This is a genomic window from Dyadobacter jiangsuensis (assembly GCF_003014695.1).
Lineage (GTDB): Bacteria > Bacteroidota > Bacteroidia > Cytophagales > Spirosomataceae > Dyadobacter > Dyadobacter jiangsuensis.
Genome location: NZ_PYAS01000001.1, coordinates 807399 through 855878, shown reverse-complemented (window position 1 = coordinate 855878; position 48480 = coordinate 807399). Strand labels below are relative to the sequence as shown.

General features: G+C 52.9%; 33 protein-coding genes (1 of these 33 cut by a window edge). 12 read left to right on the top strand and 21 right to left on the bottom strand.

Annotated features, from left to right (window positions below; genetic code table 11):
* Nucleotides 1-119 precede the first annotated feature (119 nt).
* The 4 genes from CLV60_RS03140 to CLV60_RS03125 are packed head-to-tail and all read right to left on the bottom strand — an operon-like array spanning nucleotide 120 to nucleotide 6969.
* Nucleotides 120-1619, bottom strand: coding sequence for a SusD/RagB family nutrient-binding outer membrane lipoprotein (locus CLV60_RS03140; protein ID WP_106593895.1), 1500 nt, complete (start codon nucleotides 1617-1619; stop codon nucleotides 120-122).
* Between the two features lie 26 nt (nucleotides 1620-1645).
* Nucleotides 1646-5281 (bottom strand): SusC/RagA family TonB-linked outer membrane protein, encoded by a 3636-nt coding sequence (locus CLV60_RS03135; RefSeq protein ID WP_229210791.1) that lies wholly within the window; start codon nucleotides 5279-5281, stop codon nucleotides 1646-1648.
* Nucleotides 5282-5307: 26 nt separating this feature from the next.
* Nucleotides 5308-6315 carry a FecR family protein gene (locus CLV60_RS03130; protein ID WP_106593894.1) on the bottom strand — a complete coding sequence of 336 codons (1008 nt, stop codon included), beginning with the start codon at nucleotides 6313-6315 and terminating at the stop codon, nucleotides 5308-5310.
* A 12-nt stretch (nucleotides 6316-6327) separates the two neighbouring features.
* A complete protein-coding gene (locus CLV60_RS03125; protein WP_106593893.1) occupies nucleotides 6328-6969 on the bottom strand; it encodes an RNA polymerase sigma-70 factor in 642 nt (213 codons plus the stop codon).
* Between the two features lie 114 nt (nucleotides 6970-7083).
* On the opposite strand from CLV60_RS03125, the gene CLV60_RS03120 reads away from it, so the two are divergent.
* Nucleotides 7084-7530, top strand: a complete 447-nt coding sequence (locus tag CLV60_RS03120) for a hypothetical protein (RefSeq protein ID WP_106593892.1) — start codon at nucleotides 7084-7086, stop codon at nucleotides 7528-7530.
* A gap of 87 nt (nucleotides 7531-7617) precedes the next feature.
* The gene (locus CLV60_RS03115) at nucleotides 7618-9408 is read left to right on the top strand and encodes a hypothetical protein (protein WP_106593891.1); all 1791 of its coding nucleotides are present in this window, start codon (nucleotides 7618-7620) and stop codon (nucleotides 9406-9408) included.
* A 5-nt stretch (nucleotides 9409-9413) separates the two neighbouring features.
* Here the strand turns inward: CLV60_RS03115 and CLV60_RS03110 are convergent, their stop codons facing one another.
* The 8 genes from CLV60_RS03110 to CLV60_RS03075 all read right to left on the bottom strand — a co-directional run bounded on the left by CLV60_RS03110 (nucleotide 9414) and on the right by CLV60_RS03075 (nucleotide 24511).
* Nucleotides 9414-11651, bottom strand: coding sequence for a xanthine dehydrogenase family protein molybdopterin-binding subunit (locus tag CLV60_RS03110; RefSeq protein WP_106593890.1), 2238 nt, complete (start codon nucleotides 11649-11651; stop codon nucleotides 9414-9416).
* Nucleotides 11652-11658: 7 nt separating this feature from the next.
* The gene (locus CLV60_RS03105; RefSeq protein WP_106593889.1) at nucleotides 11659-12666 is read right to left on the bottom strand and encodes an FAD binding domain-containing protein; all 1008 of its coding nucleotides are present in this window, start codon (nucleotides 12664-12666) and stop codon (nucleotides 11659-11661) included.
* Nucleotides 12663-13292, bottom strand: coding sequence for a (2Fe-2S)-binding protein (locus CLV60_RS03100; protein ID WP_106593888.1), 630 nt, complete (start codon nucleotides 13290-13292; stop codon nucleotides 12663-12665). The genes CLV60_RS03105 and CLV60_RS03100 overlap by 4 nt, the downstream gene beginning before the upstream one ends.
* A 421-nt stretch (nucleotides 13293-13713) precedes the next feature.
* Complete coding sequence (locus CLV60_RS03095; RefSeq protein ID WP_106593887.1) at nucleotides 13714-16080, bottom strand: glycoside hydrolase family 95 protein; 2367 nt, start codon at nucleotides 16078-16080, stop codon at nucleotides 13714-13716.
* An 80-nt stretch (nucleotides 16081-16160) separates the two neighbouring features.
* Nucleotides 16161-17984 (bottom strand): right-handed parallel beta-helix repeat-containing protein, encoded by a 1824-nt coding sequence (locus tag CLV60_RS03090; protein WP_106593886.1) that lies wholly within the window; start codon nucleotides 17982-17984, stop codon nucleotides 16161-16163.
* A 528-nt stretch (nucleotides 17985-18512) separates the two neighbouring features.
* Nucleotides 18513-19406, bottom strand: a complete 894-nt coding sequence (locus tag CLV60_RS03085; RefSeq protein WP_106593885.1) for a metallophosphoesterase family protein — start codon at nucleotides 19404-19406, stop codon at nucleotides 18513-18515.
* Nucleotides 19407-19421: 15 nt separating this feature from the next.
* Complete coding sequence (locus tag CLV60_RS03080; RefSeq protein WP_106593884.1) at nucleotides 19422-21215, bottom strand: RagB/SusD family nutrient uptake outer membrane protein; 1794 nt, start codon at nucleotides 21213-21215, stop codon at nucleotides 19422-19424.
* Between the two features lie 20 nt (nucleotides 21216-21235).
* On the bottom strand, nucleotides 21236-24511 hold the full coding sequence (locus CLV60_RS03075) for a SusC/RagA family TonB-linked outer membrane protein (protein ID WP_106593883.1): 3276 nt from the start codon (nucleotides 24509-24511) through the stop codon (nucleotides 21236-21238).
* A 203-nt stretch (nucleotides 24512-24714) separates the two neighbouring features.
* On the opposite strand from CLV60_RS03075, the gene CLV60_RS03070 reads away from it, so the two are divergent.
* Nucleotides 24715-25332 (top strand): TetR family transcriptional regulator C-terminal domain-containing protein, encoded by a 618-nt coding sequence (locus CLV60_RS03070; RefSeq protein ID WP_106593882.1) that lies wholly within the window; start codon nucleotides 24715-24717, stop codon nucleotides 25330-25332.
* Here CLV60_RS03070 and CLV60_RS03065 read toward each other — a convergent pair.
* Nucleotides 25315-25578 (bottom strand): CBU_0592 family membrane protein, encoded by a 264-nt coding sequence (locus tag CLV60_RS03065; protein ID WP_106593881.1) that lies wholly within the window; start codon nucleotides 25576-25578, stop codon nucleotides 25315-25317. The two genes, CLV60_RS03070 and CLV60_RS03065, sit on opposite strands and share 18 nt — an antisense overlap.
* 259 nt (nucleotides 25579-25837) lie before the next feature.
* On the opposite strand from CLV60_RS03065, the gene CLV60_RS03060 reads away from it, so the two are divergent.
* The 7 genes from CLV60_RS03060 to CLV60_RS34195 all read left to right on the top strand — a co-directional run bounded on the left by CLV60_RS03060 (nucleotide 25838) and on the right by CLV60_RS34195 (nucleotide 38817).
* Entirely contained in the window at nucleotides 25838-28267 is a 2430-nt protein-coding gene (locus CLV60_RS03060; RefSeq protein WP_229210790.1) for a S9 family peptidase, read from the top strand.
* Between the two features lie 164 nt (nucleotides 28268-28431).
* Entirely contained in the window at nucleotides 28432-31959 is a 3528-nt protein-coding gene (locus tag CLV60_RS03055) for a PVC-type heme-binding CxxCH protein (RefSeq protein ID WP_106593880.1), read from the top strand.
* A gap of 38 nt (nucleotides 31960-31997) precedes the next feature.
* Entirely contained in the window at nucleotides 31998-34997 is a 3000-nt protein-coding gene (locus tag CLV60_RS03050; RefSeq protein ID WP_106593879.1) for a SusC/RagA family TonB-linked outer membrane protein, read from the top strand.
* A gap of 20 nt (nucleotides 34998-35017) precedes the next feature.
* On the top strand, nucleotides 35018-36601 hold the full coding sequence (locus tag CLV60_RS03045) for a RagB/SusD family nutrient uptake outer membrane protein (RefSeq protein ID WP_106593878.1): 1584 nt from the start codon (nucleotides 35018-35020) through the stop codon (nucleotides 36599-36601).
* A 105-nt stretch (nucleotides 36602-36706) separates the two neighbouring features.
* Nucleotides 36707-38092 (top strand): aminopeptidase P family protein, encoded by a 1386-nt coding sequence (locus CLV60_RS03040; protein ID WP_106593877.1) that lies wholly within the window; start codon nucleotides 36707-36709, stop codon nucleotides 38090-38092.
* An 81-nt stretch (nucleotides 38093-38173) separates the two neighbouring features.
* Complete coding sequence (locus CLV60_RS03035) at nucleotides 38174-38680, top strand: DUF6934 family protein (protein WP_211302178.1); 507 nt, start codon at nucleotides 38174-38176, stop codon at nucleotides 38678-38680.
* The gene (locus CLV60_RS34195; RefSeq protein ID WP_170118702.1) at nucleotides 38677-38817 is read left to right on the top strand and encodes a hypothetical protein; all 141 of its coding nucleotides are present in this window, start codon (nucleotides 38677-38679) and stop codon (nucleotides 38815-38817) included. Before CLV60_RS03035 ends, CLV60_RS34195 begins: the two co-directional genes overlap by 4 nt.
* Here the strand turns inward: CLV60_RS34195 and CLV60_RS03030 are convergent.
* From CLV60_RS03030 to CLV60_RS03020, 3 genes are all read right to left on the bottom strand, one after another.
* Nucleotides 38792-40342, bottom strand: coding sequence for a M61 family metallopeptidase (locus tag CLV60_RS03030; protein ID WP_106593876.1), 1551 nt, complete (start codon nucleotides 40340-40342; stop codon nucleotides 38792-38794). The genes CLV60_RS34195 and CLV60_RS03030 overlap by 26 nt on opposite strands.
* 23 nt (nucleotides 40343-40365) lie before the next feature.
* On the bottom strand, nucleotides 40366-42159 hold the full coding sequence (locus CLV60_RS03025; protein WP_106593964.1) for a DUF885 family protein: 1794 nt from the start codon (nucleotides 42157-42159) through the stop codon (nucleotides 40366-40368).
* A gap of 121 nt (nucleotides 42160-42280) precedes the next feature.
* The gene (locus tag CLV60_RS03020; protein ID WP_106593875.1) at nucleotides 42281-42973 is read right to left on the bottom strand and encodes a DUF8817 family protein; all 693 of its coding nucleotides are present in this window, start codon (nucleotides 42971-42973) and stop codon (nucleotides 42281-42283) included.
* 125 nt (nucleotides 42974-43098) lie between these two features.
* On the opposite strand from CLV60_RS03020, the gene CLV60_RS03015 reads away from it, so the two are divergent.
* On the top strand, nucleotides 43099-43458 hold the full coding sequence (locus CLV60_RS03015) for a winged helix-turn-helix transcriptional regulator (RefSeq protein ID WP_106593874.1): 360 nt from the start codon (nucleotides 43099-43101) through the stop codon (nucleotides 43456-43458).
* Nucleotides 43459-43530: 72 nt separating this feature from the next.
* Here CLV60_RS03015 and CLV60_RS03010 read toward each other — a convergent pair whose 3' ends face one another.
* From CLV60_RS03010 to CLV60_RS02995, 4 genes are all read right to left on the bottom strand, one after another.
* Nucleotides 43531-44271: a helix-turn-helix domain-containing protein gene (locus CLV60_RS03010; protein ID WP_106593873.1), complete on the bottom strand. Its 741-nt coding sequence runs from the start codon at nucleotides 44269-44271 to the stop codon at nucleotides 43531-43533.
* A gap of 230 nt (nucleotides 44272-44501) precedes the next feature.
* Nucleotides 44502-45275, bottom strand: coding sequence for a LytR/AlgR family response regulator transcription factor (locus CLV60_RS03005; RefSeq protein ID WP_106593872.1), 774 nt, complete (start codon nucleotides 45273-45275; stop codon nucleotides 44502-44504).
* Nucleotides 45272-46372, bottom strand: coding sequence for a sensor histidine kinase (locus tag CLV60_RS03000; protein WP_106593871.1), 1101 nt, complete (start codon nucleotides 46370-46372; stop codon nucleotides 45272-45274). The genes CLV60_RS03005 and CLV60_RS03000 overlap by 4 nt, the downstream gene beginning before the upstream one ends.
* 54 nt (nucleotides 46373-46426) lie before the next feature.
* Entirely contained in the window at nucleotides 46427-47449 is a 1023-nt protein-coding gene (locus CLV60_RS02995; protein WP_106593870.1) for an AraC family transcriptional regulator, read from the bottom strand.
* Between the two features lie 333 nt (nucleotides 47450-47782).
* Here CLV60_RS02995 and CLV60_RS02990 point away from each other — a divergent pair, with 333 nt between their 5' ends.
* Nucleotides 47783-48355: a cupin domain-containing protein gene (locus tag CLV60_RS02990; protein WP_106593869.1), complete on the top strand. Its 573-nt coding sequence runs from the start codon at nucleotides 47783-47785 to the stop codon at nucleotides 48353-48355.
* A 70-nt stretch (nucleotides 48356-48425) separates the two neighbouring features.
* Here CLV60_RS02990 and CLV60_RS02985 read toward each other — a convergent pair whose 3' ends face one another.
* On the bottom strand, nucleotides 48426-48480 hold the end of the coding sequence (locus CLV60_RS02985) for an SRPBCC family protein (protein ID WP_106593868.1). The gene runs 365 nt beyond the window's last position; the window shows 55 of its 420 coding nt (coding positions 366-420); its start codon lies beyond the right edge, outside the window; it ends in the stop codon at nucleotides 48426-48428.

The window sequence follows — 48480 nt, the reverse complement described above, 5'->3', positions numbered from 1 at the left end:
TGACCCCTTGTTAATTTAACCAGGCTTCTATCAGTCTCAAAAATCCAAAAAGCCTATTTACAGCCAAATTGACTCGGGCCTTTTTAGTCAGCCCCCAATCGGCGGTCGGCCGTCGGCCGTCACCTCTTATCCCACCAAACCTTCGACACATACGAATCCCCCTTCGACAAACGACCTACCGCCTGCTCATAATTCGCCTTGTTCAAGAGTGCCTCGCGGGACGAATAAATCGTCCGACGTGGAATAGTACCGCCCGTAGACCCCTGAAACGGCCCCGGTTTCAATGCCGGATAACCCATTCTGCGCCACTCGATAAATGCTTCGTAGGAGCGGCCGAAGAGCTGAATCCATTTCTGAGTACCTATTTTTTCCAGTTTCTGCTCTTTGGTAAGGCCGGTCCATGAGAGTTCCTTTTCAAATGCAGCCGGTACCGTGGTCACATTGTAAGGCGTTTGCGCCAATGCCGCCTTCACGCCATCCTGGTAAAACTTCTCGGCATCCGCGGGTGTCCCGCCCCAGCCTTCGAGTGCGGCTTCCGCTTTGTAAAACGACACATCCGCGAACGACATCACCATACACGGAATGGCCGGACTATATTCGCGGTTGAAGAACGTGAGCGTGGAAACGGTGCTGTAATCGTCTTTGATAATGGTTTTCAGGATTTCATCCGTGAGCGCTACGCCTATGCCCTTGTACGCGGGCGTGCCCGCCTTCACCGAATTCACACTCGGCTGCGCAATACGCGGCAGGCGCGGGTCAGCGCTGGCTACGAGTTGGGTAACAAACGCGTCGGCGAGGTATTTCAGGTCGGGGCTGCCGGCCAGGAACTGGTTCAACACCGGGTGTACATTCGCATTGGTGGCGTTGTTGTAGGTGGGTACTGTAGCGTCGTCGGCAGCGCTTTCCAGGAGCGGCTGGCCCATGGCCTCGGTCACGGTTTTTTGTGCCAAAGCGGGATCAGCATAGCGGATACGCATTCCAAGCCGGAGTTTCAGCGAATTGGCATACTTCTTCCATTTATTAATGTCGCCCTTATAATAAAAATCCGCGCTGCCGTAGCTTGCATCACCGGCCGTAAGCTGCCCGATGGCTGCGTTCAGGTCGTTGATCAGCGACTTATAAATCGATTCCTGCGTGTCAAATACAGGCTTGGTATTCACATCCGAAGGCCCCAGCGCGGTACCGGAGTACGGCACATCACCAAAAAGATCGGTAAGCCGCTGCCAGACCGAAATCTCGACAATGCGCGCGATCGCCAGCTTGCTGCGGCCGCTCGGATCATTTTCTTTCCCTTTCAAAACTTCATTACGGACCTGGCTGATATTGCGGATCAGCGTATAATGCGCGTCCCAGGTGTTATTGTCGCTTTGCTCGATATAGCGCGAGCTCGATACCAGCACGCCCCCGGCCCAATGCTGGATCCAAGACCCGTATTGGCTGTTGGGCACTTCGTAACCTTCCGCAAATGCGGCGTCCTTCTGCACTTTCGAAAGCAGCAGCCCCGGATCAACGGTCGTGACCGATGTAGGCGGTGTATTGATTTCCTCGAAATCGCCGGTACAGGCCTGTAAAAGGCATATCGCACCGGTGAGCAGGATAGATGGGATTATATTTTTCATATCTCAAAAATTTCCGGTTTGAACAATTACAACTCCACGTTCAGGCTGACCCCGAAATACCGCAGCAATGGCAACGCGGTGGATTCGAGCCCCAACGACGAGTTATTGACGTTGAACGACGAAGCCTCCGGCGCGAAGCCTTCCGTTTTGCGTTGCAGGTAGAACAGGTTACGGCCATAAATACCCGCCCGAATGCTTTTGAACGGCGTGCGGCTGATGAGCGTGTTAGGCAACTGGTAGTTCAATGTCAGCTCGCGGAACATGATATAGCTCGCGTCGTTGAGCATCTCCTCGGGGATCACATTGTCCTTGTCGGGAGCCACTACATTCCAGTAATCCTGCGCCCGCACCTGCCTGGTGTTCGCCTGGCCGGTGCCTACCCACGTTCCGTTGTCGGATTTGGAAGCCACCACGCCGTCGGCTACATAAGTACCGTCGCGGCCCGGCAGGGTCTTTTTGATTGTGCCGTAAACCAGCTCTTCACGCAAGCTCTGGGAGTAAATTTTCCCGCCCTGGCTGATATCGAACAACCCCGACAGGCTTATTCCCTTATAGCGGAAAGTGTTGTTGAAGCCGCCGATCCAGTTCGGCAATGCATTGCCCAGTTCGTACAGGATTTTGGAATTGGATTTCAGGGGCAAACCGGTCGTCGGGTCGATCAGTCGGTTGCCGTTATCGTCGCGGAGCCATTGGAAGCCGTTCCCGACGAGCGTCCCGAACGGCTTGCCCGGCTCGGCCACCACGTTCACGCCGCGGTCGGCACCTAGCACGTAGGTATCCACACCTTCGGCCAGCGCCACCACCTGGTTACGGTTTCTGGAAAAATTGAATGTCGCATCCCAGGTGAAACCATCGGCAGTTTTAACCGGTGTGCCATTCAGGGTCAGCTCCACACCGCGGTTGCGGATTTCGCCGGCGTTGATCCTCCGCGAAGCAAATGTACTCGAAGGCGGCAGGGGCACGTCCAGGATCTGGTTTTTGGTAGAGGCATTGTAGTATGCAAATGCCAGCCCTGCGCGGTTCTTGAAAAAGCGCGCTTCCACCCCGAACTCGATCGAAGTTGTCAGCTCGTTTTTCAGATTAGGATCGGGAATAGTCGACGAGAACGACGCCAGCGGCACACCACCGTGCGCGACCTGATCGAGCGAATAGGTACCGGTGAGCTGGTAGGGCGAGCCCGAGCTCCCCGCCTGTGCTACGGAGGCGCGGAGTTTCAGGAAACTCAATGTATTGCTCCGGATATTGAATGCGTCCGTGACGACGAAACTCGCGCTCACAGCAGGGTAAAAGAAGGAGTTATTGGCCGGCGAAAGCGTTGAAGACCAGTCGTTACGCGCCGAGAAATCGAGGAAAAGGTATTCCTTATACCCTACCTGCCCCGACAAATACACCGAATTGATCGACGATTCCGTGAGGCCGAACACGTAGGAGTTGATCAGCGTGTTATTGATGGCATATAATCCTGGCACAATAAATTCAGTACCTGTGTTGCCCGTGGTGCGCGAATAGAATTTCTGATGGTTAGCACCCAGGTTGAGGCCGAGTGAAATGTCTTTCGTCAACTGCGGGGTTAGCGAGAGCAAAATGTCGCTGTTATCCTCCCGCACGCGGGTAACCTGTTCGGAAATATCGCCGTTGCGGTTGGCACTTTGGTAAGTGCCTTTTTCGCGGTAACGCAGGCGCTGGTCGGTATAGAAATCGGTCCCGGTTTTGGCGGTGAGGCGGATCCAGTCGTTGAACTGGTAGCTCAGGCGGATCAAACCGAGCAGCCGCTGGCGGTCATCCGAGTTACGGGTGTGATCGACCGTCCAATACGGATTCGCGGTTGACGAATTGGTCGCATAAGTCTTTTCCATTCCCACAAATGGTACCGTTCCATAGCCAAGCTGCTTCGCCACGTCCTCAGCGGTCCATGCCGAATTGGCCAGGATGCTCATCGGCATGCTGCGCGGCTGGCTGATAAACAAATAGGCCGGGTTATCGCTCGCATCCGAAACCGTAGGGCGGTTGGCGCCTTTCTGACCGATGTAGTTCGCTTTGACATCCAGTTCCAGCTTTGGCGTAATCTTAGCCACGGTGCGGAGGTTGACGTTATTGCGTTTCAGCGTGTTGCCCGGCGTGTACCCGTCGATATCCGTGCGGCCATATGAAAGCCGGTAGTTGATATTGTCGTTACCGCCTTCCAGACTCAGGTTGTTGACCAGCTGCTTTTCCTTTCTGAAAAAAGTCTGAAAGGTATTGGGCTGCGGCGTAAAATTGAGCACATTACCCCACTGATCCTCATACTGCTGGCCATCCATGCGGGCACCCCAGCTCGAACGCGTGAAACGGTCGCGGCCGCCGCTGGCTTTGGGCATGCCCTGAATGTTGCCGGCCTGCGCCGCTGCCCAGGTATATATTTTGCCGTCGTTGCCGCGGAAATGTGTAAATGCTCCATCCAGCCCCTGACCGTATTCATCCTGAAAATCGGGCAGTACCAATGCGTCGCCTATCGAGTAGTCAACGCCATATTTAATGCCAATGCCCTTTCTCGATTTGCCCGACTTGGTGGTGATCAGCACTACCCCATTACTTCCCCGCTGGCCATACAATGCAGCCGCATTAGGCCCTTTCAACACGGAAATCGACTCTACATCCTCGGGGTTAATGTTTGAAATACCATCCCCGTAGTCGATACCGCCCGTTGAAGAGGGTGAATTAGGATTGCTGTTGTCCATCGGGATGCCATCTATCACGTAAAGCGGCTGGCTGTTGCCGACAAGCGAATTGGAGCCGCGGATTACCACACGCGACGAGCCTCCTGCTCCGTTGGCGGAGCGCGTCACCTGCACGCCGGCCATTTTCCCCGCCAGTGTAGTGGCAAGGTTGGCCTCCTTCGCGGTACTGATTGCCTCGCCGCCTATTTCTTGCACCGAGTAGCCCAATGCACGCTTGTCACGCTTGATACCCAATGCGGTAACCACTACTTCCGAGAGATTTTGCGTGTCTTCTGCCAGGGTAACGTTGATCTCCGATTGCGTGCCTACCACCACCTCTTTCCGCACATAACCTACAAAGGAGAACACCAGCACCGCCGAGGCGTCTTCTACCGCAATCTCATATTTCCCTGCCACGTCCGTAGCTGTACCTCGTGTAGTGCCTTTTACGAGCACGCTTACGCCAATCAGCGGTTCTCCTTTCGCGTCCACTACCGTACCACGCACGGCCGACTCCGCCACCTCTGCCCTCGTGACAGGCGAGAGGGATGCGAGCGGACTATCCAGCGGCAACGCCGAGCTCTCACGGACCGGCGCAGCACTGCTATCCTTTTTGCGGCGGTCTTTCGAAGCCAGCAGCACGTACGTATTTTCCTTGATCTTCTTGTATTTCAATCCGGTGGAAGCCAGCAATGCGTCCAGGTTCTGTTCCAGCGTTTTGGATGTGTTGACCGCCGCGGATGAAACCTTCAGATCGTCGAGCAGCTTTTCTTCGAACAGAATATCGGCGCCATAGCTCTCTTTCAGTTTCAGCAAAGCATCACGCAGGCGTACGGGCTGCGTTTGCCGCGTTTCGGTCTGCAAAGGGCGGGCCGATGCCAGCAACTGCCCGAATCCCGGCGGAGGGCACAAACTGAGCATGGCGTAAAGGCCAAATGCCTTTGCCAGAGGTACATGTGGGTTCATGGTAGCGTTTGGGTTAGTTAAAAAATCTAATTGGTGTCAGTAGAATCGGGAACAAGGCGCACCTGGTCATCACCGACCAGCACGCGCATATCGAGCATTTCGGACAGCACCGACAGCAGTTCGTCGGCCTGTCTGGCTTTGAATGTGCCGGTAACCTGCCGCGCGGCCAGGGCGGGATCGGCCACTACGATTTCCAGGCCGAATACCGTATTCAGCTCGCGGCTGGCATCGGCCAGAGTGGTATGGTCAAAATGAAAATGATGCTCCTGCCAAACCGCCGGGTCTTTTAGCTCCGTGACGGTCAGCGGTTGAATGGCGATCTTGCCATCCGTTGCGACGGAGGCCTTTTCACCCGGCTTCATATCGAGCGGCACGACCATTTCGGGGGAAGAAATCTGAACTTTGCCCTTGCTCAAAACCACCTGGGTACCTCTCTTGCGGGTATACACAAAAAACTCGGTACCGAGCACCGTCACCTTTCCCTGGTCGGGCGTGTGAACCGTAAACGGCTGGTGATCGACCTGGTGCGTTACCACAAAGCCTGCCTCGCCTGTGAGGTACACATCCCTGCCGAAGCTTCCGAAGCCCCACCGGAGGAGTTTCAGATCGGAATTGGCCAGCAGCGAAACGCGGCTTCCGTCGCTCAGCTGAATAGTCTGGCTTTGGGCATAACCCGTACGGTAATGCCGGTAGAGGATTGCATCCTGATAATAGTATCCGCCTGCGATCAACAAAACAGCTGCGGCTATGCGCAACAGGCTTCGCCACGGCAGAGATGATGAGCTGGCGACCTCGGTACGGGTGTCTTCGCCGTTAATCGACGGCTCTTCCAGCAACACCTGTACATTTTTAAATGCCTCCTCTACATCCGGCAAAAATTGCGGATGGCTGTTTTCCCATTCCTGTAACCATTCGAAATAGCGCTCCGCATTGCCCGGTTCGCCCAGCCATTCTTCGATGAGCTGCTTTTGCAGCACCGTGGCCTGGCCCGAGAAATAGGTGAAGAGCATTTCTTTGGATAATGGTGTGTTCATGCTTTTAGTTTGTCAGTTTTGTTTCAATGTTCGGCGCAATACACTCAGCGCCTTTGATATATGCCATTCCACAGCCTTTACCGTCACTCCAAGTTTCGCCGCGATTTCCTGGTACGACTTCCCCTCGAACCGGCTGAGAATAAACACCTTCTGGCATTGCGGCGGCAAAGCGTGGATCGCCCGCTCTACTTGCATATACAGCTCGTCCATTTCCAGAATATGATCCGGCGCAAGCACGTCCGAGTGAAAATCGTCGTCGAGCTCCTCCTGCCTGATTTTGTTGAACTCCCAGCGCAGATAAGTGAAGCACCGGTTGCGCACCGCCGTAAACAGATAAGCCCGGAAGGTGGATTCGATGCAGGTATGCAATTCCTTTTTCCAGAAATTGAGAAAAATTTCCGTTACCAGATCTTCGGCGATGGCTTTGTTGTACACAAACCTTGCGGCATGGCTGCAAAGCGGCTGGTAATAGGTCCTGAATAGCAGTTCATAACCCTTGGCAGCATCCTGCCGGAATGTGGTCCGGATAAAAAACTCCCTATCGGGCAGCGCATTATCGGGCGCGGCGGCCTCCGGCGGCCCCGGTCTCGGGTCGATCGGTCTTTCGGAGTTTTTCTCTGCGTCCGGTAGGTGTTCGGAAGGTTCGGGCGTCACGATTCGGGGCTGGGTTTAGGGCTACACCCGCAGGACAAAATTTGGGAAGGCTACCCTAGTTCTTCGATAAAAAACTTTCATTTTTTTATTTTGCATTCATAAAAATACGATACAATGCGCAAAAGCTTCATCCAAACCAAACCCCACCTCGTACTCCTCCTCGCCTGCCCCGTCATTGCCGTCATCGCCTGGATACGGAGGAGCTGTACAGTCGACGTGCAGCTTTACGATACTTACTATATACTCGGGATTAATTTGATCGCGGAATTTCTGATCACCATCATCCTGATTACCAGTCTGCTATACTGGTTTACACGAAACCGCACCGGCTTCCCGCAGCTAACAGCCGCACACGTGCTCGGCACAATCGGTATTGCGCTGTACATTACCAGCAGCACCGGCTACCCGCCCAACAACGCAATCGATACAGCTTTCTCACCCCAACAATACAAAGAATGGGAAGAAATGGGGCTGCGCTTTGCGGGCGCGGTGGTTACGTTCGGAGCATTCCAGTTATTGCTGGTCGCGAACCTGATCGTGAAATGGATAAAAACCGCCTGATAATCCGGGCGAGCCAGAGGATGGTTGATTACTAATAGCGAAGAATAATGCAGATAGTTTGGCGGCTTGCACCAAAGCCACCAGTCAATGAACCTGTTTGTTTTTCTCGCATTGTCGGTTTTCGTGGGCGGCGTTTCGCTGCTTGCCGCTTACCAGCAGGTCTCCGGACCGTCCAAATCAATCAAACTGGATTATTCCGTTTTCAGGTCCTTCGCATTGCGCGATTTTCTCTTCTTCCTTGCATGCGTAATGCCCGTTGCCGTGTTCTTCGGGGTATGGGGCATCACGACGGTCAATATCCCCTACCAGGACGATATCGACGCAATCCTGAAATCCACTTCGGCGATAGCGGAAGGAACGGGTTCACTCCGGGAGTTCTGGTCGGCGCTGTCCAAGCAGGACGATGAGCGCCGGATTGTAGTGGTCAGGTTAGTAGCCTGTCTGATGTATTGGGTAACCGGATCAATCGATTTTCGCCTTCTCGCACTCGCTGGAATCTGTTCCTATCTTGTTTTTCTCAAAATCGTCTTCGCCTGGTTCCGTTCTCAACGAAACCTGCCGCTAGCCCTTTTCCTGCCGGTTCCATATGTGCTCTTTTCCAATTTCAATTACGAAGCATTGTATTGGTCAATCATCCCGTTGCAGCAAATTGCGGTATACATTTGGGGGTTCGCTAGCATTTGGCTGGTTAGTAAAAATACCCGGTGGAGCCTGATATGGGGTGCCGGCTTGGGAATTTTAGCCCTGTACTCCGACGTATCAGGCGTGTTTATCGGACCCGTGGTTGCGCTGATATTATTAGCCCGTCGGGAATGGCTCGCCGCCTCGCTCTGGATGTTGTTATTCGGCGTTATCACCACATTTTACTTTCGTGGATTAACAGTACCTGATTTTCGTCCTACCACAGCTCAAAATTTGTCGTCATGGCGGGAAATGTTACTGATGGCGGTTGCGATGCCCGGCATGATTACCGACGTGATGTTAGAGAAGAGCGACGCTACAAGACTAGCTTTCTCCGCCATTGCAGGAATGGCGAGTCTGTCACTTGTGGGAGGCTGCGCTTTTTTGCTTGCCCGAAAGCTGTTGCGGGCTCCCGGCACGATTACACCAAACCAGTGGTGGCTTGCTGGCTGTGTTCTCTTCTTGCTGGCAACCTTTTTTGCGCTGGCATTCGGGCGTGCTGCCTTCGGTGCTCAAACCATTTTGCTAAGCAGATACAAGCATATCTTTACATTTTGGGCGACCTTCAACTATCTGCTATTACTTCAACTACCAGTGTTTCGGCGAATTTTTAGCCGACGCATGATCATCTTGCAAATGTGTGCCGTGATCTACTTTGGAAGCAGCTATTTTCAAACATGGGCAGATATGATGTATTTCCGAAAAACCATTCAGATAGACGCCTATGGCTGGACAAAAAACCGGGAATTTCCTTCCGCTCCTATTTACATCTCGGTTAAAGAGTCGGTCGATTCCATTTTTGAGAACGCATTAAAAAACCGGATTTACCAATTTCCCGATCTTCCATTCGAGGATTTGCGTCTGGCAGAGATAAGAGGATCATCAGACATTGCCGTACGAACAGCGACTTACATCCAGGTAGGAACCGAAGCACCAGCTTTACAATGCTCACCCGACGACGGTATTTACCTCATCATCCATTCCGGCGATGAAATCCATATGTTACCCATGCGCCTGAGAAGAAACTCGTTTCTGTGCTTCCTGCGTACCGGCCGCTATTATGCCGGCTACTGCGAGTCGATGGCAATGCTGAGGCAATATCTGTCCAAAAACAAAAAGTATAAACTCACGCTCGGTATCATCAGCGGCTCAAACCGCTATTTGCTCACCACGGGAAAAGAGGTTAGCACCAGTTAAATTCCTCAGATCAGCTTGTCAGGTGTAATGGGCAACTCCCGCACCCGCTTGCCCGTTGCATGGAAAACCGCATTCGCAATAGCTCCTGCAACGCCCACGATGGCAATTTCACCAAGACCCTTTGAACCGATCGGATTAGCCTGCACATCAGGCTTATCGATGTAATATACTTCGATAGAGGGCACATCGGCGTGAACCGGAATATGGTAGCTGGCAAAATCGGTCGTCACATAACGTCCGAAGCGATGGTCCATTTCCGAATGCTCCATGAGCGCCATACCGATGCCCCCTACCACGCCGCCGATCGACTGGCTGCGGGCCGTTTTGTAATTAATAATCGCCCCCACATCCGCGCACGTGACCACACGCGTAACGCGCACCTCGCCCGTGAGCGGGTCCACTTCCACCTCCACAAAATGGCAGCCAAACGAATACATTGAATATTGGTCGCGCTCCGCACCCGATTTTGACGCCTCCGTCACTTCAAGCTCGTTCAACCGATGGTGTTTTAAAATGTCGGTATAACTCAGCCCGTCTTTATCGTCGGCAGAACTAAATATCTTGCCATTCCTGGCCACCACCTCAGCTCCTGGCCTAAACTTTTCGGACATTTCCCCGGCCAAGGTCACCAATTTGCTTTTCAATGCTTCACAAGCTACATGCACCGCCGAACCCACACTAGGGATCGTGGACGAGCCATTCTGGCCGGGCGCATCCGGCAGCGCCGAATGGCCCAGATCGAAACGCACCTTTTTTGCATTCACCCCTAAAACTTTCGTGGCGATGCGGGTCATGGCGGTGCCGGTACCAGGGCCGATGTCCATCGTGGCGCTCTGCACGATCACCGAACCGTCGGCATGCATGACGGCCCGGGCCCTGGAAGGATGGCGGTGGAATCCGTACAGGCTGGATGCCATGCCGTAACCGAGCAGCATTCCGTTGCGTCTCACCGATCGCGGCTCCGGCAGCCGGTTTTTCCAGCCGATTTTCTCCGCACCGAGCTCATAGCATTCCCTTAGCGACTTCGCCGACCACGGCAGGTTCCGCTCGGGGTCGGACTCCGCGTAGTTTTTGAGGCGGAACTCCAGCGGATCTGTTTTCAATGCATAAGCCAGCTCATCCATAGCCGATTCCAATGCAAACATCCCCGTCGCATCGCCGGGCCCGCGCATCCACGTAGGCGTATTCACATCAAGCGGGAGCAGGCGGTAGCGGGTGGCTACATGCGGGCACGCATACAGCGCACGTGACGCGAGCACTGTGCGTTCCAGATGCTCTTCGTACATCGACGTCTGCCCTGTCCCTTCATGTACAATACCTGCCAACCGGCCGTCTTTCGCGGCGCCGATACTGATTTTCTGTTTGGTATATGGCCTGTAACCCACCGATGTAAACATCTGCTCCCGCCCCAATACCAGTTTCACGGGTCGTTTCAATTGCTTTGCAGCCATTACCGCCGCCATCGTATGCGGCCACACCCGAATGCCCGACCCGAATGCTCCGCCAATGTACGTGGCTACCACTTGTACATTTTCCCTCGGCAGCTTGAAAGCCTGGGCCAGTTGCCCCTGTGCGGATTTCACGCCCTGGTTTTTGTCATAGACCGTGAGCTTGTCCTCGGCCTCCCACACAGCGATAATCGCATGCGGTTCGAGCGGCTGATGATGCTGAGTGGGAATGGTATATTCGGCCTCTATCCGGACGTCGGCATTACGTAATGCCGACGCATCGCCGCGCTCATAATCCTGAAAAGGCGAGTTTTTGGCGCGCTGGACATTCTGAGGAATGCCGGCTTGTCCGATATTTTTTTCAAAATGCGTCTGATGGGCCTCCTGCTGGTACGTCACCCGCACAAGCGACGCGGCGTGCACTGCCTGTTCGTGCGTAGCCGCGACTACCATCGCCACGGGCTGTCCGTCGAAATAGATCAGTGGATCATAAAATACGCGCAATGCCGTACCCGCCGCGACGCGCTCCGCCGGCAGCTTTTTGGCAGGCCAGCCCGGTACTGTAATAGCATTGAGATGGCTGATCACCGCCAGTACGCCCGGCACCGCCTCCGCTTCGCGCGAATCGATGGCGGTAATGCTGCCTTTGGCAATGGTGCTCGTTACCAACACCGCGTGTACCAGTCCCGGAATCGCATATTCAGCCGAATAAGTGGCTGCACCAGTTACTTTCACCGCACCATCGACGCGACTGAGTGAAGTATCCGACGGATTATCCAACGATTGTCTCTTCATGATCCGATCAAGAAATGCCCGTTGCAGCTTTCAGAGCCGCAACGATCGCATTCGAGGTTAGTTTAATTTTAAATGCATTCTGCGTGGTGGCTTTGGCACTTTGCATTTCATGCTCTGCTACTTCCCTGAAAAGCTTTTCCGAAGGCGCCTGTCCTCTCAGCATGAGATCGATAGCCCAGTACCGCCAGGGTTTGTGCGCCACACCACCAAGAGCCATGCGAGCGTCCCAGATGCGGCCGCCGTCCATTTGCAGGGCAGCCGCCACCGATACCAATGCAAAAGCATAGGAAGCACGGTCGCGCACTTTCAGGTAATGGCTGTGTTGGGCAAATGCGTTGTCCGTCACCTCTATGGCCGTCACAAGCTCACCGGGTTGCAGGTTGGTATCCAGCTCGGGTTGCAGCGTAGAAAGCCTGTGGAAATCCTTGAACGGAACTCGCCGCTCCCCGCTCGTGCCGTTGATCACGACTTCCGTATCCAGGGCAGTAAGCGCCACGCACATGTCGCTGGGATGGACAGCAATGCACGAAGATTTTTCATTTCCTCCAAAGCCATTTCCCGCAAAAAAGATCGCATGCGTGCGGTTAACGCCCGCTTCCGCGCCACAGCCTGAGCCCGGCTTGCGTTTGTTGCAAGGCAATGCGAGATCGTAAAAATAACTGCAACGCGTACGCTGCAATAAGTTACCACCCACTGTCGCCATATTACGCAATTGGCCCGAAGCCCCCGCGAGCAACGCCTGCGCGAGCAGCGGCTGACGGCTCAGTACGCTTTTATTTTTTGCCACGTCGCTGTTCAGGGCCAATGCACCTATGCGGAGGCGATCGTAGCGGTGTTCTATTTTCTTTAATGGAAGATGGTTGATATCGATCAGCTTCGATGGCGACGCAATGCCGCGTTTCATAAGATCGACCAGGTTGGTACCACCGGCGATATATTGCGCTTCGGGGTAATCGGCGGCCATACTGATGGCTTCCGCAATGGTTTTGGGACGGAGATATTGAAATGGCTTCATACTTTCGTCCCCTCCTTTTTCACCTCAAGAATGGCGTCTACGATATTCGGATAAGCCCCGCAGCGGCACAGATTGCCGCTCATATATTCCCGTACCTCGTCCGCCGAGCCCGCATGCCCCTCGCGTATACACGCAACGCCCGACATCACCTGCCCCGGCGTGCAATATCCGCATTGAAAACCATCATGTTTGATAAACGCTTCCTGCAAAGGATGGAGCTTCTCGCCGTCTGAAAGACCTTCGATGGTCGTGACCTTCGCGCCGTGCTGCATCACCGCAAAAGTGAGGCAGGATAGTGTCCTGCGGCCATCGACATGCACGGTACAGGCCCCGCATTGCCCGAAATCACACCCTTTTTTGGTCCCGGTAAGACCCATATTTTCGCGCAGCAAATCGAGCAATGTCATACGTGGATCTATGGAAATGCGTCTGCGTTTCCCGTTGACAGTCAGTGAAAGTTTAACCTTCACCGCATTACCCACCGGCCCATCGTCGGGTGCCAGCGCGGCTTGCAGGAAATCCGCCGGGGCCATCGAAAGCCCGGCAAAAAACATGGATTGTTTCAGAAAAAAGCGGCGGTCTTCGTCAGGCACGTCGGGCGGAATAGCGTCGTGGTCGAGATCCATGGTTGTTCAGTTCAGTGAATATGTATTGAAAAGAGAGGTGGGGTTGTGATTTACCGGTTGAGCGGCGTGGGAATAGTCAGGTGTGGCCAGGAATGGTCAGGTGTAGGACGGTATTGTCAGGTATTGTCCGTAAGCGAATGCCATCGGGTATGTGATATGGATCGCAAAGTAGTGCGCCGCCGGAATCGTAAAATGCCGTCAGGCACATAATATTGGTAGAAAAAAGGGAGCCCCATTTTGTCAAAAATGCCGTCAGGCATGCAACAACAATGCTCTGTTGTTACATGCCTGACGGCATTTATCGGAGATTATATACGGCTCAGTTGCTACCAATATTGCATCGCTACGCGATTTTGGTGCCTGCCAAAAAGGGCAATCGTATCTCTATGAATTAGTAAGCCTGGTCAAAGCCATCCATTGCTTATTGAAAATTTGCAACGTACCATGTTTTTGCTTTCCCGGCCACCAGCTCTGCATTGATCGTCTTGCTCCCGTATTTCAACGTGCGTTTCTGCGCATTGGGGGAGGTTAGCGTCACGGATTTCAATTTGCCATTCTCCCAAACCTCGTCGACCGTTACATTACCGCGTGCTTTCAAACCTTTGACTGAACCGGTGGCCCAGGCGTCGGGTAATGCAGGAAGGAGCTCGATCACGCCGGTTTGCGATTGGAGGAGCATTTCGGCTACACCCGCGGTGGAACCCATGTTGCCATCGAGCTGAAATGGCGGGTGGGCGCAAAGAAGGTTGGCATAAGAGCCGCCGCCGTCAGCCATATTCGTACCCTGGTCGGCCACGGGCCGGAGTACACTTTTGAATAACTTGTGCGCACGGTTGCCATCCTGCAAGCGCGCCCAGAAGTTAACTTTCCAGGCCAGCGACCAGCCTGTACCGTCGTCGCCACGGGCGTTGAGGCTTACGCGTGCGGCCTCTGCTTCCGCCGGAGTTTGGGCAATCGAAATCTGCTTGCCCGGGTGCAATGCATACAGGTGCGAAACGTGGCGGTGGTGGCTGGTGGAGTCGTCGACATCCTCGCGCCATTCCTGCAACTGTTTCCAGCGGCCAATCTGCAAAGGCAATATCTTGTCGCGGGTAGCACGCGCCTTTTGCGCGAAATCGGCATCGATGCCGAGCAAAGCCGCGGCTTCGGCGGTGTTATTCAGCACGTCCCAGGCCATTTCGTGGTCCATGGTAGCGCCGGTAGAAATCCCGCCGTGCTCGGGTGAGTACGACGGCGAGGATACAAGGTGCCCCTTGCCGTCGCTGCTCAGGTAATCCATCCAGAACTCCGAAGCCTCTTTCATGACCGGATAGGCCGTGTTTTTCAAGAACACTTTATCGTTCGTAAATGCATAATGCTCCCACAAATGCTGGCAAAGCCATGCCGCACCGCCCGGGAAGAAGCCCCACGGGAAATCCCAGCCGGGCGAAGTATAACCGTAGGCGTTCAGCATTGTGTTCACGATCCACCCCTTGGCGTTGAAAAACTCCTTCGCTGCCAACCGTCCCGGCTCCACGATCGACTGCGTGAAATCCATCAGCGGCAAATGACACTCCGAAAGGTTGGTAGCCTCGGCTGGCCAGTAAAGCATTTGCACGTTGATATTGGTGTGATAATCGTTCGCCCACGGCGGATTGGTGCTATCGTTCCATTTGCCCTGCAAGCTCATAGGCATGGTACCCGGCCGGGTCGATGAAATCATCAGGTAGCGGCCATATTGGAAGTAAAGTTCTTCCAGACGGGGGTCGGGTTGCCCTGCCGAATAGGCTTTCTGGCGCTGGTCGGTAGGAAGTGCAGGCGCCGTGGCATTGCCCAACGTCAGCGCGACGCGGTCGAACAAGCCGTGGTAATCCCTTTGCTGCTCGGCGAGCAATTCGGCGTAATTTTTACCGGCCACCTTCGCCATAGTGGCAGCGTTAGCCTTTTTGTAGTCATTTCCTTTATAATGAGGGAATTTCATTACATAATCCGTAGCCACAGTGTGGATCAGGACGATGGACTTGGCGCCGGTAACCGTCAGCACGCCGTTGCTGAAAGCGGTTTTCCCGTCGGTATCGATACGGTAAACGGTTTCGAACTCCTGGCGATTATCTTTCAAATGCCCGCCAAATGTGTACTGATTTTTAGCAAACTGCTCATAATCTTTGGCATGGGGCGTTTCGAAACGTATGGAATAGGTTTCGGGCGTAGAAGAAGTAAACTTGTACACCATCGCCTTCGAGGGATAGTTGCCGAAATAGGTTCTTTCAAAGTGGCTGCCGCCCGCATCATAGCTCACTTTTCCTAATGCATCGGAAATATTAAGCTCGCGCCGGTAATTCTGCACGGCGCCTTTGGCAGGCGATTTGACGAACAGGTCGCCTACTGTCTGCTGCGCACCGAAATCGGACGACGGGCTATTCTCCTTTTTCTCATGGATAACGCCCGTCAGCTCCTTGTTCGCCAATGCGTGGGCCTCTTTCATTTTTCCGGCAGCGAGTAGTTCACGTACCTGCGGCAAATGTTTGTAGGCCTCTTTTTTTAAACCAAAATTATACTCGGCATTGGCCCCCTTACCTCCTGCCCACAAGCTGCCCTCCGAAAACTGAATGCGCTCCTCGTCCGTGCCGCCAAAAAACATGGCGCCCACGTGACCATTACCGATCGGCAATGCCTGGGTCATCCATTCTTTGGCAGGCTGGTCGTACCAGAGCGACAATGGTGCGGGTTTGGGTTTGGGATCAGGCTGCGCTTGCAGCGGGCTGAATGCGGTAACAGAACAAATGAGTAGTCCGAGAAATGTTTTCATCACTGGGGTTTTGGCAAATAATGGTAAAATTAGATGCCGTTTTTGAATTAAAAAATGGACTTCCAGACAATCATTGGTAGCTATTCGACCGCCAGTTTAGGAGAACCGGTAACTTTCACACTGTTTTTCGGCATGTTTTCCAGCTTGATATTCTTGCCCAGCACCTCTCCTTCCAACTTCAATCCGGCAATCTCCACATCCGAGCAGCCATTGAACCAGAACATATTATGGTTACCCGACTGCGGATTGAGCTCCCTCGTGCGAACGATCCGGTTGTTGCCTGCAAACAATCCCCGGGTGCTCTTGGCAAACAGCACCGGATAATCAAATGTATTAAAAGTATTACCCTCTATCCGGATGTTGAAATGGACAGGCTTTTTAACGTCGGCTATTTTGTTGGACGGGTTAATGGCGATCACCGCATTACCCGGCCCGCCCTGGTAGGCGCAGTCGATAAACTCGTTGTTGCGGATGGTAACATCCCGCACCGGCCCCGATTCATACCAGCCCTCCGCGTCCGCCTCGATCAGCACCGCACTCATGCCTGTACGGAAAAACGTGTTGTTTTCGATCACGGCTTTGCGCGGGGTCGTAAGCAGCACGCCGCGGGTGTTGGTACGGGTAAAGTAGTTACCCCGAATGAGCACTTCCGGCGTCCAGGTCATATTTTCGACACAATCGTGGTCTTCCAGCGTCGTGGGAACAGGTTTTTCGAAGGTTAGCAATATTTCGCGGTCGCTCAGCCGCTCAACCGTTTTGACGACCCCGCTCGCAAACCGCTCCATGGAACCCGCGTGGACAAATGCCACCGTGTCTTTGGGGAAGAATGCACTGAAACCGTAGCTCTGGCCATGCATAAACCGCACTTTCAGCGAGTTCGCATCCGGCCTGTCCACTATGCGGAGGTTGGTCCCATGCACATTGATCGGGTCGTCGTGCGCACCCGAGAACCGGCAATCTTCGACAGTAACCTTACCCCGGCATCCCGAAAAGTGCATAAAATCGGCGGACGAGGCGATAATACGCCCTGTTTCCGGCCGTGGCGCACAGGTAACGCGGCGCATGGTCACGTTTTCGGTGTATTGGCTCACAATGCCCAGGCCGTGCATATAATGCATGCCGACGTCTTCGAGCGTCACGTTTTTGCATTCGCGGATGTGCATCCCCACCTGGTCGCGGATAATATCGCGGACGGTAAGAATGTTGCCCGGCTTCGGTGTAACATCGGTTTTGAAACGCACCCGGCCCGCAGCGATTTCCGTCGCCTGCGCATGGACATAAGGTTTCCAGTCGCTGTAACGCATGGTTTTGAGGGTGGTGTCAAACTCGACGGCATGGAAATGCGTCGTTTTCCAGCCTTCCCCAAACCATTCCAGCTTACCGTCGCGGATGGCGTAGCGGGCATCGCGGTGAATGGCCAGCTCCACTTCGCCGCCGGAAACTTGCGTATACCGCATTTCCGACATGGTAGGCCGCTCGAAGTCGACATGGATGTTTTGCAGCTTCACGTTCTCGCAATGTTCGAGCACGATCGTCGTCATTTTCCCATGAAAAACAAACAGCGCACCGTTGCCATCGATGGTGAGGTTCCGGGCATTGCGGAAAAGCATCCCGATCGTCCGGATTTTAAGTGAATCCTCCTTTTCGGTAGCGGTATTGGAAATGAAATACTTTTCACGGATTGCACCGTCGGGCCAGAAATCGTACCGGCCTTTCGGGAAAGTGAGGGTCGTCTTCCCGGTGCGGATCGCCTCGTCGATCACTTTCTGAATGCTGGGAGTGACGTTCTCGTAAGTGTCGGGGCGAATACCAGCTTCGGTCACGGAAACCGTTTGAGCATGGGAACGGTATTGCAGCAATAATGCGCAGAGTAGCGCGGCATAGAAACGGTAAAGCAAGGGCATTGGGTTAGGGATTGTCAAGGGTGGTCAGGAATTGTCAGTTGTGGTCAGGAATTGTCAGGTGTTGTCAAGAATGGTCAGGGTGGTCAAGAATGGTCAGTTGTGGTCAGGAATTGTCAGGGTGGTCAAGAATGGTCAGTTGTGGTCAAGAATTGTCAGGGGTAGTCAAGAATGGTCAGTTGTGGTTAGGTATAGCCAAGAATGGTCAGGATTTGTAAACCAGGCCGCAAATTAGGTCAAAATCGAGATAAATTATGCAAAAAAGAAGCATTCAAATCGCGTAGCGATGTAACATAGGTAGCAATCAAATCGATCAACGCCATTCCCAAAATGCCGTCAGGCATGTAACAACAGCGCATTGTTGTTACATGCCTGACGGCATTTTGGGCGCAGCCGGATCCATCGTTTTCTCTACCAATGTTATATGCCTAACGGCATTAACCTCCCAGTCAAAACAACACCTGACCACACCTGACCACACCTGACTACTCCTGACCACACCTGACAACACTTGGCTACTCCTGACTACACCTAATAAAGGTGCGGATAATAGACATTCGTCACCCTCCCATCGGCATACAATTCAAGCATTGCATATCCCGGCGGCGTTTCCTGGTAATAGTTAGGCCCGGCCGATTCCGCGTCGCCCTTTTCCCACCAGAAACCGCTCATGGCGCCGTTGCAGCAATACTGAATGCCGTTGTACTCGGTATGATCCTGCAAATGCTGGTGCCCGCTGAGGCAAATGCGCACCTTATCGCGGTGTTTGTAAAACAGGTTTTTCAGCTTCTTGTAATCCGAATGCCCTCCCCCGCCCGCAAGCATAGGCGTAGCGCCCAGGATCGGGTAATGCGACATCAGCAGCACAAAAGTACCCGGCGCCAGTTTGGCGAGGTCGGCTTCCAGCCATTGGTATTGCTCGTCGTCCAGCGAAACATGCTCGTTGTTGCCGTCGAGGATCACGAAATGCCAGTTCTTTTGGGTAAAACTGTAATAGCGGCCCGGCGTTTTGAGCCGCTTCACCACGTAGTTTTTGCCATACATTTCATCCTCTTTGGACGGCGCCGCCCACCAGGGGTCATGGTTACCGATGCAGCTGTGGACTTCATAGCCTTTCAGGGTGCGCATGCATTCGTCCCAGAGCTTCCAGTAACCCAGCATGGTTTCGCGGGTCACATCCTTGTAATCTGCGGCATGGATGGAGTCACCCCCATTGAGGAAGAAATCGGGCTTGTGCTTCAAAACGTCGGCGAGGCACTTTTTAAAGCGGTTGGGCGCATCGTCGCCCCCGCGGATATGCACGTCGGTAATGTGGGCGATTTTCAGTACCGGCTTATCGGCAACAAGCCCGGCATTGGTCGCCGGGCTTGTTATCGAAGCAGCCGTGAGTAATCCGGTGTTACGGATCCAGGAACGTCTGTTCATTGTATTGATTTTAAATTAATTCCATCCAAAAACCTGCTTCAACTTGGGATTGAGTAACATCTCCTTCTGAGGAACAGGCCGGTAATAGTATTTAGGGTCTTCAAATTTACGAACAGCCGTTTCAGTTACCATCGTACCGCCGGCATTGCCGTTTTTGAGGTACACGGTCACGTCCTCGCCTATCGCCCCCGCACGGTAGTAGATCAGCACCACACCGAGGCTGTTCTTTTCTTTTTCCTTTTCGTCGGGGATCGTCTTCGACTTGTCGATCAGGATAATATCCTCCACGCCGTCGCCTGTCAGGTCGTATTTACCCAAACCCGGGAAATACATACCTTCCGGGATCGCCGTCAGCAGCTTGCCCGCCTGCCAGCGCATCACGTCGTTGAACCGCTGGCTTTCGAAGGCGAACTCCACCCTTCTTTCACGGCGGATCTCGAAAATCACGCCGCGGTTAGCACCGGTTACGTTCGGGTATTTCTGCACCATCACCGGGTCGGGGCTGCCATTGGCCGCCGCCAGTTTCAAATCAGGCATCGCCACGCGCGCACGGATCAGGTTCACCGATTTATCGAGATCATCCTGGGTAAGTGTGCCCAGTTCCGCTTTCGCTTCAGCGTAGGTCAATAGCACCTCGGCATAGCGGTACACGGGCACATCCACGCTATTCAAAATCACATTGTCGGTCGAATTGACATACCCTTTCAACTGGTGGTAGCCGGTAAAGTTTTTGTTCAAGCGCAAAATATAGGGTGCAGTTTCCGCGGCGCGCACCCAACCCGGATACACGAGCGTCTGTGCGAGGCGGGGATCGCGGTTCTGAAATTCCTTCACAAAACCAAGCTGCTGGTAACCTTGTACATCGGTAAAGCGGGTACCGTCCTTCATCAGGTAAGTCTGTACGAGGTCGCGCGACGGCGCCTGCTCGTAATCGCCGAATACGGTGCTGTTGATATTCTGGCTGCGGTCCTTCGTTTGATCGAACGCATTCGACAAGATCACTTCCTTGTTCGAGCTCAAATCCTGGCTATTGAACAGCGTCGCATAATCCGCATTCGGTTTGCCTGTGTTGTAAATGGCAAATTTGTTCGATGCCATGATTTCCGCCGAAACCGTCGCCGCCGTTTCCAGGAATTTGTTGGCAGTGGCCTGGAGGTTCAGCTCGGAGTGGTATTTCCGGTAGGTACCTTCGTACAATGCTGTGCGGGCATACTGCGCCATCACCGCCCATTTGCCCGGGGTGCCGGCAGTCACCGACTCCCGTACATTGGCCGCCGCAAAAGCGAGGTCGGCCATTACGCTATCCATCACAACCGCACGCGGGTCCTGCGTTTTGTACAGCTCCTCGTCACCGGGATTTACGGTTTTAGAAAACCACGGAACATCCGAAAACCGGCCCACTTTTTCCAGATAGAACTGCGCGCGATAGTAGCGGGCAATACCGGCATAATGCGCTTTCACGTCGGAGGTGGCAGTAGCCTTGTTATAGTTATCCAGGAAATAGTTGATATTCCGCAAACGGCCCCAGTCCCAGCCACCGGTGATGGTCTGTGAGCTGGGCGAGCCCGTCATCACCACTTTCATCTCCACTGCGCCCGTCGTGGCGGCATTGTCGGTGCTCTGGTCGTTGAGGTAAGTGCCGTACATATCGGGCATGCTCAGCAGCCCGTTGACGTACAATGCGAGGTCGCCCTCGTTGGCAAAGAACACCTCCGGGGAAATGGAGGTCTGCGGCAGTTTTTCGAGGAAGTCGTCGTTGCAGGCGCTCGCCCCGGTCAACAACGCCAGTAATAATATATGCTTTTTCATTTCAGGCTGATGGATTAAAATCAAAACTCGACATTGACACCGAATGCAAACTTCCGCTGGAACGGATATGAAAAGCCGTTCGACGTATTGAAAGTGTTGCTGTTGCTGATTACCTCCGGATCGAAGTACTTTTTGAGTTGTGAGAATTCAAAAAGGTTTTCCCCGCTCGCGAAGATGCGCACCCGGCTGATATTGCGCTTTTGCAGCAACGAAGTAGGCAGCGAATAGCCGATCGTGATGTTTTTGATGCGCAGGTAAGCCGCGCTCAACAGGTATTTCGTCTGGGCGATGTCCAGGCCCGAGCCATAGTTGTTATCCGCGAGCCACGATTGCAGCACCGGGAAATTGGCATTGGTATTCGCATCGGCAAGGCCCGCCGCAATGTAAGATTTCGAATGCTTCGCACGCTGCTGGTCCGAGTCGGCCTGACCGCGGTAGTAATCGAGGTTCCAGGGGTAAACGTTGGCATAAGGCTGCTGGTAAGGACCCCAATAGAGGTAATGCCGCGGATAATAGTCGCCTTTCAGCACGCCTTGCAGCACAGCCGAGAAATCGAAGCCATTCCAGTCGGCATTCAGGTTGAAACCGATCCGGTAACGCGGGGTCGTATTTCCGATCACGGAAAGGTCTTTCGGATCCTTTCTGGTCAGCCCCTGCGTAATGCGGCCGTCACCGTCGAGGTCCTTGTATTTAGGCCAGCCCGGCACAACGGATAGTGCGCCCCAGGGAACGATATCGCTTTCGTCGAGCTTAGCGATTTCGTCGGTATTCTGGAAAAGGCCATCATTGGTAAGCCCCCATATTTCGCCCAGGTTCTGCCCTTTGCGGAACTTCGAGAACAACTCCTGATCGTTTTTGAAGCGGGTAATCTGCGAACGCGAGTCAGACACGATCAATTTGGCGCTGAGAGAAAGCGCTTTGCCGCCTACCTGGTAGGTATCGTTGTAGTTCAGGGTCAGTTCGAGGCCTTTGGTACGCAAATCGGCTACGTTCTGAGCCGGCACCTTGGTACCGAGTACGCCCGGAAGCTCTTCTCCATCGGTAAGCATTCCTTTGGTGTCGCGAATGTAGTAGTCGATGCCGAATGTCAAACGGTCCTTCAATACGCCGAGATCAGCCCCGAAGTTCAGCGTCGATACGCGCTCCCAGGTGTAGTTGGACGGGTCCACGCGCAGGATCGGCGAATTGGTAATCACCGTTTGCTTGTTACCGCCGATCAGGTAGTTCGATAGCCCGGCCGGCAATGCCTGGCGGAAGCTGTAATAACCCACGTTCTGGTTACCCAGGTCACCGTAAGATGCGCGGAATTTAAGTGTAGGAAAAAGCGGCAGCGCATCCTTCACGAACGATTCGGAGCTGGCGATCCACGCTGCCGATACCGATGGAAAGAATCCCCAGCGATTGCTTGTCGGGAAGCGTGAGGAACCGTCATAACGCCCGTTCGCCTCAATAATGTAGCGATCGCGCAGCGTGTAGTTGATCCGCCCGAAGAAACTGCGGGTGGCGTAGCTCGTATCAGCGCCAAATGCCTGGGCAGTTCCGCTGGTAAGGCTGATATAAGGCAGTGATGGGGAAATCAGGCCGACTTTCTGAGCCTTGGTCGTCGTGTAGCTGTAACTCTCCTGGTTATAGCCCGCGAGCAGGTTAATACGGTGAACGCCCAGCGTTTTGGTATAATTGGCAAACAAATCCATCACATTGTTGGCCAGGGTGGCATTCGTCTCATACACCCCACCCGTTCCGCCTTCGGTGCGGATATCATTCGGACCAAAACCAATGCGGTAGTTACGCTGATCCTGCTTCGTATTCCATTGCTCACGCTTGAAACTCGCCGAGCCGGTTATCACCAGGTCGCCGTTCAGCGTGGTGGCGATACCGCGGAAGATATTCTGGAAACCGAACATATCCTGCTTCCTGTTACCTCCATCGACCAGTCTGGCAGCCAGGCGGCCTGCGCCGGAGTTCGCCCAGGTACCGTCGGGGTTCACGGCCACCTGCGTAGGTTGCAGCGTGTAAATGTCATTGATGTTGGCCGTCGGCACCGCACGTTCCGTCCGGTAAACCGACAGGTTATTATCCAGTTTCAGCCATTTGAAGGGCGTGAAATCCAGGCGGGCGCGGGAAGAGTAGCGTCTCCAAAAATCGTCCGTCAGTTTGTTCAAGCCGCCTTCGTGGTTGTAGTCCGCCGAAATATAATAGCCCACCGTGCGTTCGCTGGCTGTCTTGGCGCTGCCTGTAAACCCGATGCTGTGGTTCTGGGAAAAGCTCCTTTTGGTAAAAAAGTAATCGTACCAGTTGTTGCTGCCCATATACGCCCATTTAGTCGGATCGGATGGGTCTATACGCGTGTCGGGCGTGGACGGGTTATCCGAGCGCTCCTTGGCCCAGGCGTAATATTCGTCGGAATAGTTGACATAGTCCCAGGGCGTGTTGTCGGTAGATGTTTCCAGCACCCGCGAAAAAATATACGGGTCGGTGATCGGCTTGGGAAGTACCGTCGGCTGTCCCCAGGAAAAGAAGTTGTTATAAGTAATGGATTGCTTGCCTCTCCCACCCTGCTTGGTCGTTATCAGCACAACACCGAATGCCGCCCGCGCGCCGTAAATCGCTGCGGAAGCCGCATCGCGCAGTACCGAAAAGCTTGCAATATCGGAAGGGTTAAGACGGAGGAGATCGGTGCTGTTCGCAGCGGCGATACCGTCGATAACAAACAGAGGCTCACCGCCATTGATGGATGTAAAACCACGGATGTTGAAGTTCGGCACTGTTCCGGGCGTACCGCTCTGATAAGTGATGTTCAACCCCGGACTTACACCTTGCAAACCCTGCATGACGTTGGCTACCGGCCTGGCTTCGAACTGCTTACCGGAAATCTGATCAACAGCGCCGGTGATATTCACCTTTTTCTCGACACCGTAGCCGATCACCACCACTTCTTCGAGGTTACCGAGGTCGGCCTGCATCGTCACAAAAATCTCGCTCCGGCCTTTGACCAGCTCTTCCTGTGTTTTATAACCAATGTAAGAGAACACCAGGATGTCGCTCCCCGAAACACCATCGAGGTAATACTGGCCGTTCTGGTCGGTGATGGTTCCTCTCTGGGAGCCTTTGATCACCACATTCACGCCCGGCAGGAGATCCTTGCCGTCGGTGACGCTTCCGGTGACTTTGCCGTTTCCGGCTTTGAGGGTCGTTTGTGCGAACGCAGGTGCGATGGCGCCGAGCGCAAAAATCACAACCAGTTGCAGGCGTCGCAGCAGCCTTACATAATAAGGTCTGGGTACACTTTTCATCATAAGTAAAAGTTTTAAGTTTAGCGGCTTTTGGGGCATTTTCGGAATGCAAATGTCCTAACCAAAAGTTACGCCAATATTAAAAAATAGTTACCTGATTGTGATTATAAATTGAATGAATGTTCAATTAATTTTTAAAGAAATAACAGACTTCCGGTTTCCGTAAAAAGCCGTATATTGCCGATACGTTACACCCCGAACCGCCAATGGGAAGAAAAAGCCTCAAAGAAGCCCGTAAAAAGGAAATCATTAAAGTATTTTATGGCCTGGCCAAGAAGAACGGCCTTGAAAATACATCCATCGCCAAAATCGCGGCGAAGATGGAAATCAACCCCAGCCTCATCATTCACTACTTCCAGACGCGCGAGGATTTGGTGTACGGGCTCGTGGATTACATTCTTGATAAATACAAACTCATATATAAGGTAAGCGCCGCCCATTCGAAGGATTCGCGGAAAGCCCTGCTGGAAATCATCGGTAATATTTTCTCCAAAAAATGGAATGCGCTCTTCGACGACGGCCTGTTCTACGGCTGCTACGCGATGGCATTCCACGACGCCAAAGTGCGCGACCTTTACAAGAAACTGCTGGATTCGCTCCGGGCGATGCTCATCGGGCATATCGAGCAATGCCGCCAGGATGGTGTACTGGATGTGGAGGACGTGGAAACTGTGGCGGATAATATCTTCGTGCTCATCGACGGCGCCTATTTTTACCTCAGCCTGGTGTCGGATAAGGAAGAATACGAGCAGCGGCTGAGCAAATACCGCCAGCAGGCATTATCCATCCTGCATTTGAAGGAGCTGTCAGACGTTGCGGGATGACCGTCTCGCAAGCCTGCGGGCTACGGCCCCGATCCCGATCATCAGCCAGATCACGTTGACGGCGACGTTCGGTTTATCGCCGTATTCAAGGGAGTACACAATGAGAGTTGCCGCACCGGTCATATTCAGGATGTGAAACGGGTAGCCGTTCGGTTTCAGTACGCCGACCGTGAGCAGCAGGTAAGCCAGTACATATGCAACCACGCCCAGCCAGCCCAAAGTTTCCAATATCAATGCGGTATTCATAGCTATTTTTTTACTTCACAATATTAAGTGCGTGTGCCTTCACAGCCAAATCACCCTGACTTGCACCAAACAAGCCATTATTCGTCATTTTGAAGGATTAGCCAAATAAAATCACCCAAATTCACAGATTTGCGGAATTTCGGGAGCAAATAAGTTAATATCGGTAAAAAAGCCGCTAATTCACATCAAGTTTTTGGTTTTCCGACCTGCTAATTTTACAAATAGATAATTTTCAAAAAGCACCCTCCGGAGCCCGGTCATGAAGTACCGGAGCCTCGGCCGCCGAAAGGCAACATACGACAACTACCTGATTATCAGGAAGCAGATAACTATTGCCCTTACTTTCGTTTTAGCAGCTATGAAAATCCCTAACCCAGGCATTCGCAAAAGACTTTACCTGCATACGATAGGCGCGTTATGCCTGTCCGCACCGCTTATGGCGCAAAAATCACTCCCGGCCTATCAGCCCAATCCGGCCGAACTTTCGGCGTCGTATAAAAGGATGGCATTGATGGATTCGCTCACGAAAGGCAGCGTGCTGAAAGCGCAGGTGCAACCCAACTGGCTGGCCGACGGGCAATCATTCTGGTACAGGAATGTATTAAAGGATAGTCTGACTGAATATCTGGTCGTAAAACCGGGAGAAAACAAGCGAACACCCGCCTTCGACAATGCCAAAATAGCCGCCGCGCTTTCCAAAGCCTCCGACTCTACGTTCTCGGCTACTAAGCTATGGATCAGCGATATTCATTTCGAGCCTGAAAAACACAGCATTGTCCTGCAAACCAAAGGAAAATGGTTTGCCTACGATACCGAAACCGGCAAGGCGCAGAAAATCGCCAAACCGGAGCTCCCCAAACCGAAAGACATCGGCTGGACGAGGCAGCTCAGCCGTTGGGGCCGTTTCCGGGCCGACAGCGTCTCGCCCGATCGGCAGACGAAGGCATTTGTCCGCAACGGCAATATTTATTTGAGCAAAAAAGAAGACAAAAACGGTCAACAACTTACTTACGACGGCAACCCGCTGAAACCCTACGGTGAGCTCAGCTGGTCGCCCGACGGCCGGTATCTGGTTTGCTACCGCATCGATCACCGCGACGAGCGGCAGGTGAGCATTATCTTTTCCTCACTACCCAATACGACCCGCGGCGAGGTCAAAACACGCGGTTATGCACAGCCCGGCGACGAGTTTACAAGCTACGAAATGCACGTGATCGATGTGCAAAGCGGCAAATCAGTGCAGGTACAGTCGGAAGTAATCGACTTTTCCAATGCGCCCGTGATCCGCTGGCGCAAGGGCGAGGCGACGCATTTTACCTATGAAAAGGTAGACCGAGGCCATCAGCGTTTCCGGGTAATTGAAGTGGACGCCAGCAGCGGCGCCACCAAGAACATTATCGATGAAAAGACCGATACGTTCATTTACCAGAACATGATTTACACGCATTACCAGCCTGAAAATCATGAAATTGTCTGGGTTTCGGAAAAAGATGGCTGGCGGCATATTTACCTCGTCGACGAGCAAACCGGCCAAATCAAAAACCAGGTTACCAAAGGCGAATGGGTCGTACGCGAGATCGACAGCGTCGACACGCAGAAGCGCGAAGTGTGGTTCAAAGCGAGCGGCATGAATGCGAACGAAGACCCTTACCATATTCATTACTACCGCATTAAATTCGACGGAACCGGTCTTGTGAAGCTGACCAACCACGCAAAAGCGACGCACCAGCTCACCTTCTCGCCCGATCGTACTTACTACGTCGATACCTATTCGACCATGACGACCGCGCCCGTTTCGGAGTTACGAAAAACCGCCGACGCTTCGCTTGTGATGAAGCTCGAAACAGCGGATATTTCTCAATACCTCACATTAGGATTCAAACTCCCCGAAATTTTCAAAGCGAAAGGCCGCGACGGCAAAACCGACATCTGGGGCATCGTGTACCGCCCGAGTAACTTTGACCCGAAGAAGAAATATCCGATTATCGAAAACATTTACGCAGGCCCCCAGGACTCGTTTGTTCCCAAGGCATTCCGCCACTACGGCGAAATGCAGAGCATGGCCGAATTGGGTTTCGTTGTCGTGCAAATGGACGGAATGGGCACTTACAACCGCTCCAAGGCATTCCACGACGTATGCTGGAAGAACCTGGCCGATGCCGGCTTCCCCGACCGCATTGCGTGGATGAAGGCATTGGCCGAAAAATATCCCCAGGTGGACTCGACCCGCGTAGGCGTGTACGGGACCTCCGCTGGCGGGCAAAACTCGCTGGGTGCATTGCTCTTCCACCCGGGCTTTTACGACGCGGCGGTTTCGGCATGCGGCTGCCACGACAACCGTGTCGATAAGCAATGGTGGAATGAGCAATGGATGGGTTACCCGGTAGGCAAGCATTACGACGAACAGTCGAATGTGACCAATGCAGCCAAATTGCAGGGCGACCTGCTCCTGATCGTCGGCGAAGTGGATACCAACGTGCCACCCGAAAGCACCTATCGCGTAGCCGACGCCTTGATCAAGGCCAACAAGGAGTTCGACCTGCTGGTTGTACCCGGCATGGGCCACAGCGATGGCGGCATTTACGGACGCCGCAAAAAAAGAGACTTTTTTGTACAAAAACTTTTAGGTGTAAATCCTCCAAACAGAAACAAGGTATCGACTCCCGTGCCGCAGGCACTAGGAAAATAGCAAGATCCCTTGCCCCGGACTTAAGTCCGGGGGACTAGAATGAAAGATTGAGAATTATGCATTGAGCAGATTTTTGCTTGACAGGGATTGCTATGCCATTGATTTTAATAAAAACCGAAAATGCAGCTCAATAAAGCGCTTAATGCTACTCTAACCCGAATCCAATGAAAAAAGCATTACTACTGATTTGCTCGGTCATCATGATGTACAGCTGCGCGCAGAAGCAGCGCCCGGCACAATTGCCCGCTACATCGACCGAAAGTAAGGACGGCCGCCGATGCGACGGCCGCCGCATCGAGCTGCTATTCCTCGGCCATGACAGCCGGCACCATTTCTCGGAAAAGTACTTCCCGATGCTCTCGCTGCCGTTGTTCCAGAAGGGCATTAACCTCACCTACACTTCCGACCCGAATGCATTGAACACCGAAAACCTCGCCAATTACGACGGGGTGGTGATTTACGCTAACCACAACACCATTACCCCCGCGCAGGAGGCCGCATTGAAAACCTTTGTAGAGGGTGGCAAAGCACTTATTCCGTTGCATGCAGCCTCTTTTTGCTTCCAGAATTCGGATTGGTATATCAAAGCCGTCGGCGGGCAGTTCAGCTCGCACAAGTATGGCACATTTACCGCGCCGGTGGTGAAAGCAGATCACCCGGTGATGCAGGGCTGGAAGACGTTTGAAACCTGGGACGAGACTTATGTGCACGCTAAGCTGAACCCGGACATTATCGTACTGCAAGAGCGTGTCGAGGGCGATCACCACGAGCCCTGGACATGGGTACGCACGCAAGGCAAGGGCCGCGTGTTTTACACTGCCTACGGCCACGACGAGCGCACCTGGAAACAACCTGCATTTCACGAACTGGTAGCCAATGGCATTATGTGGGCCGTGAGCGACGACGCTAAGGCACGTTTGGCGAAATTCAACCTCACCAAACCGACCTACACCGACGCCAACGTACCCAACTATGAAAAGCGCGACCCGGCACCGAAGTTTCAACAGCCTCTTTCCCCCGCCGAATCACAGAAACTGACGCAGGTGCCGGTGGATTTCGAGCTGAAACTCTTCGCCTCCGAACCGGATATTGTGAAGCCTATTGCCATGGCCTGGGACGAGCGCGGGCGCTTGTTTGTCGCTGAAACACAGGATTACCCCAACGAAGTACGCGACCAGGACGGCGTAGGCAAGGACCGGATCAAGATCTGCGAAGACACCGACGGCGACGGCAAGGCTGATAAATTCACCATTTTTGCTGATAACCTGAACATCCCGACCAGTCTGGTATTTGCCAACGGCGGCATTATCGTAGCGCAGGCACCTCATTTCATTTTCCTGAAAGACACCAACGGCGACGACAAGGCCGATATCCGCGAAAACATCATTTCCGGCTGGGGCAAAAGCGATACCCACGCAGGGCCTTCTAACCTCAAATATGGCCTGGATAACAAGATCTGGGGTGTACTCGGCTACCCAGGCTTCCGCGGCACGAATTCGGGTAAGCAGTTGAATTTCAGTCAGGGTATTTACCGCTTTGATAACGACGGCAAAAACCTGGAATACATCGGCCGTACTTCCAACAACACCTGGGGTTTAGGTTTTTCGGAAGAATTTGAAGTGTTTATTTCAACAGCGAACGGGAATTATAGCGGGCATTTTGCCATGCCGCTTGAATACGTGAAGCGTTCCGTGGCTGACGGTTCCGGCAATACGGTTTACAAGCTGGATTCGCATTATGAAATGAATTACCTCACACCCGCATTACGTCAGGTGGATTTTCACGGCGGGTTTACAGCGGCCGCAGGCCATAACCTTTACACGGCCCGTAATTTCCCGAAATCGTACTGGAACGCGACCGCCTTCGTCTGCGAACCAACCGGCCGGCTGCTCTACCAGGCACTGCTGAAACCCAAAGGTGCGGGTTACAAAGAGAAAAATGGCTTTAACCTCCTGGCCAGCGCCGACGAATGGTTCTCGCCCGTGCACGCGGAGGTGGGCCCGGACGGGGCCGTTTGGGTGGCCGATTGGTACAGCTTCATCATCCAGCACAACCCTACCCCGCGCGGTTTCGAGAATGGAAAAGGTAATGCGTACATCAACCCGCTGCGCGACAATCAGCATGGACGTATATACAGGGTCGTTTGGAAAAATGTGAAGCATTCTCCGTATCCAAAACTCGATAAAAACGATGCAGCGAGCCTGGTAGCCGGTTTGAAAAACGACAATATGTTCTGGCGCACCACGGCGCAGCGGCTGATCGTGGAATCGAAAAATACTGTGGTAATCCCGGAGCTGATTAAAATGGTAAATGACCAGTCGGTGGATGAAATCGGCTTGAACAGCCCGGCCGTGCACGCATTGTGGACGCTGGATGGCCTGGATGCATTCACCGGCCCGAACGAAGAGGCTTATCACACACTCGTGCGCGCCATGCGCCACGCGGCCGCGGGCGTGCGCAAGACAGCCGTGAAACTCCTCCCCCGCAATGACAAGACCCTTTCCGCATTGAAATGGACTAACTCATTGAACGACCCCGATTTGAAGGTAAGACTGGCTGCCGTCAACGCATTGACCGACCTGCCCGCTTCGGAGGAAATTGGCAGAATGCTTTACCTCGCAGGCCAGGATTCACAAAACGCGGCCGACGAATACCTGGCGCAGGCGATTTTTTCAGGGGTTATCAAGCATGAAAGCGGTTTCAAAGCGGCGGCGGCGAAGCTTAAAGACTCTACCTTAACGGCCCGTATCGAGCGTGGATTGATCGAGGAAACCTATATGCTTAACCTTTGGTCGCCTCCGATATACCCGCCTGATGTAGCACATAAAGAACTCAGGATCAAAGCCATTATCACCAAAGCACAGGAGGATCTGTCGGGTGTGGTAGCGTCGCAAGGAAACCGGCAGAATGGATACAGCCTGTACATGCAGGACGGCCAATTGCACTGGCTGGTGCGGCAGGATGGCAAATCGTACCAGGTTACCTCCACCCGAAAATTGCCCGATGAACGTTTCAATGCCTACGCCACGCTCTCGGAAGGCGGCACCATGACGCTGGCCATCGAGGACGAAACACCGGTAACCGGTAAAGCGGCAGGCCTTTTCCACCAGCCATTTACCCCTGACGACATTCGTCTGGGCCGCGATTTACGCGATGGCAATCAGGTAGGCGAATATGGCGACAATGCGCGCCTACGCGGCTGGCTCGACATCAAGAGCACCTTACGGCTAAACCAAGTCGTTCATAATAAGGATGATAAAAAAGTATCGCACACCCATACCGAAGCACCGGTTGAAGTACTGAAAGGAAAAGGCACACCGGTAACCGTGAAACTGAAAGTGATCGAACACGAAATGAAGTTCGACCAGAAGACATTCACCGTAAAACCCGGCCAAAAGGTGACGATACAGTTTACGAACCCGGATTTCATGCAGCACAATCTGCTCATTATCAAACCCGGAACATTGGAAAAAGTAGGCAATGCAGCCGATTTGCTGGCGCGGGAAGCGAATGCCATCGCGCTCAACTATGTACCCAAAATACCCGAAGTACTGCACGCAACGGAACTCGTAAGCCCGGAAGGCAATGCGACACTGGTATTCATCGCGCCCGACAAGCCCGGCGACTATCCGTTCCTATGCACAGTACCCGGCCATTGGCGGATCATGAACGGCATTATGAAAGTGCAATGAGTACCCTCAAATAAGTTTAACCATCTAACTCCAATTGTATGAAAAGACCATTATCCCGCCTGATCCGGGAACTGCACCGCTTTTGCCTTATCGCGGCCGCGGTGGCCTGTTTCCTCACTGAAAATGCCCTGGCGCTCGCCGCCGACCGACAGATTTCCGGCAAAGTGGTGTCCGCCGAGGACAAGAACCCGCTGCCCGGTGTGACCATCATCGTGAAAGGGAAAAATACCGTGGGTACCGCCACCGATACGGACGGGAAGTTCAAGCTGGAAGTGCCCGAGGGCGCAACGCTGATCCTGAGCTATATCGGCTATGTGAGCCAGGAAGTGGCCGTGGGCAACCAGAGCGAGTTCAATGTGGAACTGGCGCCCGACCAGAAACAGTTGCAGGAAGTGGTGGTGATCGGGTACGGTACGCAGAAAAAGGGGGATATTACCAGCTCCGTGGCGAGTATCAAGCGCGAGGACTTTATCCAGGGAACCGTGCGCGACGCGGCGCAGCTCGTGCAGGGCAAAGTGGCCGGCTTACGCATTACCACGCCCAGCGGCTCCCCTACCTCCAACACGCAGATCAATTTGCGGGGTATCAACTCCATTGAAGGAACAGCCAACCCGCTGATCCTGATCGATGGTATCCCCGGCGGGTTGAATACCGTGGCACCGGAAGATATCGAATCCGTGGACGTGCTGAAAGACGGCTCGGCGGCGGCGATCTACGGTACACGTGCTACCGGCGGGGTGATTTTGATCACGACGCGCAAAAATCGCGGCGCTTCGCGTTCGACCATCGAGTATTCCAATTATGTAAATATCCAGACCATCGCACGCCGTCCCGAGCTGCTGACCGGCGACGATTACCGTCAGAAAATCAAGGAAGGCATCGCTTACACCGACTACGGCGGCAATACCGACTGGCTTTCGGAGATTATGCAGAAACCGGTGAGCCACAACCATAACCTCACGTTTTTTGGAGGAAACAGCACTACCAACCTTACCGGCTCGATCAACTACCGCAACTGGGAAGGGATATTCCTGAGATCGGGGCAAAACCGGTTCACCGGTCGCGCGGATCTGAATCATTCCATGTTCAACAACAAACTGAAAACCAACTTACAGATCATCAACCGCATTACCCGGTCGAATGGCGCGGTGAGCCCGGCGAACGACGATGCCGCCTACGGCTACGCTTATCGCCAGGCCATTATCCGCAACCCGACCGACCGCGTGCGGACCGATGATGGCAAATGGCAGGAGCGCGATGGCTATTTTTATGAAAACCCCGTTTCGCTGCTCAACGAATCGAATTTCGAAAGCTCGTTCAAAGAAATGCGGATGGCCGGTAGCCTCGATTACGCGCCGATCGACGATCTGAACTTCAAGTTGCTCGTGTCGAATGTTCAGAACAGCAACCTGGAAGGCGGCTCCACCACATTTAACCACACGGCTACCCGCCTGAGCAACCAGAATGCGACTGCATTCCGCAACACTTACGCTAACAACGAGAACCTGCTCGAATTCACCGGAAATTATTCCAAGACCATCGGCAAACACCGCTTCTCATTACTCGGCGGGTATAGCTGGCAGGATGCAACCTACGAGGCATTCGCCGCCAACAACTGGGATTTCCCGACCGACGCCTACGACTGGAATAACCTCGGCGCGGGAGGCGCATTGCAGAAAGGCCAGGCCGGTATGAGCAGTACCAAAAACAAATGGCAACTCGCCGGTTTCTTCGGCCGTTTGACCTACAGCCTCAACGACAAATACCTGTTCATGGCCAGCGTTCGCCGCGAGGGCTCGTCACGGTTTGGGGTGAACAACCAGTGGGGTACATTCCCGGCGGCGTCCATCGGCTGGCGCATTAGTAAGGAAAACTTCATGGGCGGCCTCGGTGCGGCTTCGGATATCAAACTTCGTGCAGGTATCGGGGTAACAGGTACGATCGCGAACAGTCCGTATATGTCGCAGATCAGCTACAACTTCGATCGTGGCCAGGGCGCATTCATCGGTGGTAAATGGGTTCCGGGCTTTGTTCCGGCGCGTAACTTCAACCCCGACCTGCGTTGGGAGAAGAAAGAGGAATACAATGCCGGTGTGGATTTCGGTTTCATGAAAAACCGCATTAACGGATCGATCGATTTTTACAGCCGCAAGGTGAAAGACCTGCTTTACAATTTCCCGGTTCCGGTTCCGCCTTATCTGACGGGCAGTATGTTCATCAATGCAGGGGTAATGCAGAACAAGGGGGTTGAGGTACTGTTGAATATCGTGCCTGTCCAAACCGGAGATTTCCAGTGGAATACCGGATTCACCTACTCCACCAACCGCAACAAGCTCGTGAGCCTTTCGAACGAGCAGTTCCAGGCAGCGAACGACTTCTTCGACGCGGGCTACACGGGCGAGCCTATCCAGATGAGCACACACCGCGTGAAAGTAGGCGAACCGATCGGCCGTTTCTTCGTCTGGAAAAGCGTAGGCGTGGACGAAAAAGGTGCCTGGCTCATCGAAAACAAGGATGGCGAGGTGATCCCTATTGCCGACGCTACGCCGGAAGACCGCCAGTATTATGGTAATGGTATTCCAAAACACATTGTGGGCTGGAACAACAACATCCGCTACAAGCAGTTCGACCTGGCTGTGAATATGCGCGGCGCATTTGGTTTCGACATCCTGAACTTCCAGAGCATGTTCTACAACAACCCGCGCAACAAGGCTTACAATATGCTTAAAACAGCTTATGATCCGATCGACGGCAAAGTGCTCAATACCGACCTTGTGTATGTGTCGCATTACATCGAAAAAGGTGATTACTGGAAGATCGACAACGTGACCCTGGGCTACACCCTGCCTGCCAACACGATCAAAGGCATTAAAAACGCACGCATTTTCGTGTCGGGACTTAACCTGGCGACCATTACCGGCTACACCGGTATCGACCCTGAGGGCGTGAGCTTCACCGGATTCTCACCGGGTAGCGACTACCGCGACAAGTACCCCACCACCCGGACATTCACAGCCGGACTGAGCGTAACATTCTGATCCTCAAAATTTTTGAACTAATGAAAAACAAAAATATAAAATACGCGATCCTGGCCGCATTACTCGCCGGGGCTCCGCTCTACTCCTGCACCGACCTCGACGAGCAAGTGTATTCCGAAGTGCTTGGAAGCAGTTACCAGCCTACCGAAAAGGACCTTCCGGCCATTGTAGCACCGGTGTATTCGTCGTTGCGCTCGCTGATGCTCGGCTGGCAGGGCTATTTCGATTTGCAGGAAGAAGCCGCCGATGCGATCATCACACCCGTACGTCCTAATGGCTGGGACGATGGCGGAACTTACCGACGCATGCACCAGCACACCTGGACGGCCCTGCAATGGCAACCCGAAAACGCCTGGCGCCAGGCATTTGCCAGCATTACCACCGTGAACCGCGTGCTGTCCCAGATCGCAGAAGGCGATTTGCCCATTGCCAACGGAAAGGAAGCGACAGTAGCCGAGCTCCGCGCCGTGCGTGCTTTTGCCTATTACCTTTTGCTGGACAATCATGGCAACGTGCCTATTGTAACCGACTTCAAGGACGTTACCCTTCCCAAGCAGAGCACGCGAAAGGAGGTTTATGCCTTTGTGGTAAAAGAACTGACGGAATCGCTCCCGAACCTGAGCGAAAACGCCGCCACTACCTACGGCCAGATGAACAAATGGGGGGCCAAAACGCTTCTGGCAAAAATTTACCTCAATGCGCAGGTCTACACGGGCACACCCGAATGGGCGAAGGCGATCCAGGAAGCCGACGATGTGATCAAGAGCAGCAAATATGTACTGGATGCAAATTATTCTGACGTTTTCACATGGACTAACTTCAATTCCAAGGAAATCATTTTTGCCATTCCTTACGACGAGATTTACGGAACCGGCAACCAGATCCACATGAAAACCCTCGACCCGCTGAGTCGCTCCGTATACCCGATGAATGCCGGCCCCTGGGGAGGAAACTGTGCCGTTCCCCAGTTTATCGATACCTATGACGCCGCCGACAGCCGCCTGGCCGACACGTGGATCATGGGCCCGCAGAAAAGCGCTGCAACCGGCGCGGTAGTGATTACCTATAACAAAGCGGTTCCAAGCATGGAGAAAACGGGATCTTCGGATGGCTACCGCATTGGTAAGTACAAAATCAAACCTAATGCAACGGGCAGTCTGGATAACGATTTTCCATTCCTGCGCTATGCCGATGTACTGATGATCAAGGCGGAAGCATTGCTGCGCACCGGCAAAGCGGCCGAGGCGGCGGAGCTTGTGACGCAGGTACGCCAGCGTGCATTCAAGGGCGCACCCGAGAAAGCTACCGTCACAGCCGCCGATCTCGCGAAAGGAAGTAAATACAATTACGGGATCCAGGCAGTGGATGGCGCGATTACCGAGCGGCAGGGAGGTGACGACATTCAGTTCGGCCGGTTCCTCGACGAGCTGGGCTGGGAATTCGCCGCCGAAGCGCACCGTCGCCAGGATTTGATCCGATTTGGGGCGTATGAAACCAAGAAATGGTTCAACCACCGCCCGCAGACGGTCCAGCGCGCGCTCTTCCCGATCCCGCAGAACGAACTCGACAAAAACCCCAATCTGAAACAGAACCTGGGTTACTGATACATTTATTAATTTGGGTTAGGTAGTTCCTATTTGCTCACCGGACGAATTATATTTGCTCCGGTGGGCAAATTTTTTAATTGTATTCCAAAACCATTTTATTCCATGTTTTCTAAATCAACATACTTAAACCGCAGACAAACGCTTCAATCCAAACTCGGCAATGGTCTGATCCTGCTCCTCGGCAACGAGGAAAGCGGCATGAACTACCGCGACAACGTATATCCATTCCGTCAGGACAGCACATTCCTCTACTATTTCGGCATCGACCAGGCGTCTTTGACCGCCGTGATCGACCTCGACAACGACCGTGAAATCATTTTCGGCGACGAGCTCACCATCGACGACATCGTGTGGACCGGCCCGAAGGAAGCCCTCGCTGAAAAAGCCGCCAAAGTGAGTGTAAGCCAAGTAAAACCGGCAGCGGCCGTGGGCAGCTTCCTGAAAGATGCATTATCGAAAGGTCAAACCATTCATTTCCTGCCTCCTTACCGCGGCGAACATTACCTGAAATTGCAGGAATGGCTGCACATCAATCCATCCGAGGCGGCGCAAAAGGCTTCCGTGAGCCTCATTAAAGCGGTGGTTTCAATGCGTTCCTATAAAACGGAAGAAGAAGTTATCGAGCTAGAAAAGGCCGTGGATACTTCTGTCGACATGCATTTGTCCTTCATGCGCGATACACGTGCGGGCATGACCGAGAAGGAAATTGCCGGCAAGCTGCAAAGCATGGCCATCGCGCGAGGCGGCGACATCTCCTACCCTGTGATCCTGACCGTCAACGGCGAAATCCTGCACACCCACGCCCGCGACCTCGCGCTGCGTGACGGCCAGATGGCCTTATGCGACGCCGGAGCCGAAACGGCCATGCATTACTGCGGCGACCTCACGCGGACCATTCCCGTTGGCAAGGCATTTACGAGCATTCAGAAAGAAATGTATGAGATAGTCCTCAACGCGCAGGAAGCGGCCATTGCAGCCTGTAAGCCGGGAGTTTTGTTCAACGACATTCACAAACTCGCTTCCACCAAGCTGGTGGAAGGCATGAAGCAGATGGGCGTTGTTAAAGGTGACGTCGCGGAAGCCATCGAACACGACGTGCATACCCTTTTCTTCCAATGCGGCCTTGGCCACATGATGGGCCTGGACGTGCACGACATGGAAAACCTGGGCGAGCAATACGTCGGCTACACCGACGACCTGAAAAAAGGCACCACCTTCGGTTGGAAATCGCTCCGCCTGGGCCGCGCCCTCGAACCCGGCTTCGTCATCACCGTCGAACCAGGGCTCTACCTCATCCCCACCCTCATCGACCGCTGGAAAGCAGAGAACAAACTCGGGCAATTCATTGACTATGAAAAGCTGGAACTTTTCCGCGATTTCACGGGCATTCGCATTGAGGACAACCTTTTGATCACCGAGAATGGTAACAGGATTCTCGGGAAGGAACTGGCGAAAAGTGTGAACGCTGTGGAGGCGTTGCGGGGGTGAAATTGATTCAGGGGTTAGCTAAATTTGAATATCTTTTGGACCGCTTAGCTAACCCTTTTCATCACTTCACACTAGTACCCCATGCATTTACCGAGATACGACCACTATACCAATGCCTCGAAAACAATATTTGAATTTGTAAGCGAAGGCCCGAAAGGTCGTATTAGGAAGTTGGTGGAATATGTACCTGTTGACGCTAATGACATTTACAACCTCGGTTTTGGGGATGCCAGCGAATCGGAAGTACTATATGACGACATGATTGTATCGAATAACGGAGACAGCGTCAAAGTGTTGGCTACCGTGGCGGCCACAGTCTACGAATTTACCGATCGATATCCCAAAGCCGCGGTACTCGCAACGGGAAGCACAAGATCCAGAACTCGACTCTATCGCATGAGTATCACTCGCCATTTACGTGAAATTCGGGAGCGATTTGTTATTTTTGGATATTGTCGGTCAAACTATTGGGAAGAGTTTAACAAAGAAAAAGATTATGAAGTATTCCTGTTAACCAGAATAGAAAACCGCAAGGAACTATGGCTAGAACTGAAAACAATAAATCTGATAATCAAAACGGCAGAATGATTATTAAAGACATGAGTCACCTCGAAGGTAAAGTGCATTTTCCTGAGAAACTGGAAAAGGCCAGAAAGATATTGGCGCCTCTGATCGCACTGAGGAATCAGATTGATGATACTACTCCCCCCGACCCCAACTCCTGAATATCTCCCTTTCCAAAGCACTTGGCGACGGCTTTTTCGTAATCTCAAACGTCCCGTAATGCTTCTCCGTCGTCACGTCGATTTCCAGCCCGGCGTAACCGAGGTACTTCTTATAATCCGGCTCGGCGGTGGTATAAATGTAGCTGAATAGCTCATCCAGCTTCGTACCTGCAACCGACTCGATCGTCGATCGTAGTTCTTCTTCTGTGAATCCCCGGCTCTTTTTAATGTAAAAATCCTGGTATAACTTCCGCATTACATCGTCGAGCGAGCGCTTGTTTTTGGTTTCGTGGCGGATGGCGAGGTCGAAGAGCAGCCCAACCACGGGGCCTTTCTGGTAGTATGAAATGGTTTTATTCACAGCGTCACCGGTGCGGCCGAACGGGCCGTCGGACCAGGTTTCGGCGCTGGCTTGCGCGAGGGTTTGAAATAGGCGGCCGGGCTTTGTTTCCACATTGGCAATCTGCTTTTTGAAAAAATCAAGAAACTCCTGTTCGCCCATAAGGCCTGCTGCGCGCATAATGAGCGGTTCGTAGTAGACGGTCAGCCCTTCCGAAACCCACAGCATATTGGTTTTGCTGCCCTTGTCGTAGTCGAATGGTCCGAGTTCGATGGGGCGAATGCGTTTGACATTGTAATGGTGAAAATACTCGTGCGTGATAAAGCCCAGCATGCCATTCCATCCGCGGGAATTGAGCTGGTCACCGCTGAAACTGATCGTAGTCGAGTTCAAATGCTCAATCCCTCCCTGCCCCGGGCCAATGGCGATAAAGGTGTAATGCTTGTAAGGAATATCACCAATGAGGCCCGACGCATTTTCGACGATCTTCTGAACATCCGACATCAGCTTAACTCTATCAAAATCCCCCAGTTTATAACCAATAAAACGGTGCGGGATACCCTTGACCTTAAATGAAGGCAGTTCTTCAAGGTTACCGACAAGCAACGGACTATCATATAGTATGTCAAAATCCGGGGCGAGGTAAGTGAATGCCTTTCCAGGTACAGAATCAAGTCCGGTAGCAACCCGGTTCCAGCCACCGAATGGCTTAATCGTCACTTCTGATGGGGTTTTGAGTTTACCCGCTTCATACATGAATAAACTTACGGGCGTCAGGTAAGCATGCTCCTCATCCAGGTAACTGGTTGCTACAAACTTGCGTGTGGTTTTCACGTCATACTCTGCACGCAGGTTATGCGCCCCCTTCGTGGAGATCGTCCATCCGTTTTTGCCCGATTTTACCCAGGGGAGCACGTTGCCGTTTCCATCCTTTACTACCAGCTTATCGATGTTCGAAGCGTAGTCCATCAACTGGTAATAGCCCGGTTGCCAATCCGGGAGTTTGAGTCGGGTACTATCGGCTCCACCGGCTTGCCAGTCCATCGTGACGTGAAATGTGTGATTGGCCGGCTCGGGCATAGCGACCGTGAACCTCACTGGCGCGGACTTCTGCGCGATAGCGCTGATCATCAGGCAATGCGTCGCCAGCAGGCATAGCCAGCGTTGTGTGTTCTTGAAATTCATGATACAGGAGTGATTAAATACGATTACTTAAACTGGTAAAATTTCCATTGGGTTTTGAAATCCGATCTCAGCGACTGATTGGTCAATGTGGCACGTACCATTTCGATCGGCATGTTGTTTTCCTTCATCACCGCATCGTGAAACTGCTTGAATGTCATTTTACCGCTGTCGACGAGCTCCTTTTTAAGGCTAAACAGCTGCAAGCCGCCTATGAGGTAGGCCACCTGATACAACGGACTATAATTCCCTTCAAACGAACGCCTTACCTCTCCTTCCGCATTCGCACGCTCGTGGCCGACGCGATCGACGAGGAAATCGATGCATTCCTGCGGCGTCCATTTCCCAAGGTGATAGTTCAGCGAGAAAATGATACGTGCGCAGCGGTGCATACGCCAGAAAAGCATCCCGATACGTTCCTCCGGCGTTTTGGCAAAACCTTTGTCATACAGCAGCAGCTCCCAATACAACGCCCAGCCCTCCGTCCAGAACGGCGTCCGGAAATCGCCACGGTAAGACTTGTAACGGCTGTTCATATAATATTGCAAATGGTGCCCCGGAACGAGTTCGTGATGCACAGTAGAGCGGGAGAAATACGGGTTATTGCCGCGCATGCTCATGAGCTTGTCGTCATGCGCCATGGTATTGGTCGGGTAGGAAATGATAATATCCCTTCCACCCAGGAAAAACGGGTTCACCAACTGCCGTTCCGGCGTCATCATTTGCATTCCCCAGGTTTCGTCGGCTATTTCAGGATAGTCGATGAGGTTGTTTTTGAGGATAAATTCCTTCGCGTCATTGTAAAGTTTGAGGATCAGTTCGGGCTGGGTGCCGGCCGGCACGTAGCTGTTTTTTACTTTCTCCTGCGCCTTCTTCCACTCATTCCCGAACCCCATTTCCGCTGACGCTTTCAACAATTCCTTATCACACCAAGCGAATTCCTTGTTGGCGAGTTCAATCAATTCATCCGGTGTATAGCTGATCATCTCGGTCCCCAACTGGCGGATCAACTCCTCCCGACCAATGGGAACGCCCTTAATGCCGCTGATATCTTCCTTCTGGGTTGTATTGAGCTTTCCTTTGCTGCGGATCAGCTTCGAATAAGCGAGTAGTGTACTGTCCAGCGTTTTGTATGGCTTCGGCACCCACCAGGTAAACAGCGGATCATAACCATTATAAAACTCAAATGTGCTTTTCAAACGCGCTTCCAGACCGGTTACCGCCTCCACGCCCATGCGCGACAACGGCATATCGATCGATTCCAGCTTCTTGAACGACTCCTCGGCCTGCTTTACCTCTTTCTGCAAATCGTTCAATTTCGCTGCTACTGCCTGCCCATCCACCGTGGCGCCACGCCGGCGCCCTTTTTCCAGCTCATAAATTCCGGCCGCAAACGGAATGTACTTTTCGATTTGCCCGTACTCCTTCTCCTCCTGGCTCAACGTCAGCAAATGATCGTCGATATTACGTTTCAGCAACAGGTAATCCACTTTGCCGTAAATGCTCATGGCATTGAAATCCGCTTTCGCCAACTTCGCTAAATAGCCATTATCGACCTCCCGCAGCCTTTGCCGCTGCTCCGGCGAATTGAGTGCCGAGCCTCCCCCCTGCTGCCCCCGTGCACCCGTGGGCATAGGACCATAAAAGTACTTCACCGCACGAATGTCCTGCGCGTACTGGATCACCAGCCCGGCTACCTCGCTGGTTTGTTCATATAGGTTAAATTTCGATTTGGATGATTGTGCCGCTGCTCCGAAAGCCGCCAGCCAGCAAAAAAGAAAAACCGCCCAACGCGTGCGCGTCACGTACATATGCGTCATAGGATTCAGGATATTAAGGTTGGATTTTACCAAAATTAGCCCAAAATCCCCGCGAAAACGTACCGTGTTTTAATCATTTATTGACGGATTTTAGCATGTGTGGACCGGCGACGGCCGACCGTTAGCCCCATATATGTTGCCGCCTTAGAGCCTCCGTTACTTCGTCGGGGATATCGAGGGTGGAGAGCACTGTCTGACATTCTTTCTCTTTGGCATGATCTTCCATTACGCGGGCAAGTTCCTGCCGTATGATAATCGCTTTGGCCTTCTCCTGAGCTGTTTCGTGCTCGCCCGTTTTGGCCAGGGCCATGTCCAGCACCTTTGCGGAGGCCGGATGGTCTTCTTTGAAATCGCGGAGGCGCAGAGCGAGCGAAATTGCCTTTTGCAATGGCGTCAGCGTGTCCTGGTCGGCATCTTCGTACTCTACCTGGTCCTTTTCGCCCATCTGGATCACGATGACGGCGTTTTCCGAAACATCGGTAATCGTAAAACGCGACTGCCCCGGCTTCATCCTCGAAATCCTCGGAACACCGGTATGGGGTACCCGCCCCAGCCCTACTTTTAATGCATTACAAAAATCCGTGTGCGCCTGTTCGACATTCTGCACCATCATCAGGCAACCGGTATACCCCGCCTCGGCCCCTTTCACGCGCACAAAATGCAGCTGGTGCCCGTTCCTTTCAACGACGCCATACTGGTACGGCCTATCCTGCCGGTAGGTAATCGCAAAGCCCAGATTTTCCCAGAATGCAAGCGTCTCGCCAATGGTTTTGCAGGGTAATACCGGCACGGTAATCCAATCTTTTTGTTCCATAAAACTGGCGTTTGGTTCAGCAGGCAAACCTAGCTTATGGAATTTTAAAATTCCTTTTATATACTTTTTTGACGATAAAGGACACACTTCCGAAGCGGTCTCCGGCAATTCCTTTAATTTGGAACATGCAAGATTTCATCCATGACAAGCGGGTGTATTACAGCCCCATTGAATTTGCGATGTCGTACATCGGCGGTACCTGGAAAATGCCGGTGATCCGTGCACTCGCGAACGGGCCTCTCCGCTACGGCGACCTCAAAAACGCGATTCCGCACGTTACCGACAAGATGCTCAACACCCAGCTCCGCGATCTGGAAAAGAAAGGAATGGTAACCCGCACGATTTTCCGCGAAAAACCGCCCAGGGTAGAATACGCCCTCACGGACCGCGCAATGCAATCGATCCCGGCTATTGAAGCATTGGAAAATTATGGCAGGAAGTTGATGGAGTTGGAGGCGGGAGAGATCACAGAGAGGCGTAGTTGACCGCTGACGACTGACCGCCGACCGCCGATACCAACACTAAACGATCCACAATCAGAGATCGGCCGTCGGTGGTCAGTGGTCCGCCGTCGCTGCCAGCTTATTGCTCGTAAGTTCCGCCCGGAAACGCGAAATAATCGCCTTAAGCGTCTCGCCGGTACCTTTGATCACCAGTTTATTAAGGTTGTACTGCGACATATTCATCGCAGCGGCTATTTCCTGAATGGTAAGATGGTCGGTTTGCTCCAACATTTTACGCACCTGGCTGAGCACGCGGTCGGTTTCCTCGCTGTACTGTGTGCCGGTTTCGGTGCGCTGCGTATCCGGCAGGTTACGTTTTACGAGATTGACCAGCAATGCAGCCGAATTCGCGACGAGCTCGCGGCTGCTGTCCTGCAAATGCCCGAGTTCTGTTTCGATCAGTCGTACGAGGTGTGTAACCGCCAGTCGGTCGGTTTCGTTGCGGAGCTCCTTCGGCCGCAGGAAACTGGGCACCGAAAACAGGTCGCGCACGGCCCGGAACATGCCTGTGAAGCTGTTGAGTGGATCCGCCGCCCCGGCGATGCGGAACGGATCGAAGAAGATAGTAAGCAAATTGGTCCTGTAAAAGGACTTGAAATGGATTGGGTGGCCGGGGGAAAGGAGAAAGATCGCCTGCTCTTCGTAGTGCCACGAATCATCGTCGCAGGACAAAACACCTTCCCCTTCCGTGACAAATGCAATACCAAACAAGCCGCCATAGCGCGATGACTGTTCGAGCTCGCGGGCTTCGCAGCTTACCAGGTTCAGGGTCTGATCGATATTGAGTTCTTTCATCACGTTGAAGAAGGGTTTAGGAATAGTCACCTCATCCCGTGTCCGCCTTTCGCGACGTCCACGAAACACAGGGTTTAGGTTTATGGTCAACTTACTGTTGGTTTTCGCAAAAACACAGTCAGTAACCAAAGATGTTTACCAATACCCGAACCAAAAAATCAAAGGTGCCCAATGCCGGATTTGCGGAGCCGAATGCCCGCTTTGGGAGGAAGAACGAAAACCAGTGGGAGCTATTTACCGAGCCATTGTTTGAAGTCGGCCATGCGGTCGCCGCTCACAAACACTTCCTGCGCGGTGGCCGGGGTCAGTTCCAGCTTTAACCTGCCTGCCGAAACGGTGTAGATGGAGCGGATGCTGTTCAATGCGATGATGAGCGAGCGATTAATGCGAAAAAACTCCTTGGGATCAAGCATTTGCGCCAGTTTATCCAGGCTGTAATCCATCGCGAGGTGTTGCCCGTCGAACGTCCGGAGGAACGTCGCCTTCTGCTCGATGGTGAAATAGGCGATTTCGGTCGTACGAATGCTGAAAAGCTTCGGACCTGCCGATGCAAGGAAGCGCTCTTTGTAACCTTCCTCATTACCCGACTGATACATCGCCATCAATGCGGCAAAATCAGGTGCGGGAGTAGCTGCGGATTTGGCATGCAAAGTCACAAACTTATCGATCGCCGCGCTGAGCTCCACCTTATCGACCGGTTTGAGCAGATAGTCGATACCATTGGCTTTGAATGCTTTAAGTGTATATTCGGAATAGGCCGTCGTAAAAATGATCGGAATTGTCAGTTTCAATTCCTCGATAATCTTGAATGCGAGGTCGTCTTCCAAATGCAAATCCATGAAAATCAGGTCGGGCTGTATGTTACCGGCATCGCTCAGCCACTGGATACTCTCCCTGACCGACGACAATTTCGCCATCACATTGATTTTGGGATCATATTTCCCAACCAGACTTTCCAACCGGTTGGCACTCAGCGACTCATCTTCTATAATAAGCACATTCATGAAAGCAGCGGCACTTTAACGGTAAAACAGCCGTCGGTCTTGTCGACCATCACCGGCTTGTCGATCAGCAATTTATAGCGGTTCACAATATTCTGAAGACCCAGCCGCGTGGACGACTCGGGCAACTCCCGTACTTGCAGCGGGTTGCTGATCACAAGGTAATCGTCTTCCACGCCAATCGTGATCAGCAGCGGATTGCTGGTCGACATCCGGTTATGCTTCACCACATTCTCCACGAGCAATTGTAAAGTGAGCGGCACGATCGAGTATTTATCCTTTTCCTGGTAGGAAATCCGGATGTCCAGACTGAGCTTGTTCTCAAACCGGATCATGAGCAGGAACATATAGGTTTCGAGAAACTCGACTTCCGTAGCCAGCTTAATGGAATCGTACACCGATTTTTCCAGGATATACCGGTAGGCCTTGGAGAGCTGGTTGATAAACTTGACGGAAAGCTCCTGGTTGGTTTCCACCAGCGTCGTGAGCACGCTGAAATTATTAAAAAGGAAATGCGGGCTTACCTGGTTTTTCAATGCGTTGAAATGGGCCGTTGCGTTCTCCTTCTGCAAACGCTCCTCATTGATCACCACCCTTTGCAGGCGCTCGTACACGCGCTTGTTGGCCGCTAGGTAATACTCCGCCATCAGCGCCAGCACGGTAATACTCGTATTGGCCCGCTGTTTCAGCACGGGGGTTTTGTTCAGCGTAATGGGCAGCACATCGAAACTGCCTTTTTCAAAAACCGCCTCCATCCAGTGCCACAGGTAGCGGTACCAATGATTGAACACCATGGCCAGGCCAATCGCCACCACCAGCATAATGGCCTGGTTCACCACGCGAAAACGTTCGGGAAAATCCTCCCCCAGAAAGCGGGAAGTAATGTATTGAAGCCACTCTATGACATTGATCCACAGAATAAAAAAGGCGATGCTGAACAACAGCTCCATTGTCCACAACGGCAGGCGATGCCAGAAGATGGGCATATCGATCTGCAAAACGTTCATATAGATGCGTATCGGCACATATATGACCGCGAAGCCCAGACCAAGTTCCCATTTTTGGCGGTTGGTGAGACGGGATGTTATTCGGGATTGCATTTACTTTTGAATTCTGAACATCAAAAGTAATAAAGTAGGATGAACTGTGATCTACTATTTTTCCGATGAGCCAAGCGAGTGTTTCTGCCGGGCGGGGCTGGTATGCGTCCAGCTTTTGAATGCGCGGTGGAATGCGCTGGGCTCGGTGTAGCCCAAAACCTCCGAAATCGCATGCACCGTCGCGTCGGTATTTTGCAAAAGATTTACAGCCAGCTCCTTCTTCATTTCCGCAGCCAGTGAGCGGTAGCTCTCACCATCCTGCTGCAACCGCCGTTGGAACGAGCGCTCGCTCATGTTCATATGCGCGGCAATGATTTCGAGCGAGGGAATTTTACCACCGAAATCACGCGCGATAATTGTTCTCACCTGCCCGCCAAACCTGCCCGACTGGCCCCCGACAGCCGTTTTTTCACGAAGGATCTGCGCAAATGAGGCGTATAACGATTCGTCAGCGCTAATGAGCGGCATATCCCCCACCCGCCCTTCAAAAACAACCCTATTCTGCGGTTTATCAAAAGCTACCGGGCATTTGAATACCTCCTCATAGCTGATCCGTGACACGGGACTCCGGTAAGCGAACTCCGCCCGCAGCGGGTATATTTTTTTGCCCGTAAGAATGTACATATAGTTCCAGACACCCCCCATCGCCATTTCGACCGCCTGCCGGGCGGTTTCGGGGGAAGCCTCCTGCCAAACCGGGTTCACCCTAAAAATCAATTCGAGCTCCTTCCCTGCTACCGCGTCGTAAGATATCCAGCCCGAAACCGTCTGCTGATACTTAACAACTTCTGCATAAGCCTCTTTCAACGTCCGGCAGCTTTGCATCAGATAACCCAGCGCACCAAAAATAGACGGATTATTAACCTGTCCCAAATGCAAACCGAACATCGGGTCCCCCGTAGCGGCAATGACCTCTCTCCACAAATCGACGATCGGACGCAAGCCTTCTATCCGTTTTTCGGCGTCGTTCAGCTCACCCGGCCGGATACCCAATGCGGCGCAAAGTTTATGCAGGTCGCCCCCCTTTTCGGCGGCGGCGTAAATGATATTCCGCAAAACACGGACGGTTCCGTACATATGGAGATTAATTTTGAATGCTTGACAGAGTCACCGCAGCGATGATCGAATGGTCAGATGTGGTCAAGAATAGTCAGGTGTGGTCAATGATTGTCAGGAATAGTCATGGGTCTGTTTGAAATCCTCAATAATCAAAACAATACTTAACAACTCCTGACCACTCTTGACCACTCTTGACAACTCCTGACTATTCCTGACCACTCCTGACCACACTTGACCATTCCTGACCATTCACTTGGCGTAAAGTGTCACATTCCTGGCGCGAAACGTCATCGATTGCCTGCGGCGGCCCAGGTTATTTTGTACTATCAATCAAAACTAGTCAAAACAGCCATGGAAACTTTTACCGGACAGGAAGTCATTGAACGCAAGCCTCTCCAACGCGTCATTTCCAACCCCGAATACACTGTAACCTTCGTCACGACTGCGGCTGAAAGCGGCAACAGGTTCTCGGAAATGGAGATCGAATTGCGGCCCGGCGGCGGCAATGGCCTGCACAGGCATTTGAATTTTACGGAGACATTCATTCCCATCGAAGGCGCACTCGAAGTGCAGATCGGCAGGAACAAGTTGCTGCTCGAACCCGGGGAACAATACACGGTACCCATCGGCGTCGCCCATAATTTTGCGAACCCCGGCTCAAAGCCCATCCGCTTCCGGGTCATGATCGAGCCCGGCCATGAGGGTTTTGAGTATTCATTGCGAATGCTTTATGGCCTGGCCAACGAAGGCAGGTCGGAAATCAAGACCTGGGACGATCTTTTGCGGGCGTCGGTGGTGCTGATGATCAGCGACATGCGGCTTGCCGGTAAACAGGCATTCATCAACCCGTTCCTGCCCATGCTCTACCGGCTTGCATGCAGGAAAGGATACGACATCGATATGGTTAAAAAGTATTGTATTTAATAATAGCAAAACAGGCGGCCCAATCGGAATGATTGGGCCGCCTGTTTATCAGAGCACGTAACGCTTTGAATTATTTCTCCGCATACTTCTTGAAGTTATCGAGAATCGCCTGCCAGCCGGCCTGC

Coding starts and splice junctions, on each gene's coding strand:
- CLV60_RS03140 (WP_106593895.1), bottom strand. CDS start 1,619: ATGAAAAATATAATCCCATCTATCCTGCTCACCGGTGCGATATGCCTT.
- CLV60_RS03105 (WP_106593889.1), bottom strand. CDS start 12,666: ATGAAGCCATTTCAATATCTCCGTCCCAAAACCATTGCGGAAGCCATC.
- CLV60_RS03025 (WP_106593964.1), bottom strand. CDS start 42,159: ATGACGCATATGTACGTGACGCGCACGCGTTGGGCGGTTTTTCTTTTT.
- CLV60_RS03115 (WP_106593891.1), top strand. CDS start 7,618: ATGAACCTGTTTGTTTTTCTCGCATTGTCGGTTTTCGTGGGCGGCGTT.
- CLV60_RS03075 (WP_106593883.1), bottom strand. CDS start 24,511: ATGATGAAAAGTGTACCCAGACCTTATTATGTAAGGCTGCTGCGACGC.
- CLV60_RS03135 (WP_229210791.1), bottom strand. CDS start 5,281: ATGAACCCACATGTACCTCTGGCAAAGGCATTTGGCCTTTACGCCATG.
- CLV60_RS03110 (WP_106593890.1), bottom strand. CDS start 11,651: ATGAAGAGACAATCGTTGGATAATCCGTCGGATACTTCACTCAGTCGC.
- CLV60_RS03060 (WP_229210790.1), top strand. CDS start 25,838: ATGAAGTACCGGAGCCTCGGCCGCCGAAAGGCAACATACGACAACTAC.
- CLV60_RS03130 (WP_106593894.1), bottom strand. CDS start 6,315: ATGAACACACCATTATCCAAAGAAATGCTCTTCACCTATTTCTCGGGC.
- CLV60_RS02990 (WP_106593869.1), top strand. CDS start 47,783: ATGGAAACTTTTACCGGACAGGAAGTCATTGAACGCAAGCCTCTCCAA.
- CLV60_RS03030 (WP_106593876.1), bottom strand. CDS start 40,342: ATGAATTTCAAGAACACACAACGCTGGCTATGCCTGCTGGCGACGCAT.
- CLV60_RS03045 (WP_106593878.1), top strand. CDS start 35,018: ATGAAAAACAAAAATATAAAATACGCGATCCTGGCCGCATTACTCGCC.
- CLV60_RS03085 (WP_106593885.1), bottom strand. CDS start 19,406: ATGAACAGACGTTCCTGGATCCGTAACACCGGATTACTCACGGCTGCT.
- CLV60_RS03015 (WP_106593874.1), top strand. CDS start 43,099: ATGCAAGATTTCATCCATGACAAGCGGGTGTATTACAGCCCCATTGAA.
- CLV60_RS03000 (WP_106593871.1), bottom strand. CDS start 46,372: ATGCAATCCCGAATAACATCCCGTCTCACCAACCGCCAAAAATGGGAA.
- CLV60_RS03065 (WP_106593881.1), bottom strand. CDS start 25,578: ATGAATACCGCATTGATATTGGAAACTTTGGGCTGGCTGGGCGTGGTT.
- CLV60_RS03010 (WP_106593873.1), bottom strand. CDS start 44,271: ATGAAAGAACTCAATATCGATCAGACCCTGAACCTGGTAAGCTGCGAA.
- CLV60_RS02995 (WP_106593870.1), bottom strand. CDS start 47,449: ATGTACGGAACCGTCCGTGTTTTGCGGAATATCATTTACGCCGCCGCC.
- CLV60_RS03120 (WP_106593892.1), top strand. CDS start 7,084: ATGCGCAAAAGCTTCATCCAAACCAAACCCCACCTCGTACTCCTCCTC.
- CLV60_RS03095 (WP_106593887.1), bottom strand. CDS start 16,080: ATGAAAACATTTCTCGGACTACTCATTTGTTCTGTTACCGCATTCAGC.
- CLV60_RS03090 (WP_106593886.1), bottom strand. CDS start 17,984: ATGCCCTTGCTTTACCGTTTCTATGCCGCGCTACTCTGCGCATTATTG.
- CLV60_RS03050 (WP_106593879.1), top strand. CDS start 31,998: ATGAAAAGACCATTATCCCGCCTGATCCGGGAACTGCACCGCTTTTGC.
- CLV60_RS34195 (WP_170118702.1), top strand. CDS start 38,677: ATGATTATTAAAGACATGAGTCACCTCGAAGGTAAAGTGCATTTTCCT.
- CLV60_RS03035 (WP_211302178.1), top strand. CDS start 38,174: ATGCATTTACCGAGATACGACCACTATACCAATGCCTCGAAAACAATA.
- CLV60_RS03040 (WP_106593877.1), top strand. CDS start 36,707: ATGTTTTCTAAATCAACATACTTAAACCGCAGACAAACGCTTCAATCC.
- CLV60_RS03070 (WP_106593882.1), top strand. CDS start 24,715: ATGGGAAGAAAAAGCCTCAAAGAAGCCCGTAAAAAGGAAATCATTAAA.
- CLV60_RS03020 (WP_106593875.1), bottom strand. CDS start 42,973: ATGGAACAAAAAGATTGGATTACCGTGCCGGTATTACCCTGCAAAACC.
- CLV60_RS03005 (WP_106593872.1), bottom strand. CDS start 45,275: ATGAATGTGCTTATTATAGAAGATGAGTCGCTGAGTGCCAACCGGTTG.
- CLV60_RS03100 (WP_106593888.1), bottom strand. CDS start 13,292: ATGGATCTCGACCACGACGCTATTCCGCCCGACGTGCCTGACGAAGAC.
- CLV60_RS03055 (WP_106593880.1), top strand. CDS start 28,432: ATGAAAAAAGCATTACTACTGATTTGCTCGGTCATCATGATGTACAGC.
- CLV60_RS03080 (WP_106593884.1), bottom strand. CDS start 21,215: ATGAAAAAGCATATATTATTACTGGCGTTGTTGACCGGGGCGAGCGCC.